The sequence below is a fragment of the Kitasatospora sp. CB02891 genome, from assembly GCF_002803145.1.
Classification (GTDB): domain Bacteria; phylum Actinomycetota; class Actinomycetes; order Streptomycetales; family Streptomycetaceae; genus Kitasatospora; species Kitasatospora griseola.
In genome coordinates this window covers 341314-398037 of the sequence record NZ_NNBO01000006.1, presented here as the reverse complement: position 1 = coordinate 398037, position 56724 = coordinate 341314, and the positions used below count along the sequence as shown (strand labels likewise).

General features: G+C 72.6%; 54 protein-coding genes (2 of these 54 cut by a window edge). 36 read left to right on the top strand and 18 right to left on the bottom strand.

Going from position 1 to position 56724, the window contains the following annotated elements; genetic code table 11:
* The 6 genes from ftsZ to CG736_RS16860 form a co-directional block, all read left to right on the top strand.
* Positions 1 to 603, top strand: the 3' end of a protein-coding gene (ftsZ, locus tag CG736_RS16885; RefSeq protein ID WP_100587034.1) for a cell division protein FtsZ. Its footprint begins 615 nt before the window's first position; the window shows 603 of its 1218 coding nt (coding positions 616-1218); its start codon lies off the left edge, out of view; its stop codon occupies positions 601 to 603.
* Complete coding sequence (pgeF, locus tag CG736_RS16880; RefSeq protein ID WP_043913477.1) at positions 600 to 1334, top strand: peptidoglycan editing factor PgeF; 735 nt, start codon at positions 600 to 602, stop codon at positions 1332 to 1334. Before ftsZ ends, pgeF begins: the two co-directional genes overlap by 4 nt.
* Complete coding sequence (locus tag CG736_RS16875) at positions 1331 to 2119, top strand: YggS family pyridoxal phosphate-dependent enzyme (protein ID WP_232734035.1); 789 nt, start codon at positions 1331 to 1333, stop codon at positions 2117 to 2119. Before pgeF ends, CG736_RS16875 begins: the two co-directional genes overlap by 4 nt.
* A gap of 192 nt (positions 2120 to 2311) precedes the next feature.
* A complete protein-coding gene (locus tag CG736_RS16870; protein ID WP_043913476.1) occupies positions 2312 to 2929 on the top strand; it encodes a cell division protein SepF in 618 nt (205 codons plus the stop codon).
* Positions 2930 to 3006: 77 nt separating this feature from the next.
* Positions 3007 to 3297 carry a YggT family protein gene (locus tag CG736_RS16865; RefSeq protein ID WP_033216891.1) on the top strand — a complete coding sequence of 97 codons (291 nt, stop codon included), beginning with the start codon at positions 3007 to 3009 and terminating at the stop codon, positions 3295 to 3297.
* Between the two features lie 46 nt (positions 3298 to 3343).
* Complete coding sequence (locus CG736_RS16860; protein ID WP_100587033.1) at positions 3344 to 4648, top strand: DivIVA domain-containing protein; 1305 nt, start codon at positions 3344 to 3346, stop codon at positions 4646 to 4648.
* A 177-nt stretch (positions 4649 to 4825) separates the two neighbouring features.
* Here CG736_RS16860 and ileS read toward each other — a convergent pair whose 3' ends face one another.
* Positions 4826 to 7957, bottom strand: a complete 3132-nt coding sequence (gene ileS, locus CG736_RS16855; protein WP_100587032.1) for an isoleucine--tRNA ligase — start codon at positions 7955 to 7957, stop codon at positions 4826 to 4828.
* Between the two features lie 585 nt (positions 7958 to 8542).
* Here ileS and CG736_RS16850 point away from each other — a divergent pair.
* The 4 genes from CG736_RS16850 (at position 8543) to CG736_RS16835 (ending at position 11325) form a co-directional block, all read left to right on the top strand.
* Positions 8543 to 9046: a TraR/DksA family transcriptional regulator gene (locus CG736_RS16850; RefSeq protein ID WP_369880207.1), complete on the top strand. Its 504-nt coding sequence runs from the start codon at positions 8543 to 8545 to the stop codon at positions 9044 to 9046.
* A 124-nt stretch (positions 9047 to 9170) separates the two neighbouring features.
* Entirely contained in the window at positions 9171 to 9872 is a 702-nt protein-coding gene (lspA, locus tag CG736_RS16845) for a signal peptidase II (RefSeq protein ID WP_100587030.1), read from the top strand.
* A gap of 51 nt (positions 9873 to 9923) precedes the next feature.
* Positions 9924 to 10862 carry an RluA family pseudouridine synthase gene (locus tag CG736_RS16840; RefSeq protein WP_100587029.1) on the top strand — a complete coding sequence of 313 codons (939 nt, stop codon included), beginning with the start codon at positions 9924 to 9926 and terminating at the stop codon, positions 10860 to 10862.
* A 1-nt stretch (position 10863) separates the two neighbouring features.
* Positions 10864 to 11325: a GNAT family N-acetyltransferase gene (locus tag CG736_RS16835; protein ID WP_100587028.1), complete on the top strand. Its 462-nt coding sequence runs from the start codon at positions 10864 to 10866 to the stop codon at positions 11323 to 11325.
* Between the two features lie 74 nt (positions 11326 to 11399).
* On the opposite strand, the gene CG736_RS16830 is transcribed toward CG736_RS16835, so the two are convergent.
* From CG736_RS16830 to CG736_RS16820, 3 genes are read right to left on the bottom strand one after another with little or no spacing between them, the layout of a single operon-like run.
* Complete coding sequence (locus CG736_RS16830) at positions 11400 to 12221, bottom strand: hypothetical protein (RefSeq protein ID WP_100587027.1); 822 nt, start codon at positions 12219 to 12221, stop codon at positions 11400 to 11402.
* Positions 12222 to 12228: 7 nt separating this feature from the next.
* Positions 12229 to 13638 carry a hypothetical protein gene (locus tag CG736_RS16825; RefSeq protein ID WP_100587026.1) on the bottom strand — a complete coding sequence of 470 codons (1410 nt, stop codon included), beginning with the start codon at positions 13636 to 13638 and terminating at the stop codon, positions 12229 to 12231.
* The gene (locus CG736_RS16820) at positions 13620 to 13940 is read right to left on the bottom strand and encodes a hypothetical protein (protein ID WP_043913470.1); all 321 of its coding nucleotides are present in this window, start codon (positions 13938 to 13940) and stop codon (positions 13620 to 13622) included. The genes CG736_RS16825 and CG736_RS16820 overlap by 19 nt, the downstream gene beginning before the upstream one ends.
* Positions 13941 to 14083: 143 nt before the next feature.
* Here CG736_RS16820 and CG736_RS16815 point away from each other — a divergent pair, with 143 nt between their 5' ends.
* Positions 14084 to 14812 (top strand): GNAT family N-acetyltransferase, encoded by a 729-nt coding sequence (locus CG736_RS16815; RefSeq protein WP_100587025.1) that lies wholly within the window; start codon positions 14084 to 14086, stop codon positions 14810 to 14812.
* Positions 14813 to 14914: 102 nt separating this feature from the next.
* Here the strand turns inward: CG736_RS16815 and CG736_RS16810 are convergent, their stop codons facing one another.
* Positions 14915 to 15925: a mechanosensitive ion channel family protein gene (locus tag CG736_RS16810; RefSeq protein WP_100587024.1), complete on the bottom strand. Its 1011-nt coding sequence runs from the start codon at positions 15923 to 15925 to the stop codon at positions 14915 to 14917.
* A 266-nt stretch (positions 15926 to 16191) separates the two neighbouring features.
* Here CG736_RS16810 and CG736_RS16805 point away from each other — a divergent pair, with 266 nt between their 5' ends.
* Together CG736_RS16805 and CG736_RS16800 are read left to right on the top strand one after the other, a co-directional pair.
* On the top strand, positions 16192 to 18909 hold the full coding sequence (locus tag CG736_RS16805; RefSeq protein ID WP_100587023.1) for an alpha/beta fold hydrolase: 2718 nt from the start codon (positions 16192 to 16194) through the stop codon (positions 18907 to 18909).
* A complete protein-coding gene (locus CG736_RS16800; RefSeq protein WP_100587022.1) occupies positions 18906 to 19760 on the top strand; it encodes an ABC transporter permease in 855 nt (284 codons plus the stop codon). Before CG736_RS16805 ends, CG736_RS16800 begins: the two co-directional genes overlap by 4 nt.
* A 7-nt stretch (positions 19761 to 19767) precedes the next feature.
* Here CG736_RS16800 and CG736_RS16795 read toward each other — a convergent pair whose 3' ends face one another.
* The 3 genes from CG736_RS16795 to CG736_RS16785 all read right to left on the bottom strand — a co-directional run bounded on the left by CG736_RS16795 (position 19768) and on the right by CG736_RS16785 (position 22638).
* On the bottom strand, positions 19768 to 20163 hold the full coding sequence (locus tag CG736_RS16795; protein WP_100587021.1) for a hypothetical protein: 396 nt from the start codon (positions 20161 to 20163) through the stop codon (positions 19768 to 19770).
* Positions 20160 to 20714 (bottom strand): hypothetical protein, encoded by a 555-nt coding sequence (locus CG736_RS16790; protein ID WP_100587020.1) that lies wholly within the window; start codon positions 20712 to 20714, stop codon positions 20160 to 20162. Before CG736_RS16790 ends, CG736_RS16795 begins: the two co-directional genes overlap by 4 nt.
* Positions 20715 to 20781: 67 nt before the next feature.
* Positions 20782 to 22638, bottom strand: coding sequence for a serine/threonine-protein kinase (locus CG736_RS16785; RefSeq protein ID WP_100587019.1), 1857 nt, complete (start codon positions 22636 to 22638; stop codon positions 20782 to 20784).
* Between the two features lie 197 nt (positions 22639 to 22835).
* Here CG736_RS16785 and CG736_RS16780 point away from each other — a divergent pair, with 197 nt between their 5' ends.
* Complete coding sequence (locus tag CG736_RS16780; RefSeq protein ID WP_232734033.1) at positions 22836 to 23708, top strand: MBL fold metallo-hydrolase; 873 nt, start codon at positions 22836 to 22838, stop codon at positions 23706 to 23708.
* Between the two features lie 12 nt (positions 23709 to 23720).
* Here CG736_RS16780 and CG736_RS16775 read toward each other — a convergent pair whose 3' ends face one another.
* Complete coding sequence (locus tag CG736_RS16775) at positions 23721 to 24689, bottom strand: serine protein kinase RIO (RefSeq protein ID WP_100587018.1); 969 nt, start codon at positions 24687 to 24689, stop codon at positions 23721 to 23723.
* Between the two features lie 393 nt (positions 24690 to 25082).
* On the opposite strand from CG736_RS16775, the gene CG736_RS16770 reads away from it, so the two are divergent.
* The 9 genes from CG736_RS16770 to CG736_RS16730 all read left to right on the top strand — a co-directional run bounded on the left by CG736_RS16770 (position 25083) and on the right by CG736_RS16730 (position 32929).
* A complete protein-coding gene (locus CG736_RS16770; protein ID WP_100587017.1) occupies positions 25083 to 25430 on the top strand; it encodes a PadR family transcriptional regulator in 348 nt (115 codons plus the stop codon).
* Positions 25427 to 26395 (top strand): hypothetical protein, encoded by a 969-nt coding sequence (locus CG736_RS16765; RefSeq protein ID WP_100587016.1) that lies wholly within the window; start codon positions 25427 to 25429, stop codon positions 26393 to 26395. The genes CG736_RS16770 and CG736_RS16765 overlap by 4 nt, the downstream gene beginning before the upstream one ends.
* A 127-nt stretch (positions 26396 to 26522) precedes the next feature.
* Complete coding sequence (locus CG736_RS16760) at positions 26523 to 27107, top strand: hypothetical protein (RefSeq protein WP_157815611.1); 585 nt, start codon at positions 26523 to 26525, stop codon at positions 27105 to 27107.
* Between the two features lie 62 nt (positions 27108 to 27169).
* Positions 27170 to 27595 (top strand): helix-turn-helix domain-containing protein, encoded by a 426-nt coding sequence (locus tag CG736_RS38620; RefSeq protein WP_100587014.1) that lies wholly within the window; start codon positions 27170 to 27172, stop codon positions 27593 to 27595.
* Positions 27592 to 27954, top strand: a complete 363-nt coding sequence (locus CG736_RS16750) for a DUF4180 domain-containing protein (RefSeq protein ID WP_100587013.1) — start codon at positions 27592 to 27594, stop codon at positions 27952 to 27954. The genes CG736_RS38620 and CG736_RS16750 overlap by 4 nt, the downstream gene beginning before the upstream one ends.
* A gap of 127 nt (positions 27955 to 28081) precedes the next feature.
* Positions 28082 to 28393, top strand: a complete 312-nt coding sequence (locus CG736_RS16745) for a helix-turn-helix transcriptional regulator (RefSeq protein ID WP_100587012.1) — start codon at positions 28082 to 28084, stop codon at positions 28391 to 28393.
* Between the two features lie 141 nt (positions 28394 to 28534).
* Positions 28535 to 29746: an MFS transporter gene (locus CG736_RS16740; RefSeq protein WP_100587011.1), complete on the top strand. Its 1212-nt coding sequence runs from the start codon at positions 28535 to 28537 to the stop codon at positions 29744 to 29746.
* Between the two features lie 266 nt (positions 29747 to 30012).
* On the top strand, positions 30013 to 32226 hold the full coding sequence (locus CG736_RS16735; RefSeq protein ID WP_232734032.1) for a M9 family metallopeptidase: 2214 nt from the start codon (positions 30013 to 30015) through the stop codon (positions 32224 to 32226).
* Positions 32227 to 32296: 70 nt separating this feature from the next.
* Positions 32297 to 32929 carry a dienelactone hydrolase family protein gene (locus CG736_RS16730; protein WP_100587009.1) on the top strand — a complete coding sequence of 211 codons (633 nt, stop codon included), beginning with the start codon at positions 32297 to 32299 and terminating at the stop codon, positions 32927 to 32929.
* An 18-nt stretch (positions 32930 to 32947) separates the two neighbouring features.
* On the opposite strand, the gene CG736_RS16725 is transcribed toward CG736_RS16730, so the two are convergent.
* Together CG736_RS16725 and CG736_RS16720 are read right to left on the bottom strand one after the other, a co-directional pair.
* Positions 32948 to 34039: a winged helix DNA-binding domain-containing protein gene (locus CG736_RS16725; protein WP_100587008.1), complete on the bottom strand. Its 1092-nt coding sequence runs from the start codon at positions 34037 to 34039 to the stop codon at positions 32948 to 32950.
* A gap of 93 nt (positions 34040 to 34132) precedes the next feature.
* Positions 34133 to 34831, bottom strand: coding sequence for a hypothetical protein (locus tag CG736_RS16720; protein WP_100587007.1), 699 nt, complete (start codon positions 34829 to 34831; stop codon positions 34133 to 34135).
* A gap of 164 nt (positions 34832 to 34995) precedes the next feature.
* Here CG736_RS16720 and dnaE point away from each other — a divergent pair, with 164 nt between their 5' ends.
* Positions 34996 to 38529, top strand: coding sequence for a DNA polymerase III subunit alpha (gene dnaE / locus CG736_RS16715; protein WP_100587006.1), 3534 nt, complete (start codon positions 34996 to 34998; stop codon positions 38527 to 38529).
* A 66-nt stretch (positions 38530 to 38595) separates the two neighbouring features.
* On the opposite strand, the gene CG736_RS16710 is transcribed toward dnaE, so the two are convergent.
* The 3 genes from CG736_RS16710 to CG736_RS16700 form a co-directional block, all read right to left on the bottom strand.
* A complete protein-coding gene (locus CG736_RS16710; protein ID WP_100587005.1) occupies positions 38596 to 39285 on the bottom strand; it encodes an RDD family protein in 690 nt (229 codons plus the stop codon).
* Positions 39286 to 39374: 89 nt separating this feature from the next.
* The gene (locus tag CG736_RS16705) at positions 39375 to 39824 is read right to left on the bottom strand and encodes a type II toxin-antitoxin system PemK/MazF family toxin (protein ID WP_100587004.1); all 450 of its coding nucleotides are present in this window, start codon (positions 39822 to 39824) and stop codon (positions 39375 to 39377) included.
* Positions 39825 to 39919: 95 nt separating this feature from the next.
* Positions 39920 to 40804 carry a LysR family transcriptional regulator gene (locus CG736_RS16700; RefSeq protein WP_100587003.1) on the bottom strand — a complete coding sequence of 295 codons (885 nt, stop codon included), beginning with the start codon at positions 40802 to 40804 and terminating at the stop codon, positions 39920 to 39922.
* Between the two features lie 29 nt (positions 40805 to 40833).
* Between CG736_RS16700 and CG736_RS16695 the strand changes: the two genes are divergently transcribed.
* From CG736_RS16695 to fxsT, 4 genes are all read left to right on the top strand, one after another.
* On the top strand, positions 40834 to 41703 hold the full coding sequence (locus CG736_RS16695) for a dihydrodipicolinate synthase family protein (RefSeq protein ID WP_232734031.1): 870 nt from the start codon (positions 40834 to 40836) through the stop codon (positions 41701 to 41703).
* 148 nt (positions 41704 to 41851) lie between these two features.
* The gene (locus CG736_RS16690; RefSeq protein ID WP_100587002.1) at positions 41852 to 42880 is read left to right on the top strand and encodes an aspartate-semialdehyde dehydrogenase; all 1029 of its coding nucleotides are present in this window, start codon (positions 41852 to 41854) and stop codon (positions 42878 to 42880) included.
* A 128-nt stretch (positions 42881 to 43008) separates the two neighbouring features.
* A complete protein-coding gene (locus CG736_RS16685) occupies positions 43009 to 43422 on the top strand; it encodes a hypothetical protein (protein WP_100587076.1) in 414 nt (137 codons plus the stop codon).
* Positions 43419 to 45824: an FxSxx-COOH system tetratricopeptide repeat protein gene (gene fxsT, locus CG736_RS16680; RefSeq protein ID WP_100587001.1), complete on the top strand. Its 2406-nt coding sequence runs from the start codon at positions 43419 to 43421 to the stop codon at positions 45822 to 45824. Before CG736_RS16685 ends, fxsT begins: the two co-directional genes overlap by 4 nt.
* Before the next feature lie 3 nt (positions 45825 to 45827).
* Here the strand turns inward: fxsT and CG736_RS16675 are convergent, their stop codons facing one another.
* Complete coding sequence (locus tag CG736_RS16675; protein WP_157815610.1) at positions 45828 to 46619, bottom strand: hypothetical protein; 792 nt, start codon at positions 46617 to 46619, stop codon at positions 45828 to 45830.
* A 144-nt stretch (positions 46620 to 46763) separates the two neighbouring features.
* Between CG736_RS16675 and CG736_RS16670 the strand changes: the two genes are divergently transcribed.
* The 4 genes from CG736_RS16670 (at position 46764) to CG736_RS16655 (ending at position 50461) form a co-directional block, all read left to right on the top strand.
* Positions 46764 to 47936 (top strand): NYN domain-containing protein, encoded by a 1173-nt coding sequence (locus CG736_RS16670; protein WP_100586999.1) that lies wholly within the window; start codon positions 46764 to 46766, stop codon positions 47934 to 47936.
* A 63-nt stretch (positions 47937 to 47999) separates the two neighbouring features.
* Positions 48000 to 48965 (top strand): ABC transporter ATP-binding protein, encoded by a 966-nt coding sequence (locus tag CG736_RS16665; RefSeq protein WP_100586998.1) that lies wholly within the window; start codon positions 48000 to 48002, stop codon positions 48963 to 48965.
* Complete coding sequence (locus CG736_RS16660; protein WP_100586997.1) at positions 48962 to 49762, top strand: ABC transporter permease; 801 nt, start codon at positions 48962 to 48964, stop codon at positions 49760 to 49762. Before CG736_RS16665 ends, CG736_RS16660 begins: the two co-directional genes overlap by 4 nt.
* A 72-nt stretch (positions 49763 to 49834) precedes the next feature.
* Positions 49835 to 50461, top strand: a complete 627-nt coding sequence (locus tag CG736_RS16655) for a DUF2567 domain-containing protein (protein ID WP_232734030.1) — start codon at positions 49835 to 49837, stop codon at positions 50459 to 50461.
* Positions 50462 to 50565: 104 nt separating this feature from the next.
* Here CG736_RS16655 and ybaK read toward each other — a convergent pair whose 3' ends face one another.
* The 3 genes from ybaK to CG736_RS16640 form a co-directional block, all read right to left on the bottom strand.
* On the bottom strand, positions 50566 to 51093 hold the full coding sequence (ybaK, locus tag CG736_RS16650) for a Cys-tRNA(Pro) deacylase (RefSeq protein WP_100586996.1): 528 nt from the start codon (positions 51091 to 51093) through the stop codon (positions 50566 to 50568).
* 13 nt (positions 51094 to 51106) lie between these two features.
* On the bottom strand, positions 51107 to 51835 hold the full coding sequence (locus CG736_RS16645; RefSeq protein ID WP_100586995.1) for an LON peptidase substrate-binding domain-containing protein: 729 nt from the start codon (positions 51833 to 51835) through the stop codon (positions 51107 to 51109).
* A gap of 61 nt (positions 51836 to 51896) precedes the next feature.
* Entirely contained in the window at positions 51897 to 53552 is a 1656-nt protein-coding gene (locus tag CG736_RS16640; RefSeq protein ID WP_198520521.1) for an oxidoreductase, read from the bottom strand.
* Positions 53553 to 53646: 94 nt separating this feature from the next.
* On the opposite strand from CG736_RS16640, the gene hisD reads away from it, so the two are divergent.
* The 4 genes in view from hisD to CG736_RS37110 are tightly spaced (at most 6 nt apart) and all read left to right on the top strand, a layout consistent with a single transcriptional unit that may run on beyond the window.
* Positions 53647 to 54954 carry a histidinol dehydrogenase gene (gene hisD / locus CG736_RS16635; protein WP_100586994.1) on the top strand — a complete coding sequence of 436 codons (1308 nt, stop codon included), beginning with the start codon at positions 53647 to 53649 and terminating at the stop codon, positions 54952 to 54954.
* Positions 54951 to 56051, top strand: a complete 1101-nt coding sequence (locus tag CG736_RS16630; RefSeq protein ID WP_100586993.1) for a histidinol-phosphate transaminase — start codon at positions 54951 to 54953, stop codon at positions 56049 to 56051. Before hisD ends, CG736_RS16630 begins: the two co-directional genes overlap by 4 nt.
* Positions 56052 to 56057: 6 nt before the next feature.
* A complete protein-coding gene (gene hisB, locus CG736_RS16625) occupies positions 56058 to 56651 on the top strand; it encodes an imidazoleglycerol-phosphate dehydratase HisB (protein WP_100586992.1) in 594 nt (197 codons plus the stop codon).
* Positions 56651 to 56724: the 5' portion of a hypothetical protein gene (locus CG736_RS37110; protein ID WP_043913442.1), read on the top strand. The gene runs 70 nt beyond the window's last position; 74 of the gene's 144 nt are visible here — the first part of the coding sequence; it begins with the start codon at positions 56651 to 56653; its stop codon lies beyond the right edge, outside the window. The genes hisB and CG736_RS37110 overlap by 1 nt, the downstream gene beginning before the upstream one ends.

Genomic DNA, 56724 nt, shown 5'->3' with positions numbered 1-56724 from the left:
CTGGACTTCGCCGACGTCAAGTCGGTCATGTCAGACGCCGGTTCGGCGCTGATGGGGATCGGCTCGGCGCGCGGCGAGGACCGGGCCAAGGCCGCCGCCGTGATGGCGATCTCCTCGCCGCTGCTGGAGGCCTCGATCGACGGCGCCCGCGGTGTGCTGCTGTCCATCTCGGGCGGCTCCGACCTCGGCCTGTTCGAGATCAACGAGGCGGCCCAGCTGGTCAGCGAGGCGGCCCACCCCGAGGCGAACATCATCTTCGGCGCGGTCATCGACGACGCGCTCGGCGACGAGGTCCGGGTCACCGTGATCGCGGCCGGCTTCGACGGCGGCCAGCCGCCGGCGATCGTCCGCGAGCCGGTGGTGAAGTCGGCGTCCAGCTCGACGTCGAGCAGCAGCGGCCCGTCCGCCCCGGAGCGGCCGGCCACCCGTCCGTCCTACGGCTCGATCGGTTCGGTCACCCGCTCCGAGGAGCCGGCCCGTCCGTCCGAGGCCCCGGCGCCGGTGACCACCGCCCCGCCGGTGCCGCCGCAGGTGCAGCCGGTGCGCCAGCCCTACGTCGAGAGCCCCGCCGAGGAGCTCGACGTGCCGGACTTCCTGAAGTGATTCGTACGGCCTTTCGCAACGGTGCTCACTTCGCCTCCACCACCCGGTGGGGCGGGGTGAGCACCTCGCCGTACGGGGAGCTCAACCTCGGCGGCGCGGTGGGCGATTCGCCCGAAGCTGTGAAGCAGAACCGTTTCCTCGCGGCCCGCGAACTGGGACTGGACCCGGCCGATGTGGTCTGGATGAACCAGGTGCACGGCGCGGACGTCGAGGTGGTGACGGACCGCCAACCGGACGGGTACGCGCCGACGGTGGACGCGGTGGTCACCGACCGCCCGCTGGCCCTCGCGGTGCTCACCGCGGACTGCGTGCCGGTGCTGCTGGCCGACCCGGAGGCCGGAGTGGTCGGCGCGGCGCACGCCGGGCGCCCGGGCCTGGCGGCCGGGGTGGTCCCCGCGGCGGTCGCCGCGATGCGTGAACTCGGGGCCCGCCCCGAGCGGATCCTCGCCGCCACCGGCCCCGCCGTGTGCGGCCGTTGCTACGAAGTGCCGGAGGCGATGCGCGCCGAGGTGGCCGCACTCGTCCCGGCCGCCCGGTCGGAGACCTCCTGGGGCACTCCCGCCCTGGACGTGCCGGCCGGTGTCGCCGCCCAACTCGCCGAGGCGGGCGTGCACGACCTGGTGCGATCATCTGTCTGCACCCTGGAATCTCCGGACCACTACTCCTACCGTCGGGAGCAGCGGACCGGCCGACTCGCGAGCTACGTCTGGCTGGGACCTCCACTCTCATGACGAACGACATCTTCGGTCCGTTCCCCGGCGGCGCCGACTTCGCCGCCGCCCTGACGGACGCCCAGCGCGCCCGCTTCGACCAACTCGGCGCCAACCTCGACGTGGTCGAGCGCCGGATCGCCGACGCCTGCGCCGCCGCCGGACGCCCGCGCGAGGAGGTCACCCTGATCGTGGTGACCAAGACCTACCCCGCCGAGGACACCGCACTCCTCGCCGGACTGGGCGTCACCGACGTCGCGGAGAACCGCGACCAGGACGCCGCCCCGAAGGCCGAACGGTGCGTCAACCTCCCGTTGACCTGGCACTTCGTCGGCCAGCTGCAGACCAACAAGGCGCGCTCGGTGGTCCGTTACGCGGACCTGGTGCACTCGGTGGACCGCGAGCGCCTGGTCGACTCGCTGGCCGCGGCCGTGCACAACGCCGAACGCCCGCCGCTGGGCTGCCTGGTGCAGGTCGCCCTGGAGAAGGAGGCGGGCGAGGGCGAGCACCGCGCGGGCGTCGCGCCCGCCGACGTGCTCGCGCTGGCCGGGAAGATCGCCGACACGCCCGGGCTGCGACTGGACGGTGTGATGACGGTCGCACCGCTCGCGGGTCCCCTGGCGGGCGACCCCGCGCGCTCCTTCGCGCGCCTTGCGGAAATCGCAAGCGCCGTACGCGCCGAGCATCCGACTGCCACGATGGTTTCGGCAGGGATGAGCGGAGATTTGGAGCAGGCGATCGCCGCCGGAGCGACACATGTACGCGTCGGTACGGCGGTACTCGGAGTGCGGTCACCGCTCGGGTAACGTCACCGAGTAAGTAGATCAGACTGCAGGACAAAATAGGACAGAACCTAGCAGATGATCAGTCTGCTGGTAAACCGTGGATCGCATCCGAGCGCACACCTCCGCGGTCTGACGGACCGTCGGCCTGACAGGCCGTGACCATCACGGCGTCCGCAGGTGAACGGTGGGCGCATGAGCGGAGGAGACAGCAGCATGGCCGGCGCGATGCGCAAAATGGCGGTCTATCTCGGCCTGGTCGAGGACGAGACCTACGACAGCCAGGGGTACGACCCCGACGACGACTACGACACCGACCCGGAGCCGATCCGCACCGGCCGCACCGAGGACCTGCGGTCCGCGAACCCCGCCGCCGCGGCCCCCGCGCAGCCGGCGCCCGTGGCCCACATCGCCCCCCAGCCGGTGCCCGCCGCGGTCCCGATCCGACAGGAGCAGCCGCGGATGGCTCCCGTGTCGTCCATCACATCCGAGCGCCACCGCAATCTGGAGAAGAGCACCCCGGTGATCATGCCCAAGGTCGTCAACGAACGAGAGCCCTACCGCATCACCACGCTGCACCCTCGTACCTACAACGAGGCCCGTACGATCGGTGAACAGTTCCGCGGCGGCACGCCCGTGATCATGAATTTGACCGAGATGGACGACACGGACGCCAAGCGGCTCGTAGACTTCGCGGCTGGACTGGTCTTCGGTCTGCACGGCAGTATCGAGCGCGTGACACAGAAGGTGTTCCTCCTGTCGCCTGCTAACGTCGATGTCACGGCGGAGGACAAGGCTCGGATCGCCGAGGGTGGGTTCTTCAACCAGAGCTGACCCGGCCACGACTTTCTGTGTGGATCAGTTTGACAGTGCGTCACTGACGGACTGCCGGTCAGGGAGAGGGAGAAGCGATGGGGATCTTCGGTTCGGTGCTCTATTGGGTGCTGACCGTGTTCCTGCTGATCCTGCTCTTCAGGCTGGTGATGGACTGGGTCTTCCAGTTCGCTCGATCGTGGCGTCCTGGGAAGGCCATGGTCGTGGTGCTGGAGGCCACGTACACTGTCACGGATCCGCCACTCAAGCTTCTTCGGCGATTCATCCCGCCGTTGCGTCTCGGGGGCGTGGCGCTCGACCTGTCCTTCTTCGTACTGATGATCATTGTGTATGTCCTGATCTCGCTCGTGCAGCGCCTGTCGTTCTGAACGATGCGACAGGATGCCGGTCCGACGATCACGTTGAGGTGAAGAGATGCCATTGACCCCCGAGGACGTTCGGAACAAGCAGTTCACGACCGTCCGGCTGCGCGAAGGCTATGACGAGGACGAGGTCGATGCCTTCCTCGACGAGGTCGAAGCCGAGCTGACCCGCCTGCTGCGCGAGAACGAGGACCTGCGCGCCAAGCTGGCTGCCGCCACGCGTGCCGCCGCGCAGAACCAGGCGAACATGCGCAAGGAGCAGCAGGCTCCGCAGGACGGCGGACGACCCGGCGCTCCGGTGCCCGCCGCCATATCCGGTCCGCCGGTGCCCGGCCAGCAGCAGGGCCCCGGTCCGCAGCAGCTCGGCGGCCCGCAGCAGCTCGCCGGCCCCCAGCAGGGGATGGGCAACCAGCCGCTCGGCCTGCCGTCCGGCGCGCCGCAGCTGCCCGCCGGTCAGGGCGGCCCGATGGGCGGTCCGATGGGCAACCCGATGCAGCAGCAGATGGGCCAGACCATGGGCGGCCAGCAGCAGCTGGTCCAGCCGATGGGCGGTCAGATGCTGCAGCCGATGGGCAACCCGATGCAGCAGCAGATGGGTCAGGCCATGGGCGGGCAGCAGCTCCAGCCCATGGGCGGCCAGCAGCTGCAGCCGATGGGCGCCCCGATGGGCAACCCGATGCAGCAGCAGCAGGGCCCCGGTGGCGACAGCGCCGCCCGCGTCCTCGCGCTCGCCCAGCAGACCGCGGACCAGGCCATCTCCGAGGCCCGCTCCGAGGCCAACAAGATCGTCGGCGAGGCCCGCAGCCGCGCCGAGGGTCTGGAGCGCGACGCCCGCGCCAAGGCCGACGCGCTGGAGCGGGACGCGCAGGAGAAGCACCGCGTCGCGATGGGCTCCCTGGAGTCCGCCCGCGCCACGCTGGAGCGCAAGGTCGAGGACCTGCGCGCCTTCGAGCGCGAGTACCGCACCCGCCTGAAGTCCTACCTGGAGACCCAGCTGCGTCAGCTGGAGTCGCAGGCGGACGACTCGCTCGCCCCGCCGCGGATCCCCGCCACCGCGTCGCTGCCGCCGGCCGCGTCGTCGATGGCGCCCGCCGGTGCCGGCGCGATGTCCTCCTCGGCGCCGTCGTTCGGCTCCACCCCGTCCTTCGGCGGCAACCAGTCCTTCGGCGGCAGCTCCTTCGGCAGCTCGGCCGGCGCCCCGTCCTTCGGCGGCGCCTCCGCGAGCTCCAACGGGGCGATGGCGCCGGCGGGCATGACCCAGCCGATGGCGGCCGTGCGGCCGCAGCCCCCGCAGCCGATGCAGCAGGCCCCCGCTCCGATGCGAGGCTTCCTGATCGACGAGGACGGCGACAACTAGCGGTTCCGCAACGCGCACTTGAAAGGGCGCCCTTGGCCATGACGGCTGGGGGCGCCCTTCGCGTTGCACCGTCCGCCCGGGGAGGTCGGCCCCGTTGTCCGGGCGGAGCGTGCGGTTCGTGCTCGGTTGCTCGCGCGGTTCCCCGCGCCCCTGGCGGGGCACGGGGAACCGCTGGGCTCAGGCCTTGCGGAGGGTGAACTCCAGGGCGAGGCCCTCGTCGGAGAACCGGGGGGCGTCCGGGTCGGTGATGGTGAGGCCGAGGGATTCGGCCAGGACCTCGGCGGCCACCAGGGACTGGTGCTCGGTCAGGGCGGCGAGGGTGTCCTCGTCGGTGGTGGCGAGCTGGAGGTGGATGCGGTCGGCGACGTCGAGGCCGGAGTTCTTGCGAGCCTCCTGGATCTGCCGGATCGCGTCGCGGACCACGCCGAGCCGCTTGAGCTCGGGGGTGATCGCCAGGTCGAGGGCGACGGTCGCGCCGGACTCGTTGGCGACGGCCCAACCCTCGCGCGGGGTCTCGGTGATGACGACCTCGTCGGGGGAGAGGGTGACCGTCTCGCCGTTGAGTTCGACCGAGGTCTCGCCGGTGGCGCGGAGCTCAGCGGCGAGCTTCGCGGCGTCCGCGGCGGCGACGGCCTTGGCGACGTCCTGGACGCCCTTGCCGAAACGCTTGCCGAGGGCACGGAAGTTGGCCTTGGCGGAGGTGTCGACGAGGGAGCCGCCGACCTCGGCGAGGGATTCGAGGACGGAGACGTTGAGCTCTTCGGCGATCTGGGCGCGCAGGTCGGCGGGGAGCTCCTCCCAGCCCTGGGCGGCGATCAGCGCGCGGGAGAGCGGCTGACGGGTCTTCACTCCGCTCTCGGCGCGGGTGGCGCGGCCGAGTTCGACCAGGCGGCGGACCAGCGCCATGTGCTTGGAGAGCTCGGTGTCGATGAGCGTCCCGTCGGCGACCGGCCAGCTGGAGAGGTGGACGGAGAGCGGGGCGTCCGGGGTGACCGGGACGACCAGGTCCTGCCAGACCCGCTCGGTGATGAACGGGGTGAGCGGGGCCATCAGGCGGGTGACGGTCTCCAGCGCCTCGTGCAGGGTGGCGAGTGCGGCGGCGTCGCCCTGCCAGAAGCGGCGGCGGCCGCGGCGGACGTACCAGTTGGAGAGGTCGTCGACGAAGCCGGACAGCAGCTTGCCGGCCCGCTGGGTGTCGTAGGCCTCGTAGGAGGCGTCCACCTCGCGCACCAGGGTGTGCAGTTCGGACAGCACCCAGCGGTCGAGCTGCGGGCGGTCGGCGGCGGCCGGGTCGTTCGCCGAGGGGGCCCAGCCGGCGGTGCGGGCGTACAGGGCCTGGAAGGCGACGGTGTTCCAGTAGGTGAGGAGGGTCTTGCGGACCACCTCCTGGATCGTGCCGTGGCCGACCCGGCGGGCCGACCAGGGGGAGCCGCCGGCGGCCATGAACCAGCGGACCGCGTCGGCGCCGTGCTGGTCCATCAGCGGGATCGGCTGGAGGATGTTGCCCAGGTGCTTGGACATCTTCCGGCCGTCCTCGGCCAGGATGTGGCCCAGGCAGACGACGTTCTCGTAGGAGTTCTTGTCGAACACCAGGGTGCCGACGGCCATCAGGGTGTAGAACCAGCCGCGGGTCTGGTCGATCGCCTCGGAGATGAACTGCGCCGGGTAGCGCTGCTCGAACAGCTCCTTGTTGCGGTACGGGTAGCCGTACTGCGCGAACGGCATGGAGCCCGAGTCGTACCAGGCGTCGATCACCTCGGGCACCCGGACCGCGGTGGTGGAGCACTGCGGGCAGGCGAAGGTGACCTCGTCGATGAACGGGCGGTGCGGGTCCAGCTCCGACTGGTCGGTGCCGGTCAGCTCGGAGAGCCGGGCGAGCGAGCCGACGCAGGTCAGGTGGTCGTCCTCGCAGCGCCAGATCGGCAGCGGGGTGCCCCAGTAGCGGTTGCGGGACAGCGCCCAGTCGATGTTGTTGTTCAGCCAGTCGCCGAAGCGGCCGTGCTTGACCGTCTCCGGGTACCAGTTGGTGGCCTCGTTCTCGCGGATCATCGCGTCCTTGACGGCGGTGGTCCGGATGTACCAGGAGGGCTGCGCGTAGTACAGCAGCGCGGTGTGGCAGCGCCAGCAGTGCGGGTAGCTGTGCTCGTACGGGAGGTGACGGAACAGCAGGTCGCGGGCCAACAGGTCGGCGACCAGGGTCTCGTCGGCCTTCTTGAAGAACACGCCGCCGACCAGCGGCACCTCGGGGGAGAAGGTGCCGTCGGTCTCCACCGGGTTGACCACCGGGAGGCCGTAGCGGCGGCAGGTCGCGAGGTCGTCGGCGCCGAAGGCGGGCGACTGGTGGACGATGCCGGTGCCGTCCTCGGTGGTGACGTACTCGGCCGTCAGGACGTAGTGGGCGTCCGGGATCTCGACCAGCTCGAACGGGCGCCGGTAGGCCCAGCGCTCCATCTCGGCGCCGGTGAAGGATTCGCCGGTGGTCTCCCAGCCCTCGCCGAGGGCCTTGGCGACCAGCGGCTCGGCGACCACCAGGCGCTCGTTGCCGTCGGTGGCGACCACGTAGGTCACCTCGGGGTGGACGGCCGCGGCGGTGTTGGAGACCAGGGTCCACGGGGTGGTGGTCCACACCAGCAGGGCGGCGGTGTCGGCCAGCGGGCCGGAGGTGAGCGGGAAGCGCACGTAGACCGACGGGTCGACCACGGTCTCGTAGCCCTGGGCCAGCTCGTGGTCGGACAGGCCGGTGCCGCAGCGCGGGCACCACGGGGCGACGCGGTGGTCCTGGACCAGCAGGCCCTTGTCGAAGATCTGCTGGAGCGACCACCAGACCGACTCGATGTACGAGGGGTCCATGGTGCGGTAGGCCTGGTCGAGGTCGACCCAGTAGCCCATCCGCTCGGTGAGCTCGGCGAAGGCGTCGGTGTGCCGGGTGACCGACTCGCGGCACTTGGCGTTGAACTCGGCGATGCCGTACTTCTCGATGTCCGGCTTGCCGGAGAAGCCCAGCTCCTTCTCCACCGCGAGCTCCACCGGCAGGCCGTGGCAGTCCCAGCCGGCCTTGCGGGCCACGTGGTAGCCCTTCATGGTGCGGAAGCGCGGGAAGACGTCCTTGAAGACGCGGGCCTCGATGTGGTGCGCGCCCGGCATGCCGTTGGCGGTCGGCGGGCCCTCGTAGAACACCCATTCGGGGCGGCCCTGGGACTGCTCCAGGCTGCGCTGGAAGACCTTCTGGTCCTGCCAGAAGGAGAGGATCTGGTGCTCCAGCGCGGGCAGGTCGACCTGCGCGGGAACGGCGTTGTAGGTGGGCGACATGGGGTGCGTCAACCTCCGGCGGATGCGTGGACTGGCTCCGACGGAGGGACGAGACGGCGAGCCGCCCCGCGGTACCACCCTCCTTGACCGCGCGCGCTGCGGCCCTCTCTTTGGGTTTGCTGCCGGGTCTAGTAGGCCGTTGAACCGGCCGTTCTTCCGGCGGCTCGGGGGTGATCTTCCCGCCGTGCACACCCCCGGGCTCGCACCGTCCCCGGGTCGCTCATGGCTGCGTAACGTCGGTACTCGTCCCGTCTGCGCCTTGCAGGCCCAGTGTATCGGCCCTCGCAAGCCGTTTCGCGCACCCGCGAGCCGGGCCCCGGGCGGTTAGCCGGAGGCGTTCTGGGCACAACTTCGGGCAGCGTCGACACCGACGGAGGCTGCGCGGGTGGGATCGGAGAAACGCTTCGGTATGTCCCGTTGTAGGGCGATTCGATGAGGTTTATCGTTCCGGGACCGGCAAGATCGTCGGGAACCGACGCTTCTGATCATTCGTGAATGAGGTCGAAAGCCATGGCTGAGAAGGCGACAGGAACCGTGACCACGAGGTCGCGCAAGGCCGTGGCGAGCGACCCAGGGGAGGGGACCGTGAGTACTGCGCGGCGAAAGACCGGCACCACCGGACACACCGCGGCCAGCAGCCGCTCGCACGTGCCGGCCGGCTCCGGCGCGCGCGACGGCGCCGAGTCGGTCGACCCGGCGGACCTGCCGGTCCGGTCCGGCGAAGAGCCGTGGACGGCCGCCGAGGTCGCCGAACTGCACGACGAACTGGCGTCCGACCTGCTCCGGCTGCGCTCCGAGATCGAGGCCTCCGAGGCCGCCATCGCCGGCCTGATGCGGGACTCCAACGACGGCGCGGGCGACGACCAGGTCGACGCCGGCACCAAGAACATCAACCGGGAGAGCGAGCTGTCGCTCGCCAACAACGCGCGCGACTCGCTCGCCCAGACCGAACGCGCGCTGGCCCGCCTCGAAGGCACCGGATTCGGCCTGTGCGAGTCCTGCGGCAAGCCCGTCGGCAAGGCCCGCCTGCAGGCGTTCCCCCGGGCCACCCTCTGCGTCAGCTGCAAGGCGAAGCAGGAACGCCGCTGACCGCGGCCCACGCCCCGGCCGTCCTGCGCGCCGTACATTGTCGTACAGGGCGGCCAACGGGGCGACGGGTGTCGTACTCTCGTCCCCGTAACGTCGACCGGCTTTTCCCACGGCAGCGGAGCGGATCATCAGCACTCCAGGTTCCCACCAGACCCAGGACGACGCCGTCCCCAGCGCCCCCTCCACCGGGGCGGGTGACCGGGTGAGCCCCGCCGCGCCCGGGGAGCGCCGGGCCGAGGGCGGCGCCACCGCCGCCGACGGGGGCCGCGCCGCGGTCCGCCGCCGCCGGATCAGCGTGCTGCTGAGCGTCGCGCTGCTCGCCTACCTGATCGACCTCGGCTCCAAGCTGCTGGTGGTCGCCCACCTGGAGGACCGCACCGCGCCGATCCGGGTGATCGGCGACTGGATGACCCTCCAGGTGATCCGCAACGGCGGCGCCGCGTTCGGCATGGGCGAGGCGCTGACCGTGCTGTTCACCGCCATCGCCACCGGCGTCATCGTGGTGATCTGGCGGATCGCCCGCCGCCTGTACAGCCTGCCCTGGGCGATCGCGCTCGGCCTGCTGCTCGGCGGGGCGCTCGGCAACCTCACCGACCGGCTGTTCCGCTCCCCGTCCGTGTTCCGCGGCCACGTGGTCGACTTCATCTCGGTCCAGCACTTCGCGGTCTTCAACCTCGCCGACTCGGCGATCGTCTGCGGCGGCATCCTGGTCGTCCTGCTCTCCTTCCGCGGCTCCAACCCGGACGGCACCACGCACGGCGCCCCCGCCGCCAAGACCGAGGAGCGGTCGACGGACGACGGCGGGGACGGGCCGTCCAAGGCCTGACGGGCCCACTGGCGGGAAGGGGGCGGGTCCGGGTCGGGCATACTCGGGTGGGTGAGTATCGCAGCGCAGACCCGTAGCCTCCCCGTACCCGACGGCCTGGAGGGCGAGCGGCTGGACGCCGCCCTGGCCCGGATGTTCGGGTTCTCCCGCACCAAGGCCGCCGAGCTCGCCGCCGAGGGCAAGGTCACCCTGGACGGCGCGGTCGCCGGGAAGTCGGACCGGGTCACCGCCGGATCCTGGCTGGAGGTCGAGATCCCCGCCCCCGCGGCGCCGGTGCAGATCGTCGCCGAAGCCGTCGAGGGCATGCGGATCATCCACGACGACGACCACGTGGTCGTCATCGACAAGCCGGTCGGCGTCGCCGCGCACCCCAGCCCCGGCTGGACCGGCCCCACCGTGATCGGCGGCCTGGCCGCCGCCGGCTACCGGATCTCCACCTCCGGCGCCGCCGAGCGCCAGGGCGTCGTGCACCGCCTGGACGTCGGCACCTCCGGGATTATGGTGGTCGCCAAGTCCGAGCGCGCCTACACCGACCTGAAGCGGCAGTTCCACGACCGGGTCACCGAGAAGAAGTACAACGCGCTGGTCCAGGGCCACCCCGACCCGCTGTCCGGCACCGTGGACGCGCCGATCGGCCGCCACCCCAGCAGCGACTGGAAGTGGGCGGTGACCCGGGACGGCAAGCCGTCCGTCACCCACTACGACCTGATCGAGGCCTACCGCGCCGCCTCCCTGCTGGACATCAAGCTGGAGACCGGCCGCACCCACCAGATCCGGGTCCACATGTCGGCGCTGCGCCACCCCTGCGTCGGCGACCTCACCTACGGCGCGGACCCGACGCTCGCCAAGCGGCTCGGCCTGACCCGGCAGTGGCTGCACGCCGTCTCGCTCGGCTTCGAGCACCCCGAGGACGGGCGCTGGGTGGAGTTCACCTCCGCCTACCCCGAGGACCTGCAGCACGCGCTGGACGTCATCGCGGCGGAGAGCTGAGATGGCCGTCGTCATTCGGGTCGCCGACGACGAGGACGACCTGGCCGCCGTGTGGGCGGTGCGGCGCGCGGTGTTCGTCGAGGAGCAGGAGATCCCCGCCGAGCTGGAGTACGACGAGTACGACGCCACCTCGGCGCACGTGCTGGCGGTCGGCGAGGACGGCGCCCCGCTCGGCACCGCGCGGCTGATCTCCGGCGCCCAGGCGCTCACCCTCACCGGCGGCATCGCCGGCCGGGTGCTGCTCGGCCGGCTCGCCGTGGTCCCGGCCGCGCGCGGCACCGGCCTGGGCGTCCGGCTGGTCCGGGCCGTCGAGGAGCTGGGCCGCGAGCACGGCGCGACGGAGCTCGAACTGCACGCGCAGGTACAGGCGCTGGGCTTCTACGAGCGGCTCGGCTACGCGGCCCACGGGCCCGAGTACGACGACGCGGGGATTCCGCACCGCACCATGACGCGGGTGCTGTAGCGCTCTCGGGCGAGCAGCGCTTTCGGGCGGACGAGGGGCCGCGGTCGGGATTCCGGCCGCGGCCCCTCGCGCGTTCAGTCGCCGTCGTAGGAGACGACGACCCCGCCGAGGTCCCGCGCGACCCGGTCGGCGAGCCCGTAGTCGCACAGGTTGACCGACCAGTTCGCGCCCGCGGCGAGGTATCCGGGGATGCCGGGAACGGAGAGCGCCCCGCGCAGGGACCGGTCGCGCCCGGCGTCGCTGCCGAAGACCCGCAGGCTCGCGCAGTTCGGCCCGTGGCCGACCCGGCTTCCGGTCCGGCAGGCCAGCGAGCCGCCGGGTTCCGCCTTCCGGTCCTCGCAGCCGACGGAGGCGTCGAGGGCCGTGGCGAGCTGCTCGACGCTGTCGTAGCGGGGCGCCGGCGGGATCACGGGCAGCGGGCGGGCGGGAGCGCTCGGCCCGTCGCCGGGGAGCACCGCACCGCCGAGGATCTGCGCGATCCGCGGCGCGTAGGCGGGGTCGACGACGTTGATGCTCCAGTTCCCGGCCGCGACGAAGGTCTGGTGGTACGCGGTGCGCCCGGCCGCGATGGCGTTGCCGATGTCGTCGCGGGTGAACTGCTCGGGGTTGTACACGTCGACGACGTACTCGAAGGTGTCGCCGTCGACGGTCGTCGTGCAGTCGGTGCTCGATCCCCCGGGGAGGCTGCTGTGCAGGGTGACCAGGCAGGGGACGCCCGCGCGTTCGAGGGCGTCGACGAGCGCGCCGGCGTCGGGGAACTGCGGCACGGTCGGCACGTTCGAGGGCATGGGCACGCGGGGCGGCCGTCCGTCGCCGCCGCACGAGACCAGGCCGGAAGCCAGGCAGGCGGCGGACAGCGCGGCGGCGAGCGCGCGGGCGGGGCGGGGACGGCGCATCGCTCGCTCAGCCCGCCGGCGGGGTGGGGGCGGGGCCGGGGCTCGGCGCCGGGATCGGCAGGACGCCCGGGACCGGCGGGACCGGCGGGCGGAGCAGGCCGGGCTGCGCCGGTGCGGTGCCGCGGGCGCGGGTGCTCACGCCCGGCCCGGCGTACACCGGGTTCAGCTCGACGGCGGTGTCGGACGGGGTGCGGGACGCGAGGTCGTCGAGGGCCCGGCGGCGTTCGGCCTCCGGGAGGCTGTTCCAGGCGTCCGCGTCGCGCAGGGACTGCTGCAGGGCGTCCCAGCTGTCGGACCGGTCCTTGATGGCCGCGCCGCGGTGCGAACCGTCGTCGCCGTACTGGACGTTGGCGCGGCGGACCTGCTCGGTGTCGGCGGCGTAGAGCAGGAAGAGCTGCTTGTCCGAGGTGGCGCCGTCCGGCGTCCGCCGGAGCCGTTTCAGGTGGTGGGCGCTCAGCCGGACGTCCTCGGCGGGGTGTTCCTCGACGTACTCCGCCAGCCGGGTGTCGCTGAGCCCGACGAGGTTCGGGAAGGCGGCCGGGTCGGCGTCGATCACGCTCCGGGCGGTGGCGAGCTTGATGTGGGTGATGCCGAGGGACTTGTCGGGCTTCAGGCTGTCCGCCGCGGCCCGGTCGGACCTCCGCCCGAGGGCGGTCAACGGACCGTCCAGGCCGGGCTCCTCGTTCTGGTACCACTGCTGCTCCTGCCACATCACGGCGAGCAGCAGGTCGGTGCTGATGCCGGTCTCGGCGGACGCCCGGCGGGCGGCGTCGATCAGCTCGGGCGGGACGTTGATCCGGTGCGGGCCGTCGTGGGTGCTCTGCAGGCGCAGGGCGACGGCGAGGGCGCTGTTGCCGTCGTGGTCGAGAGCGGCCCGGACGGTGCCGGGACTCTCGATCCCGGACAGTTGGGCCAGGGTGCGCAGTTCGTCGGCCGCGCCGATGTCCGCGGCGGTGGCGTCGTGCAGGGCCGCCGTGATCAGGGCCTGGGCCTGGTGGATCCGCTCGCCGAGGGCGGCTTCCTTCGCCGGGTCGACGGGACCGGGGTCGCGGTGCACGCTGCCGTCCTGACCGACGTTCAGCCGGTGGTCGCGGGCGAGGTCGAGTGCGCCGTGCAGGGTGCGCTGGGCGGCCGCCATCGACGTGGCGAGCCGGTCGTAGACCTTGGCGAGGTCGCGCATCGACAGGGCGGCGGAGTCGTAGGACTCCGCGTGCCGGGCGAAACGGGCGCGGGCCGAATCGCCGGTCGGACTGGTCCAGGCGCCGGCGAGGGTCCGGTTCACCTCGTCGCGGGCGACCGAGGCGAGGTGCTCGCAGTGCCTGGCCGTGGTGAGGGCGTCGTCGCAGGCCTGCTGCCAGAGCCCGGGCTGGGCGTGGTCCAGGTCGTCGAGGGTCAGCATCAGGCCCCCCGCAGCCACTGCGCGTCATCCGAGAGGGCGACGGCCGTCGCGCCGTCCGTGTTGACGTAGGCATTCGCCGAGGCACGGAGCGCGTCGGCCGCGGCCTCGACCTCGTCCGCCTCCCGGTGCAGGCGGTCCCGCCAGGCCGCGACGCAGCGGGTGCTGGCGTCGGCCGCCTGCCAGCCGCGATGCGCGCCGCCGGCGGTCCGGGCGTCGTCCAGCAGGAACCCGCGGCGGCTGTCCGAGGCGGACTCCCGCATCAGGACGGCGGCGCGGTGGACGCCGTCCGGGTCGATGGCGATATCGGCTTGCCAAGTCATCTCCCCATGGTGACGCTTCGTGGCGGCGGCTTGACCGTGGGTGGTCCGGTCGTGGCTCCATGGAATGGGCACGGCGTGGACCTTTTCGAGGTTCCACGCGCTTCCTAGCCTGGAAGGACCGGCACCCACCAGGAGAAGAGAGCATGTCCGCACGCCTCAACGCACACGGCCAGCCCGTCGGCCACCCGCTGCCCGACTGGACGGCGCGTCCCGCGCCCGCCCGGGTCACCCTCGACGGACGCTTCTGCCGGGTGGAGCCCCTGGACGTGGACCGCCACGCCGACGACCTGTACGCGGCGTACGCGCTCGCGGCGGACGGCCGGGACTGGACGTATCTGACGGTCGGCCCGTTCGACGGCCCGGCCGCCCACCGCGCGTACCTGGCGAAGACGGCGCGGACGGACGACCCCCTGCACTACGCGGTCGTCGATCTGCGCAGCGGCCGGGCCGTCGGCACCCTCGCCCTGATGCGCCAGGACCCGGCCAACGGTGTCGTCGAGGTCGGCAGCGTGACCTTCTCACCGCTGCTGAAGCGGACCGCGGTCTCCACCGAGGCGCAGTTCCTGCTGATGTCCTACGTCTTCGACGAGCTCGGCCACCGGCGCTACGAGTGGAAGTGCGACACCCTCAACGCGCCCTCCCGCAAGGCGGCGCTGCGGCTGGGCTTCACCTTCGAAGGGGTCTTCCGGCAGGCCGTGGTCTACAAGGGCCGCAACCGGGACACCGCCTGGTACTCCGTCATCGACGCCGAGTGGCCGCAGGTCGGCAAGGCGCTGCGGGAGTGGCTCGCGCCCGACAACTTCGACGCGGACGGCCGGCAGCGGCGTTCGCTGTCCGCCGTCCGGGCGTCGGGCGGACCGGCGGGAAGCTGACGGGCCGGCAAGCACCCCTGCTCGAACGGGGACCGGCCGTGCGCGGCTGCGACACCCCGACCGCGGTGCGGCTCCCGACGGCGGGCCGGTGGCGCACCGGTGCTAGGTCGTGCGGACGCGGGGGAGGGCGTCCGGGTGGTGGTCCCTCAGGTAGGCGATCAGGTGTTCGCGGGTGGCGAGCTTGAGGGCGGCGGTGGCGTCCGGGTCGCGGGCGGTCATCATGGCGCGGACCACGATGGTGGACGGCGTGGTGTCGGTGACGGTGAGGGACCACTCCTCGCCGTCCCACAGGTCGGTGCCGGTCAGGAAGCGCTCCAGTTCCGCGCGCAGGGCGTCGATCGGGGTGCGGTGGTCCAGGTGCAGCAGCACCCAGGCGAGCAGGCCCGGGTCGCGGCGGGTCCAGTTCTCGAACGGCTTGGAGACGAAGTACGAGACCGGGACCACCAGGCGGCGGTAGTCCCACAGCCGCAGCACCAAATAGGAGAGGGTGATCTCCTCGACCGTGCCCTGCTGGCCCTCCAGCACCACCGTGTCGCCGATCCGGACGGTGTCGCTGAACGCGATCTGCAGGCCCGCGAAGAAGTTGCCGAGCGCGGACTGGGCGGCGATGCCCGCCACGATGCCGATCAGGCCTGCGGAGGCGAGCAGGCTGGCCCCCACCGTGCGCATCGCGTCGAAGGTCAGCAGGAGCGCGCCGACCGTCACCACCCAGATCACCGCCGCGCCGACCCGACGGACCAGACCGAGTTGGGTCCGTACGCGCTGGACCCGGGACGCGTCCTCGGTGATCGTCTCGTAGCGGCTGAAGACCGCCTCCAGGACGGCGGCGAGGATCCTGACGGTGAGCCAGCCGAGAGACGCGATCAGCGCGAGCAGGACGGTGTGGAGGACGACGCTGTCCTCGCTGGGGAAGATCCGGCGGATCGGGTGGGACAGGAGCAGCAGCGCGGCCAGCAGCGTCAGCTGGAGGGGGATGCGGCAGCGGCGCAGGGACTCCCAGACCGGGGCGTCCGGGTGGCGGGCGGCGAGGCGCTGGAGGGTCTGGTCGACCAGCCAGCCGACGAAGAGGGTGGCGAGGATCGCGGTGAGGAGGCTGGCGAGAGGCCATAGCACGGGGCACCTCGGGGAAGGTGGGGGATTTGCACCATAGCGTGCGAGTTGTGGGTGATTGGGTTTTTTGCGCCCAGCTGCCCGCCCGTGGCCCACCAGCGAAGGAAGGGGTGAGGGAGTGCGAACCGGGGGGCGCGTGGGGGCACCTCCCGGCCCGCCAGGGCTGGGGGAGAACTCCCCGCGCCCCTGAATGGCTGCCCGCCTGCTCGCGCTCGCCTCCCCCGGCTGTTGACGAAGTGCCTACTCGGGGCGTGGTTAGGATCGCGGGTATGGGGTTCGCTGAGGCATGGCGCGGGTGGGTGATGCGTCGGCGGGTGGTGGTGGCCGGGGGCGCGGTGGTGGCGTTGCTGGTGGGGGGCGGTGCGGTGGTCGCGGTGGCGGGGGAGCCGGCGGCGGTGCATCGGGAGGACCGGTTCCTGGAGGTGTCGGAGGGGGTCCGGATCGACACCTCGTTCTTCACGGGGAGCGGGTCGGGGCGGCGTCCGGCGATTCTGCTGGCGCACGGTTTCGGCGGGTCGAAGGAGAGCGAGCGGCAGCGGGCCGAGGAGCTGGCCCGGGCCGGGTACGCGGTGTTGACGTGGTCGGCGCGCGGGTTCGGGCAGTCGTCGGGGCAGATCGGGTTGAACCAGCCGGAGCGTGAGGTCGCGGATGTGTCGCGGCTGGTGGACTGGCTGGCGCAGCGCCCCGAGGTGCAGTTGGACGGGGCGGGCGATCCGCGGGTCGGGGTGACGGGCGCGTCGTACGGCGGGGCGGTGTCGTTGCTGGCGGCCGGGTACGACAGGCGGATCGATGCGATCGCGCCGCAGATCACCTGGTGGAACCTGGCGGATGCGCTGTTCCCGCAGGCGGCGCAGGGGAGTTCGGCCGCCGACGGGGTGTTCAAGAAGCTGTGGGCGGGGATTTTCTTCACCACCGGTTCGGCGTCGGGGCTGGGCGGTGGGTCGCCGGTGCAGGCCGAGGGCCCGGTGGGGTGCGGGCGGTTCCGGGACGAGCTGTGCGCGATGTACAACCGGGTGGCGGCGGCCGGGCGGCCGGACGCGGACGCGGTGAAGGTCCTGGAGCAGTCGAGCCCGTCCGCGGTGGCGGATCGGATCAAGGTGCCGACGCTGGTGATCCAGGGTCAGCAGGACTCGCTGTTCCCGCTCGACCAGGGCGATCGGATCGCGAAGGCGGTGGCCGCGAACGGCGCGCCGGTGGCGGTGGACTGGTTCGGCGCGGGGCACGACGGCGGGCAGGAGAGCAGTACCCGCTCGGACGCCCGGGTGACGGCCTGGTTCGATCACTACTTGAAGGGCGAGGGCACCTCGACCGGCCCCGCGTTCCGGGTGACGCGCACCGGCGGCGTCGATTCGACGGGCTTCCAGGCGGTGCTGCGCGGTGCGGACGCCGACAGCTACCCCGGGTTGGGCGGGACGGCGCAGCGCAGCGTGGAGCTGACGGGCCGTGAACAGCAGGTGGCGAACCCGCCCGGCGGTGCGCCGCCGAACATTTCGACGTTGCCGGGGATCGGGGCGCTGTCCCAGCTGTCCTCGGTGGGTGCGGGTCTGTCGATCGACTTCCCCGGCCAGTTCGCGTCCTTCGACTCCGCGCCGCTGGGCGGCGCGCTGCATCTGACGGGTGCGCCGACGGTGTCGGTCCAGGTGGCGGCGGACGTGCCGGAGGCGGTGCTGTTCGCGAAGGTGTACGACGTCGCGCCGGACGGGAAGCAGTCGCTGCCGCAGCAGTTGGTCGCCCCGCTGCGGGTGACCGGCGCGGACGCGGCGGGCGGGCGGACGGTGCAGGTGACGCTGCCGGCCGTGGACCACGAGTTCCCGGCCGGGCACCGGCTGCGGCTGGTGCTGGCGTCCACCGACCTGGCGTACGCCTCGCCCGCGCAGGCCGCCACGTACCGGCTGGCCGCGGCCGGGCCGCTGAGCGTGCCGACGGTGGACCAGTTGCACACCGCGGCCGCGCCGCTGCCGAACCGGACCTGGGTGCTGCCGCTGGTGGCGGTGGCGATCGGCGCGCTGCTGCTGTTCGCGCGCCGTCGGCGGGCGGCGACGCCGGCGCCGGATCCGGAGCTGGCCGGGGTGCCGTTGCAGATCACCGGGCTGTCGAAGAAGTACAAGGGCTCGGTGGACCGGTACGCGGTACGGGAGTTGTCGTTCCGGGTGGAGGCCGGGCAGGTGCTCGGCCTGCTCGGTCCGAACGGCGCCGGCAAGACCACCACGCTGCGGATGCTGATGGGGCTGATCCGCCCCGACGAGGGCGAGATCCGGGTGTTCGGGCAGGCGATCCGGCCGGGTGCGCCGGTGCTGTCCCGGGTCGGGGCGTTCGTCGAGGGCGCGGGTTTCCTGCCGCACCTGAGCGGGCGGGCCAACCTGGAGTCGTACTGGGCGGCCACCGGGCGGCCGGTGGAGGACGCGCACTTCGCGGAGGCGCTGGAGATCGCCGGCCTCGGCGAGGCGCTGGAGCGCGCGGTGCGCACCTACTCGCAGGGCATGCGGCAGCGGCTGGCGATCGCGCAGGCCATGCTGGGCCTGCCCGACCTGCTGATCCTGGACGAGCCGACCAACGGTCTCGACCCGCCGCAGATCCGCGAGATGCGGGAGGTGATGGTCCGTTACGCCGCCGCCGGGCGTACCGTCATCGTCTCCAGCCACCTGCTCGCCGAGGTCGAGCAGTCCTGCACCCACCTGGTGGTGATGGAGCGCGGCCGACTGGTGGTGGCCGGGCCGACCGCCGGGATCACCGGCGCGGGCGAGCAGTTGCTGGTGAGCGTCGAGGACGGCTTCGCCGAGGCGGAGGCGGTCGCGGAGAAGCTGGCCGCGCTGGACGGCGTGGAGTCGGTGCAGACGGTGGACGGCGGGCTGCTGGTCGGGCTGGACGGCCTGCCGGTGAGCCGGCTGACCGCCGAACTGGTGCGCCTGGGCGTGCCGGTGGCGGGCATCGGCCCGCAGCGACGGCTGGAGGACGCCTTCCTGTCCCTGATCCGAGGAGCGGCATGAGTACGGTGATGGACACGGCGGCCCCCGGGTACCGGCCGGGGCGGACGCTGCCGTTGCGGGTCGAGGCGATGCGGCAGCTGCGGCGCCGCCGCACGCTGGTGATCGGCGGGGTGCTGGCGCTGCTGCCGTTCGTCGTGCTGGCGGCGTTCCAGATCGGCGGCACGCCGGGGCGGGAGAACCGCACCACGTTCATCGAGCTGGCCACCGCGTCCGGCGCGAACTTCGCGACCACGCTGCTGTTCATGGGCACCGGGTTCCTGCTGGTGATCCCGGTGGCGCTGTTCTGCGGCGACACCGTGGCGTCCGAGGCGAGTTGGTCCTCGCTGCGCTACCTGCTGGCGGCGCCGGTGCCGCGGGCCCGGCTGCTGGCGCGGAAGTTCACCGTGGCGATGGTCTTCTCGGCCGCGGCGGTCGTGCTGCTGCCCGCCGTCGGCCTGGTGGTCGGCACCGCCGCGTACGGCTGGGGCGACCTGAAGCTCCCGACCGGGGCGACCCTCTCCGCGACCGAGGCGCTGCCCCGGCTGGCGCTCGCCGTGCTGTACGTCTTCCTGGCCGAAGTCGTGGTCGGCGCACTGGCGTTCTGGATCTCCACCGCGACGGACGCCCCGCTGGGCGCGGTGGGCGGCGCGGTGTTCGCGTCGATCATCACCGGCGTGCTGGACGCCGTCACCGCGCTCGGCTCGCTGCGCGAGTGGTTCCCCGCGCACTGGCAGTACGCCTGGGCGGACGCGCTGCAGCCGCAGCTGGAGTGGGGCGGGATGGTGCAGGGCGTGGTGCTGTCGCTGTCGTACGCGGTGGTGCTGCTGGCGCTGGCGTTCCGCGGCTTTTCGACCAAGGACGTGGTGTCCTGACGGGCGCTCAGAAACGGCGGAAGACTCCGTCGGGGCCGGCGGCGCGGACGAAGTCGACGAAGTCCAGGTTGGCGATCGACAGGTTGTTCTCGATGCTCCACAGTGCGGCGGCGGCCACTCGGACGGGCGGGGTCGCCGGGTCGCGCAGGTAGGCGGCCAGGAGCGGGAGTTCGGGGTCGGCGAGGGTGCGCCGGTCGGCCACGACCAGCAGCGGGTGGCTGTAGTGCGGTGGCAGCCGGGCCGTCAGGTCGGCGACGGTCAGGCCGACGAAGGCGGGGTCGTCGACCGGGACGACGACGGGCAGGAAGCCCTCCCCGGTCGGGGTGGCCATCACTTCGCACAGGCGCCGCCAGGCCGCGGGATCGGCGAACTCGGTGCGCACCACCAGGGCGCCGGTGGTCATCGGGCGCCGTCGCGGAGCAGCAGCAGGTCGAGGGAGTGCGCGTGGGCGTGCGAGGCCCAGGTGGGGAGGTGCTCGGTGAGGAACCAGGCGGCGTCCTCTAGGTCGTCGTCCTCCAGGTTGGCCGTGGGGTGCTCGGGGAGCGACTCGGGGTCGAGGGCGGCGAGGTCGGCCAGCACGGTGGGGAGCGCGGCGTGCGGGGTGAGGGTCGGGCAGGGCCAGGGCCGGTCGTCGGTGGCGCCGTCCGGCCAGGGCCAGCGGCGGGACCAGAGTTCGGCGAGCGCGGGCAGGCCCAAGGTGCGGAAGACGCCGGTGAGTTCGTCCCAGTGGCGGCCCGCGAGGACGGCCTCGCCCAGCGGGGTGCCGAGGGTGCCCGCGAGGGCGGGCAGCAGGGCGGTGTAGCGGGAGTCCGCATCGGCCCGCAGGCGGCCGGAGAGCAGCTCGGTGAGGGCGGCGGACCGCGGGACGCCGAGCAGCCCCGTCCCGCCCGAGCCGGGCAGGCGCAGCAGCAGTGCGGCGTCCACCGCGAACGCGGTGACGTACTGTTCGGCCATGCCTGGCACTCTTCCCCAGGGGTGTGACAACTCCGGTGCGGCACGCGGGAGTCGGGTCGGGATCGGGTCAGGAGAAACGGAAGAGCTGGGACTTGTCGCCGGGCGAGCAGGTGGTGATGGTGAGGGTGTTGCCGGTGCCGCTGTCGGTGAGGCAGCTCTGGACGCCGTAGCCGAACTTGAGCTGGAAGGTGCCGGAACCGGCGTCGACGACGTACCAGTTGGTCATGTCGCCGTAGGAGCCGGAGCCGGCCAGTTCGGCGATGTTGGGGCTGCCGGCGTAGCGGCCGCCGAAGACGACGCCGCTGCCGCTCTTGCAGGCGGTGAACGTGGTCTGGCCGGTGCCGTCGGTGTTCTTGATCCAGCCGTAGGAGGTGTTGCGGCCCGACACCACCGGGACGCCCGCCGTCAGCGCGTCCGAGCCGAGGCCGGCGGCCTGCCCGGTGCCGACGTTGACCAGCCGTCCCCAGCCGCTGCCGCCGCAGCCGGAGGCCGGGCCGCCGCCCGCGGGGGGCTTCGGGGTGGTGGGGGCGGGCTGGTTCGGGGTGGAGCCGCCACCGCCGCCGCTGTTCGAGCCGCCGCCGCTGTTGGAGCCGCCGCTGTTGGAGCCGCCGTTGGTGGAGCCCCCGTTGTTGGCGCCTCCCGACCCGCCGCCCGTGTTCCCGCCGGTGTTGGTGTTCGAGGAACCGCCGCCGGAACCGTTGTTGGCACCAGCACCGGCACCCGCGCCCGGGTCGGGCGTGCCGCCGGGCGGGACGGGGCTGCCGGCCGGGTCGGCGGACGGCGGGGCGGAGGACTGCGGCTGGGCGGCGCTGCCTTGGGCAGTGCCCGACGGGGATCCGTTCTGGCCGGAACCGTTCTGGCCGCCCGGGGAGTCGGCGCTGGTGCTGGACTCCGGGCGGTGCTGCCAGGGCAGCAGCTGGAGCTGGTGGGCGGTCACTCCGCCGCCGGTGACCAGTACCAGCGGAAGGACCAGGGGCACCAGCCATCGTCGGCCGGGGCGTTCGGTCTGCCGGGGCGCGGTGGGGGCGTCCGGGGCGGCGACGGCGGGCGGGGTCTCGTCCGGTCCGGCGAGGGCGACGACGGCGCCCAGCCCGGCGGGGGTGGACATCGCCTGCCGGGCGGCGACGGCCATCGCCGCGGCGTCCGGGTAGCGCTCGCCGGGCTCCTTGGCCAGCGACTTGGCGACCACCGCGCGCACCGGCGCGGGCACCGCCGCCGGTAGCTCCGGCACCGGCTCGCGGACGTGCTTGAGCACCACTTCCAGTGGGGTCCCGCCGGTGAACGGCGGCTTCCCGGCGAGGAGTTCGTACAGCACCACGCCGACCGAGTACAGGTCGGAGACGGCCGAGGCGTCCTTGCCCTCGGCGCGTTCCGGGGCCATGTACAGGGCGGTGCCGATCACCGCGTGGGCGGTGGTGATCCGGGTGTCGGCCAGCGTCCGGGCGATGCCGAAGTCGGTGACGGTGACCCGGCCGTCCTGGTCGATCATCAGGTTGGACGGCTTGATGTCGCGGTGCACGATGCCCTGCAGGTGCGCGGCGTGCAGGGCGTCCAGCACCTGCGCCGCGATGTCCAGCGCCCGGTCGGGCGGGAAGGTGCCGCGGCCCTTGGCCCGGTCCAGCGGGCGGCCGGTCAGCAGCTCCATCACGATGTACGCGATCTTCGCGGACGGGTCGGAGGCGTCCTCGCCGTAGTCGTGGATGTGCACCACGCCGCGGTGGTTCATCGCCGCCAGCACGGTCGCCTCGCGGCGGAACCGGGCCGCGAAGACCTCGTCTTCCATCAGCGCCGGAAGCACGATCTTCACCGCGACCTGACGGCCCAGCACCTGGTCGTCGGCCCGCCAGACCTCGCCCATGGCACCGCTGCCGAGCCGCTCGGCGAGGGCGTAGCGGCCCCCGAGCACCGTCCCCCGACCCCACATGTCCCGTTTCCCCCGAGCATGGTGTACGACCTGTCAACAAGAAGAGTCTGGCTGCTCGGCCACCCGATGGGAAGGCCGGGCCCCTCTTCGCGCGGCGACTCTACACGCCGTCCGGGCACGTCCGTTCGAATCGATCGTTGGTACTGACGTACGGTCAAGTGGCCGGCCGTGCAGAAGATATTCGGAGGAACCGCGCAGTGACGATCGACTTCACCACCGGACGGCCCGAGGCGCGGCCGCTGGACGTCAGCTGGCACCACGGCTCGCCGTCGGCCAAGCACAACACCGACCCCGACCTGCAGGTGTACGCGTACGACGAGCACACCGTGATCCTGCGGCAGAACATGGCCGTCAACTACGAAGCGCCGTTCCTGTACCTGCTGTTCGGCAACGAGCGGGCCGTGCTGATCGACACCGGGGCCACCGCCGAGGCCGAGTACCTGCCGCTGCGGCGGACCGTGGACGAGCTGATCGACGGCTGGCTGGCGCGCAACCCGCGGGAGGACTACCGGCTGCTGGTGGTGCACACCCACGCGCACGGCGACCACGTCGCCGGGGACGGGCAGTTCGCGGACCGGCCGGCGACGGAGCTGGTGCCGGCCGGGAAGGACAGCGCCTGGCCGTGGTTCGGCTTCGACGCCGACCCGGAGGCCGTTGCCCGGATCGACCTCGGCGGGCGGGTGCTGGAGTGCCTGGCCACCCCCGGCCACCACGCCGCCTCGGTCACCTACTACGACCCGTGGAGCGGATTCCTGCTCACCGGCGACACCGTCTACCCCGGCCGGCTCTACATCGAGGACTGGGCCGCGTTCGGCCACAGCATCGACCGGATGATCGACCTGGCCGAACGGCGGACCGTCACCCACGTGCTCGGCTGCCACATCGAGATGTCGGTCCGGCCCGGCCTCGACTACCCGATCCGCTACACCTACCAGCCGTACGAGGCCCCGCTGGAACTCACCGTGGCGCACCTGTACGAGATCCGCGGGGCGCTCGGCGCGACGGCCGCGCACGGCGGAGAACCGCGGCGCATCACGCTGCCGCGGTTCATCCTCTGGCCGAGCGACTGAGCCGGCGGCCGGTCAGCCGCGCAGCCTGGCGTCCTCGGCGAGCGACGCCACCAGGGCCTCCACCTGCTCGGGCGGCAGGCCCCGGGAGACGAACCAGGCGCCGACGTTGCGCACGTCCCGCTCCAGGAAGGAGCGGCCGCGCGGGTTCGCCACCACGTCCACGATCTGCGGGACGTCGATGATCACCAGGCGGCCGTGGTGCACCAGGATGTTGTACGCCGAGAGGTCGCCGTGCGCGTAGCCGTCGTACGCCAGCAGGGAGAGGCTGCGGCCCAGCTGCTCCCAGAGGTCGTCGATGTCGGCCTCCTCGGCGCGCAGTTGGGCCAGCCGCGGGGCGGCCGTGCCGGCCTCGTCGCCGATGAACTCCATCAGGATCTCGGTGCCGGTGATCTGCACCGGGTACGGCACGGCGACCCCCGCCGACCACAGGCGGCACAGCGCCGTGAACTCGGCGGCCGCCCACTGGCCGGCGATCGCCTCCTTGCCGAACGCGGTGCGCTTGGCCATCGCCCGGCTGACCCGGGACTCCTTGTGCTGGCGGCCCTCCAGGTAGCCCGAATCGCGGTGGAACATGCGGTGCTGGGCATCGCGGTAGCGCTTGGCCGCCATCAGGGTGCGGCGCTCGGTGCCCGGGACACTGCGCTCCAGCAGGAAGACGTCCGCCTCCTTGCCGGTCTTCACGATGCCGAACTCAGAGTCGACGGCCGCGAGTTCGGTGATCACCCAATCGGGGCGCGGCTGCGGGCCCTTCTCGGTCGGGGTGGACTGGTCCCACGTCGACCAGCGGTCGCCCACGGGCGGGCCGTCGGTGACCGGGGGGTTCTCGCCCTCCGAGTCGTCGAACTCGTCGTGGTCCTCGGCGGGGAAGTACAGGTACTCGGGCTCGGCGTCGTCGAAACGGTCGGCCTTGCGGCCACGACGGGAAGCGCCCTTGGGGCGGATACGGGAGAAGGAATCGCTGTCGGCAAAGCGCTCGCGCACTGCGGTGGCTCCTGAGGAGTGGCCCACCGGGGCGCGGTACGACGCGCTGTCAGCCGGTGGGGAGAAGACGGGGGGAGGAGGCGTATGGCGCGCAGGCGAAAGCGCGCCGCGTCACGGCGGCAACCATCCTGGCCACACCTCCTCACTCGTCTCACCACCCGCGCATGGGTGCTTGCGGGCGGACTCGGACCACCTTAGTCAGTGCACCGGTGGATGCAAACGGTTTTTTCGCGGAGCCGGAGAGGCGGGGGAACGGGGCGCGAGGGCCGGGGAAGCGTCGCGCGGGGCCGGGTCCGAGGCCGGGTCCGAGGCCGGGTCCGAGGTCGGGCTCGGGCGCGGAGGGTGCATAGCTAAACCATCGACATATCTAAACGGTTGACCTATCGTTACGGCATGACAGACCGTCAACTGACCGAGCCGACCAGGCTCGTGCTCACCGCGCTCGCCGACGAGCCCCGGCACGGGTACGCGATCCTCCAGGAAGTCCTGGCGATCACCGACGGCCGGACCAAGATGCTCACCGGCACCCTCTACACGGCACTGGACCGGCTGCTCCAGCAAGGGCTCGTCCGGGTCGAGGGCGAAGAGGTCGTGAACGGGCGGCTGCGCCGCAGCTTCGCCCTCACCGACCAGGGCCGCCACACCCTGACCGAGGAGACCCGGCGGCTGCGGGCCGGCGCGGCCGAGGCCGAACGGCGGCTCGCCCTCGGCGGGTTGCGGCCGAGCGGGGGAACGGCATGACCCACTCGCTCACCTCCGGAGCCGGGCTGCTGCACCGCCTCTACCCCGCCGGGTACCGGGCCGCGCACGGCGAGGAGATCGTCGCGGTCTTCGCCGAATCGGTCCGGCGCGCCGACCGCCGCACCGCCGTCCGCGAGTGGGCCGTCCTCGCCGCGCACGCGCTGCGGCTGCGCACCCGGCTCAGCTCCCGCGACCCCGCGGGCCGGGTCCTGGCCGCCGCCGCCCCGTTCCTGCTGGCCGGCGGGGCCGCCCTGGGCGTGCTCCACCTGCTGACCGACCTGATCCTGCCGGGCGCCCACTACGGCTTCGAGCCGCCCTGGGTGGCGGACGGCGTCCAGGGTGCGCCGTGGGTGCTCGCCCTGCTGTGCGCCGCGCTCGGTCGCTGGACTCCGGCCCGGGCACTCGTCCTGGTCGCCGTGGCGGCGGCGCAGTTCCGTCCGGAGCCGGCGTCCATGTCGTCCGTCCACCTGGTCCAGCTCTGGGCCGTGATGGGCGTGCTGGTGCTGCTCGCACCGCCCGACGCGGTCGACCTCTCCCGGCGGGGCCGCAGCCGGGCGGTGGCCGCCGCGATCGCCGTCGCCCTGCCGATGTGCGCTGTCGACGCCCTGTGGATCGGCTACTGGGGCGAGGACTCCCTCGCCGTCCAGTTCCCGCCCGCTCAGCAGCTCCCGCTCGACGCCCTCGCCGCCTGGCCGGCGGTCGTGATGGCCCTCGCCTACGCCCTGCGCCTCGCCGACCCCGCCACCGGCCGCCTGCGGGCCGCCGGCGTCGCCCTGGCCGCCCTGCCCTGGGCCGCGATGACCGCCGCGCCCCTCTATCGCAACACGCCCCTCGACGCCCAGGAGCTGCTCGGCAACGCCGCCGTCGTCCTCGCCCTGCTGGTCGTCGCCACCGCCGTCGGCCTGCTCCGCCGCAACCGCCTCGCCGGCGCGGCCCGACCGGAAGCGTCCGACCCGCTGCACTGACCGCGCCTGCACCGGCCGGCAGCCGAGAGGCCCCGTCGATCCCTGGAGGTCAGGGCGGCGGGGCCTCGTTCGCGTGGAGTCGAAAACGGGGTGAGTGGGGCGGTTGCGGCTGCCAGGCTGTTGAGCCATGAGCACTTCACGCGCTTTGCCGGTTCTGCGAACTCCCGACCTGACGGCGGCCCATGGGGCGGTCCGGCGCCTGCTGGGCCTCGTCATCCCCATGGACGGCTTCCACGTCGGCGCGTCCGTACAGGCGCTGACGGCGGCGGAGGCACAGCGCATGGTTGCCGCGTTCCCGGACGGGGTGGTCGGTTCGGCGGATCCGAGCGGCACCGTGTCCAACGACGAGGTGCGGGCCATGGCGGTGGCGGGGGATCCGCGGGTGGCGGACTTGCTTCCGGTCGAGCTCCACCTGGAGAACCGGCCGGTTGGGTCGATCGAGGAGGCGTTCTTCGAGGTGGTCGGGGCCGGGACGGGGTCGATCGACTGGGACTGGTTCCACTGGCCGGCGGTTCCGGAACTCGGGCTGGGGGCCCGGCACAAGGACGCGCACCTCCAGGTCGCCGTCAACAGCCTGGACGTGTGCGGTGACGTGCAGGCCGCGGTTCACACCGTCTTCATCCACTTCCGGTCGGGCGACGAGGACCGCGCCGAGTGGCTGGCGCAGCAGGTCGGGCTGCGGCCGGTGGGGCCCGTGGAGTTGGGCTGGTAGCGGATTGCGCCGTATTCTTCCCTTCAGGTCGCGCGATGAGGAGCGATAGGGAAGGATGCGGCGTGCAGGAGTTCTACTCCGTCGAGGATGTGGCCGAGCTGTTGGGGCTGCACGTGAAGACCGTCCGGGGCTATGTCCGGGACGGGAAGCTGAAGGCCGTGCGGATCGGGAAGCAGTACCGGATCGCGCGGGCGGAGGTGGAGGCGTTCACCGGGGGAGGTGGGGTCGCCGACTCCGTGGGTCCTTCGCGGGCGGAGGTGTCCGCGGTGGTGCAGGTGGACGGGGTGGGGCGGGCGGAGGGGGACCGGCTGGTGACGGCGGTGCTCGCGGCGGCGGGGGCCTGGTCGTCGGGGGAGTCGCGGCCGTTGTGGGTGCAGGCGGTGCGGGACGAGGCACGGAGCGGCCTGCGGTTCGTGGTGCTGGGGCCGCCGCGGCGGGTGGGGGACGTGCTCGGGTTGATCGACGATCTGACGGGAGAGGTGCAGTGACGGCGGTTCAGGAGCTGGGCGGGGTCCAGGTGCTGGTGTGCGCGGCGGCGGGCGAGCCGGTCGCGGGCGAGCAGGACGCGGTGGACCTGCTGGGGAACGCGTACTACCTGGGGGCGTCCTGGGTGGCGGTGCCGGTGGAGCGGTTCGGGGCGGAGTTCTTCCGGCTGCGCAGCGGGGTCGCGGGCGGGGTGGTGCAGAAGTTCGCGCAGTACCGGATGGGTCTCGCGGTGGTGGGCGACGTCGCGCCGCACGTGGAACGGTCGGACGCGCTGCGGGACTTCGTGCGGGAGAGCAACCGCGGGCTGCAGCTGTGGTTCGTCGCCGACCTGGAGGAGCTGGCGGGGCGGTTCGCCGGGTAGGTCGACGGGTCGGCGGGGGAGGCGCGGCGGAGGCGATGTGCGACGCGCCTCCCCCGCGCATTTGACACGATTCCAAAAATCGCAAAAAGTAGATACGACATCGGCGGAACGAGTCGAAGGGCGCATCGTGGACCAACTGGCCATGTACAAGGCGTTGGCCAACCCGGCGCGCCTGCAGATCCTCCAGTGGCTGAAGAACCCGGCCGAGCACTTCGACGAGAGTGCCTACCGCGAACAGGGCCTGGGGTTCCACATCGGCGTCTGCGTCGGTGACATCCAGGCGCGGTCCGGCCTCTCCCAGTCCGTGGTGTCCAGCTACCTGCAGGCGATGAAGGACGCCGGCCTGCTGGAGTCCGAGCGGATCGGCAAGTGGACGTACTACCGGCGCAACGAACGGATGATCCAGGCGCTCGCCGCCCATGTCCGCAACGAACTCTGACCTCCTGCCCCGAGCGCGACGAGGCGGCCCGCTCCACCGGTGAGCGGGCTGCTCGCCGTCCCGCGCCCCACTGTGGGCTGTCATATCTAGTAACCGCGATATGTGGATATCAATCGCCCGCTCTCCCCCGGAAAGACGATCATGAGAAGAAGCTCGCCGGCCGTCCTGGCGCTTGCCGTAGGTGTCTTCGGCATCATCACCACCGAGATGGGCATCGTCGGCGTGCTGCCGCAGGTCGCCTCCAGGCTGAACGTCAGTGCCTCCACTGCGGGGCTGCTCGTGGGATCCTTCGCCCTCGTCGTGGCCGTGTCCGGCCCGTTCATGACGCTCGCGGCCTCCCGCCTCGACCGTCGGGCCGTACTGGCGGCCGCCATGGGCGTCTTCGCCGTCTCGAACGCGGTCTACGCACTCAGCACGCACTTCGCGGTGATGCTCGCCTTCCGCATCGTCCCGGCCCTGCTGCATCCGGTCTTCTTCTCGGTCGCGCTCGCGACGGCAGTGCGACTCGGCCGGCCGGAGGACGCGACCCGCGCCACCGCCCGGGTCTTCGCGGGCATCACGGCGGGCTTCGCCTTCGGCGTGCCGTTCACGTCCTACCTGGCGGACCACTTCTCGCTCCAGGCCGCCTTCTGGTTCGGCGCGGCCGTCAACCTGCTCGGCCTCGCCGGCGTCCTGCGGTTCCTGCCCGCGATGCCGGCCGGCGAGCGGCTGTCCTACGGCAGCCAGTTGCGGGTGCTGCGCAGTGGACGGATCTGGCTGAGCGTCATGTCGGTCGTCCTGGTGTTCGCGGCGCTCTTCTCCGTGTACGGCTACTTCGCGGAGTACCTCGGCGCCGTCACCGGAATGAGCGGCTCGCGGATCAGCGTGATGCTGATGGCGTTCGGTGTCGTCATGGTCTTCGGCAACTTCGCCTTCGCCGCCCTGCTGCGGGTCGGTGCGATCCGGACCGTGCTGCTCCTCCCGGTCCTGTTCGCCCTCGTCCAGGTCCTGGTGTTCGCCCTCGGGGCACGGACCGCGCCCATGCTCGGTCTCGTTCCGCTGTGGGCGGCCGTGCACTCCGGCGGGCTCATCGTGTGTCAGAACTGGCTGGGCCGCGACACGCAGGACGCGCCCGAGTTCGGCAACAGCCTGTTCGTCTCGTTCTCCAACCTGGGCATCACCGTCGGCACCGCTGTCGGAGGGTGGGTGCTCGCCGCGCTGGGCAGTCGGTCGCTTCCGTGGGTCGGCGTCGGGTTCGCCCTCGCCGCTCTGGCGGTCGTGGCGCTGCGCCTGACCTGGGACCGGAAGGTCGGCGCGACGGCGGATCGGGGCGCGCCGGCCGTGGACCGCGGTGCCCCGGCGACGGTCCGCTGAGGGTGGGCCCGTCCTTCCGGTGCGGGTACGGCGATGGGGCTCGGGCGTCAACTCCGGGGTTATGCGGGGCAGTTGATCCGGCCGCGAGGGGTTCCGGCGTGAGATGACATGTGCAATTGTACATGTCACCGGTCGTCGAGCGATTCTCCGGCGGCCGTCCCCCACCCTCTGCCGCGCCCCCCAAACGCGGCAGCACATCGGCCCGGAGGCCCCACGTGCGAACCTTCCGGATACCGTTCGCGTCCCCCGCGCGAACGTGGAGTCTGTTGCTCTCCTTCTGCCTGGCCCTCGGATTCCTGGCTGCTTTCGTGCCGGGCGCCCGGGCGGCCGCCCCCGCCGCTCCCACCGGCGACCGGCCCGCGAAGGCGTCGAAGTCGGCGCCGCGCAGCACCGAGGCGGCCGAGCGCCGCAAGGACTCCGACCGCGACCTGCGGTCGGACGCCAGCAAGCGCCCGCCGGTCGCCGTCAAGGGCGAGCCGGAGCAGGCCAAGTCCCTTGCGGCGGCCGCCGCGTGCAACGTGTCCGACTTCACCGGGAAGACCGGCGCCGCGCTGGTCGCCCAGATCAAGTCCGCCACGGTGGACTGCGTCAACTCGCTGTTCCTGCTCAAGGGCAACGACGCGAAGCTGGCGTTCAACGAGGCGCAGATGGTGAGCGTGGCCAATGCGCTGCGCGACGTCTCCGCCGGCTACCCGGGTGACGACTCGACCTCGGCCACCCAGATCGTGCTGTACCTGCGGGCCGGGTACTACGTGCAGTGGTACAACGCGGACGTGGTCGGCCCGTACGGCAGCAGCCTGAAGTCCGCGATCGAGGGCGGCCTGGACGCGTTCTTCGCCGCCCCGCACTCGCAGGACGTGACGGACGCCAACGGCGCCACGCTGGGCGAGGCCGTCACCCTGATCGACAGCGCGGCCGAGAACGCCCGCTACCTGTCGGTCGTGAAGCGGCTGCTGAACGGCTACAACAGCGGCTACGACGCGTCCTGGTACATGGTCAACGCCGTCAACAACACCTACACGGTGCTCTGGCGCGGCCACCAGAACAGCGACTTCCTGCCCGCCGTCCAGGCGGACCCGAGCGTGCTCGACACCCTCCAGTCCTTCGCCACCCGCAACAACGGGGTGCTCGGCGGGACCAACGACTTCCTGGTCTCCAACGCGGGCCGCGAACTCGGCCGGTTCCTCCAGTACCCCGCCCTGCAGGCGAAGGTCCGGCCGCTGGTGAAGAGCCTGCTGGACCAGAGCAGCATCACCGGACGGACCGCCTCGCTGTGGGTCGGCCTCGCCGAGATGACCGACAGCTACGACAAGGCGAACTGCGCCTACTACGGCACCTGCGACCTGGCGAACCGGCTGAAGGCGGCGGTGCTGACCGTCAACTACACCTGCAGCCCCAGCATCCGGATCCTCGCGCAGGCGCTGACGGCCGACCAGCTGAACACCGCCTGCACCAGCCTGAAGGGCCAGGACGCGTACTTCCACGGCGTGGTCCGGGACAACGGCGCGGTCGCGGGTGACAACAACACCACCATCGAGGTGGTGGTGTTCCACTCCAGCAGCGACTACCAGACCTACGCCGGAACCATCTTCGGGATCTCCACCGACAACGGCGGCATGTACCTGGAGGGCGACCCGGCCGCGGCCGGCAACCAGCCGCGGTTCGTCGCCTACGAGGCCGAGTGGGTCCGCCCGGCCTTCCAGATCTGGAACCTCAACCACGAGTACACCCACTACCTCGACGGCCGGTTCGACATGTACGGCGACTTCGACGCCGGCATGACCACCCCGACCGTCTGGTGGGTCGAGGGCTTCGCCGAGTACATCTCCTACTCCTACCGGGGCGTCGAGTACACCGACGCGATCACCCAAGCCGGGCTGCACACCTACGCGCTCTCCACCCTGTTCGACACCACCTACGACAACGCGGACCAGACCCGGGTCTACAACTGGGGCTACCTGGCGGTCCGTTACATGCTCCAGTCGCACCGCAGCGACATGGACGCGGTGCTCGCCAAGTACCGCGCCGGTGACTGGAACGGCGCCCGGACGATCCTGAAGACCACCATCGGCACCCGGTACGACGCCGACTTCAACAGCTGGCTGACCGCCTGCAACGCCGGCAACTGCGGCGCCACCGTGCCGACCACCCCCGAATGCACCGGCGCCGACACCCGGCAGCTCGACCAGAACTGCCGCCGCTCCAACGTCGCCGCCACCGTGAACAACTACGCGTACTTCTACCTGTGGGTGCCGGCCGGCACCACCAGCCTGACCGTCACCGTCTCCGGCGGCACCGGCAACGCCGACCTGTACTACAACGGCGCCAACTGGGCCACCACCGGCTCGTACACCGCCAAGTCCACCAACAGCGGCAACACCGAGACGATCACCGTCGCCAACCCGCCCGCCGGCTACAACTACGTCAGCCTGTACGCCCAGCAGGGCTTCAGCGGGGCGTCCGTCAGCACCTCGTACTGACCCGCGCACCCGAACGGCCCGGCCCACCCACCGGTGGGCCGGGCCCCGGTGCGTTCCGGGATGGGAGATCATGGACGGTCGAGCACCGAGCACCAGCACCGAGGAGCCATCCGTGGCCGAGATCGTCCTGTTCCACTCCGCGTACGGCCTGCGCCCCGCCGTGCACCGGGCCGCCGACCGGCTGCGCGAGGCCGGGCACACCGTGCACACCCCCGACCTGTACGAGGGCCGGACCTTCGACGAGGCGGAGGAGGGCATGGCGTACCGCGACGAGGTCGGCAACGACGAACTGCTGCGCCGGGCCGTCACCGCCGTCGCTCCACTGCTGCCCGCCAAGAACGGGCTGGTGTACGCCGGGTTCTCGCTCGGCGGGTCGCTGGCGCAGAACCTGGCGCTGGCCGACGAGCAGGCCCGCGGGCTGCTGCTCCTGCACGGCACCTCCGACCTGCGGGAGGACGCCGCCACCGGCATCGCGGTGCAGCTGCACGTGGCCGAGCCGGACGCGTACGAGTCCGAGGACTGGCTGAACACCTGGTACCTGCAGATGACCCGGGCCGGCGCCGACGTCGAGGTGCACCGCTACCGGGGCGCCGGGCACCTGTACACCGACGCCGAACTGCCGGACTACGACGCCGAGGCGGAGGCCCGGACCTGGGCGGCCGCGCTGGACTTCCTCGCCGAGCTCGACGAGCAGCAGGACTGACCGGACGGGCTCCGGACGTCAGGGCGCGAACGCCACCGCCAGGCCGGTCGCCCTCGGCTCCAGGAACGCCAGCAGGCGCTCGCCCTCCGCGACCAGCTCGGGCCGGGCTCCGTGCTCGACCAGCGGGGTCAGGGTGAGCTGCGCCGCGCCCCGGGTGCAGGTGTGGCTCCACAGCCCGGCGACCAGGCCGTCCACCAGGTAGGAGGCCAGCAGGGTGCCGTTCACCGCGCGGTAGACCTGCGGCTGGAGCGCGGCGGGCAGCATCCGGGTGCGGTCCGCGTGCGACAGCAGCGCCGCGTCCCACTTGGGCAGGAACCGCACCGGCAGGACGCGGTCCGCCGCGCCGATCGGCGGCGCGTCGGGCAGGTCCAGCAGCTCCCGGCCGTCCTCGGCCCGGTACGTCGTCAGCTCGCCCAGCTCGGCCAGCGCCGGGTCGACCTGGCGCAGCGTCAGACCCGCGAAGTGCGCCAGGTCGGCGCGCGAGGCCGGCCCGAACGCCGCCAGGTAGCGGCGCGCCAGCCGGGCGGTGGCGGCCGGCTCCGGCGGCAGCTCGCCCGGCCACAGCACCAGCTGCGGCTTGCCGTGCGCCCGCCAGTGCCCGGACGGGGCGACGTGCACCAGCGGCAGCAGCGCCCGCGCGTAGTGCAGCAGGTCGTCGGTGCGCACTCGGCCGCCGGAGATCTCCGCCACCTGCTCGCGCAGCTCCTGCGCGCTGCGCGGCACCGCGGCGAACTCCCGCAGCCGGGCTTCCAGTTCGGCCTCGTCCAGGCCCGCCGTGCGGTGCCGGCCGCGCAGCGGGACCAGCCACTGGCGGCGCCAGGCGGCGGCCAGGTGGCCGTAGTCCTCGCCCGGCACCAGGTGCAGGGTGCCGCGCATCAGCGTCGACTTCACCACGCTGCCGTCCCGCAGCGCCGCGTCCAGCTGCCCGGTGGTGAAGCCCGGCAGCCGGGACCAGAGCGCGAGGTGCGGCGACGGCGAGTACTGCGCCTGCAGCGCGGCCAGCCGGCGCACCCCGTCCGCCGCCGACAACGGCTCGGCGCGGTCCAGCAGCTGCCGCTCGAAGGAGCAGACCGTCAGCTCGCGGGCGGACAGCGTACGTGCGGCGGGCATCGCCGGATCTCCTCTCGTCCCCGTCGGCCCCCGGGATCCGGCGGGCCGACGGCGGGCACTCTAACAACCCGTCAGGACAGTCGGCCGGGTCGCTCAGACGGACGGCGGCACGGGCGGCGCGGGCGGCACGGGCGGCGGCGGGGGCGCCCCGAATCCGGCCCCGAATCCGGGCCCCGCGTCGGCGGAGGGGGCGGCGGAGGGCGGCTGCGGGGGCCAGTACCCGGCGGGCCCGGCGGGCCGCGAGGGCGTGCCCCAGGCGCCCGGAGCGGGGGCGGCGGGCGGGTACGGGGCCGGGTAGGGGGACGGCGCCGGAGCGGACTGCTCACGGCCGGCGGCCGCGATCAGCACCACGACCAGCGCGATCACCACGTCCAGCACGAGGGTGGCGGTGAGCAGCAGGAAGGTCGCGTCCTGGTGCAGGATGCCGTCGGCGCCGCCGTTGACGACTGTGGTGATCAGCGCGGTCGCCGAGCCGTAGCCGTTGACCGCCAGGACGGCGACCGCGCCCGGCCGGGCCCACCGGCGGCCGTTGACCGCGCCGAAGGCCAGCACCAGCGCGGTGATCACCAGCGCCGTGTCGTAGCCGGTGAAGGCGGCCGGGGCGGGCACCCAGTACTGGGCGTCGACCGGCACCCCGAGGGCGATCGGCAGGTAGTGCAGGCCGCTGCGACTCAGGTCGTAGCCGAGGACCGCGAGCTCGATCGCGACCTGCACCAGCAGCAGGAAGCCGATCGCGGGCAGTCCGCGGCCCCCCGGGCGCGGGTTCGACTGCAGTGGTTGGACGAAGGCCATGGCGGGTCCCCTCCCGTAACCGTGCGGTGGATCGGAGGTTAGCGCTTCCACGTCCGGAGGGGGACTAGACTCGGATCCGCGATCCCGGAAGCCGTGGTCCGAGCCCTGGTGGTGGCTCGGGCCTTACGTGTTTCAGCCCCCCTCAGGACCCCGGAGGCCCCGCCTTGAGCGATCAGCCGTATGCGCACCTGCACGTCCACACCGAGTACTCGATGCTGGACGGCGCCGCCCGGCTGAAGCAGCTGTTCAAGGAGGTCGAGCGGCTGGGCCAGACCCATGTCGCGATGACCGACCACGGCAACATGTACGGCGCGGCCGAGTTCCACAAGCAGGCCACGGCCGCCGGCATCACCCCGGTGATCGGCATCGAGGCGTACGTGGCGCCGGAGTCCCGCTCCAACACCAAGCGCATCCTGTGGGGCCAGCCGCACCAGAAGAAGGACGACGTCTCGGCGTCCGGCGCCTACACCCACAAGACCATCTGGGCCCGTAACAAGGAGGGCCTGCACAACCTCTTCAAGCTGACCTCCCGCTCGTACGCGGAGGGCTGGCTGGTGAAGTGGCCCCGGATGGACAAGGAGATCATCGCCGAGCACGCGGCCGGCCTGATGGCCACCACCGGCTGCCCGTCCGGCGTGGTGCAGACCCGGCTGCGGCTCGGGCACTTCGACGAGGCGCTCAAGTCCGCCGCCGAGTACCAGGACATCTTCGGCAAGGAGAACTACTTCCTGGAGCTGATGGACCACGGCCTCGACATCGAGAAGCGGGTCCGCGACGGCCTCCTGGAGATCTCCAAGAAGCTGAACATCCCGCCGGTGGTCACCAACGACTCGCACTACACCACCGAGGGCGACGCCGGCGCGCACGACCTGCTGCTCTGCGTCCAGACCGGCAAGAACCTCTCCGACCCGGACCGCTTCCGGTTCGACGGCACCGGCTACTACATCAAGTCCGCGGCCGAGATGTACGCCCTCGACTCCTCCGACATCTGGCAGGAGGGCTGCCGCAACAGCCAGCTGCTGGTGGCCTCCCGGGTCGACACCGAGGGCATGTTCAAGTTCAAGAACCTGATGCCGCGGTTCCCGATCCCGGAGGGCTTCGAGTCCGAGGCGGACTTCTTCAAGTCCAAGGTCTGGGAGGGCATGGACTGGCGCTTCCCGGGCGGCTACGACGAGGAGCACAAGAAGCTCGCCGAGTACGAGATGGACACCATCATCCAGATGGGGTTCCCGGCGTACTTCCTCGTGGTCGCCGACTTCATCATGTGGGCCAAGAGCCAGGGCATCGCGGTCGGCCCCGGCCGTGGTTCCGCGGCCGGCTCGCTGGTCGCCTACGCGATGGGCATCACCGACCTCGACCCGATCCCGCACGGCCTGATCTTCGAGCGCTTCCTCAACCCCGAGCGCATCTCCATGCCCGACGTCGACATCGACTTCGACGAGCGCCGGCGCGGCGACGTGATCCGCTACGTGACGGAGAAGTGGGGCTCCGACAAGGTCGCCATGATCGTCACGTACGGCACCATCAAGGCGAAGGCCGCCATCAAGGACTCCTCGCGCGTCCTCGGCTACCCGTACGCGATGGGCGACCGGATCACCAAGGCGATGCCGCCGGACGTCATGGGCAAGGGCATCCCGCTCTCCGGCATCACCGACAGCTCGCACCCGCGCTACGGCGAGGCCGGCGAGATCCGCGGCCTGTACGAGAGCGACCCGGACGTCAAGAAGGTCATCGACACCGCGCGCGGCATCGAGGGCCTGATCCGCCAGCCCGGCGTGCACGCCGCCGGCGTCATCATGTCCGCCGAACCGCTGACCGACCACATCCCGGTCTGGACCCGGCACACCGACGGCGTCACCATCACGCAGTTCGACTACCCCACCTGCGAGGGCCTCGGCCTTCTCAAGATGGACTTCCTCGGCCTGCGCAACCTGACGATCATGGACGACGCCGTCAAGGCGATCGAGAAGAACAAGGGCGAGAAGATCGAGCTGCTCAAGCTGCCGCTCGACGACAAGCCCACCTACGAACTCCTCGCCCGCGGCGACACCCTCGGCGTCTTCCAGCTCGACGGCGGCCCGATGCGCTCGCTGCTGCGCCTGATGAAGCCCGACAACTTCGAAGACATCTCCGCCGTCCTCGCGCTGTACCGACCCGGCCCGATGGGCGTCAACTCGCACACCAACTACGCGCTGCGCAAGAACGGCCAGCAGGACATCACGCCGATCCACCCGGAGCTGGAGGAGCCCCTGGAGGAGATCCTCAAGCCGACCTACGGCCTGATCGTCTACCAGGAGCAGGTGCAGAAGGCCGCGCAGATCCTGGCCGGCTACTCGCTCGGCCAGGCCGACCTGCTGCGCCGCGCGATGGGCAAGAAGAAGAAGGAGATCCTGGAGGCCGAGTTCGTGCCCTTCCAGCGGGGCTGCCGCGAACACGGCTACTCGGACGCCGCGATCCAGGCCGTGTGGGACGTCCTCGTCCCGTTCTCCGGCTACGCCTTCAACAAAGCCCACACCGCCGGCTACGGACTGGTCTCCTACTGGACGGCCTACCTCAAGGCCAACTACCCGGCCGAGTACATGTCCGGCCTGCTCACCTCGGTCAAGGACGACAAGGACAAGTCCGCGGTCTACCTCAACGAGTGCCGCAAGATGGGCATCCAGGTGCTCCCGCCGGACGTCAACGAGTCCGACGCCGACTTCACCCCGCACGGCAGCGACACCGTCCGGTTCGGCCTGACCGCCATCCGCAACGTCGGCGGGCCGGTGGTGGAGTCGATGATCCGCACCCGGAAGGCGAAGGGGAAGTACGCCTCCTTCCCGGACTTCCTGGACAAGGTCGAGGCGGTGGTCTGCAACAAGCGCACCGTCGAATCGCTGATCAAGGCCGGCTCCTTCGACTCGCTCGGGCACACCCGCAAGGGCCTGACCGCCCAGTTCGAGCCGATGATCGACAACGTGGTCTCGATCAAGCGCAAGGAGGCCGAGGGCCAGTTCGACCTGTTCGGCGGCGACAGCGTCTCCGACGAGCCGAGCTTCGGCCTGGACGTGGTGTTCTCCGAGGACGAGTGGGAGAAGTCGTTCCTGCTCACCCAGGAGCGCGAGATGCTCGGCCTGTACGTCTCCTCGCACCCGCTGCACGGCATCGAGCACGTGCTCGCCGACAAGGCCGACTGCGCGGTCGCCGACCTCGCCGAACGCCCCGACGGCACCATCGTCACCATCGGCGGCATCATCTCCGGCCTCCAGCGGAAGATGACCAAGCAGGGCAACGCCTGGGCGATCGCCACCGTCGAGGACCTGGCCGGCTCCATCGACTGCATGTTCTTCCCCGCCAGCTACCAGCTGGTCTCCTCCCAACTGGTCGAGGACGCCGTGGTGTTCGTCCGCGGCAAGCTCGACAAGCGGGAGGACGTGCCGCGGCTGATGGGCATGGAGCTCACCGTGCCCGACCTGTCCAACGTCGGCGCGCAACTCCCGATCGTCATCACCGTGCCGGAGAACAAGCTCACCCCGCCGATCGTCGGCCGGCTCGGCGAGGTGCTCAGCAGCCACCGCGGCAGCACCGAGGTGCACGTCCACCTGCGCGGGCGGACCAGGACCGTGGTGCTGCGCCTCGACCGGCACCGGGTGAAGTCCGACCCCGCCCTGTTCGGCGACCTCAAGCAGCTGCTCGGGCCGAGCTGCCTGGCCGGCTGACCGGACCCCGACCACGCGAAGAGCCCCTGCGGAACTCCGCAGGGGCTCTTCGCTGTTGACGCGGACTCAGTTCTCCTTGACCACCACGGTCTTGGCGAGCTTGTCGTGGAAGGTCTGCTGCAGCGGCTTGTCCCACAGCTGCGACAGGCCGTTGACCAGCACCACCAGCGAACCGATGAACGGGACGATGTACGGGCCGCCCCAGACCGCGGCCCGGGTCCACAGCTCGTTGTCGGTCGGCCGCGCGCCGGTGGCCACGCTGACCACCCGGAGCTTCATGACCTTCTTGCCGACGGTCTGGCAGTGCTGGGTGCTCATCATGACGCCGTCGTAGACGACGTAGGCGATCGCCAGCAGCGCGAAGTAGCCGAAGCTGAACAGGCCGAAGGCCAGGTTGGCCACGACCCCGATGACGACACCGAGGATCAGACCGTCGATCAGCCGGGCCACGAAGCGGTCCACCGGCGTGGCCAGCACCCGGGTGCCCGGCACCGGCGGCATGCCGGGGCCCTGGGGCGCGCCCAGCCAGCCCGGCCACTGGCCCTGCGGGGCGCCGTAGCCCGGCTGCTGCCCGTAACCCGGCTGCTGGCCGTAGCCCGGCTGCTGCCCGTGCCCGGGCTGCTCGCCGTAGCCCGGCGCGGGCGGCGGCGGGGGCGGGGCGCCGTAGCCGCCGTTCGCCGGCGGCTGCTGCTGACCGTACGGGTTCTGGCCGTACGGGTCCTGCGGCCCGTAGCCAGGAGGAGTGTTGCTGCTCATGCGTCCGACTCCAGGTCAACTGTTGGGGATCCTGGTGCCGTTGTACCCGGTCCGGGGCGAGCCATGGAAGACGATCCGACAATCGTTACTCAGTGCCAGCCGTAACGGTGCCGCAACGAGTCCACCACCAGCTGGAAACGGTCCCGGTCCAGGGCGCACGCCTCGCGCCGCATCCCGCCGTCGTGCACCCGGAACACCCGGTCCAGGGCCACCCAGGAGTCCCGCCCGCTGCGGTCCCACGGGCCGGCGCCGAGCGGCACCCAGTCCGGGTCCTGGTCGTGGCCCTTGCTGGACAGCATCACCGTCAGCAGCGAGCCGGACCGCTCCCGGGCCACCACCAGCACCGGGCGGTCCTTGCCGCGGCCGTCGTTCTCCTCGAACGGCACCCAGGTCCACACGATCTCCCCCGGGTCCGGGTCGCCGTCGTGGTCCGGCGCGTACGCGGTGTGCACCGACCCGACCCGCTCGGCCGCGATCTCCACCGTGGCCTCGGCGCCGAACCGGCCGGGCTGCTCCGTCTGCTCGTTCAACTCATGCATGGCGGAAGGCTACCGACCGCATCAAGCCCCCACGCCGGGCCGCCGGCCGGTGGGCGCCGCGGAGGGGGCGCAGCGGTTCGCGGGCCGAACGGCCGTCAGGCGGCGCGCAGCTCGGCCGGAACCGCCGCGTGCAGGGCCGCCGCGAACGCCGCCACCGCCGGGTGGGCGGCCGCGCCCGCGCGGAAGGCGGTGCGGGTGCGGCGGTGGATCGGCAGGCGGGTCAGGGCGACGTTCGGGGGACAGTGGCCGGTGCCCAGGTGGGGGACCAGGGCCACGCCCTGGCCGGCGGCCACCAGGGCGAGCTGGGCCGCGAAGTCGTCCACCCGGTGCCGGACCCGGGGGCTGAACCCGGCGGCCTGGCAGGCGCGTCGGGTGAGTTCGTGGCAGAGCGTGCCGGGCGGGGCGGAGATCCACGGGCTGTGCCGGTGGTCGGCGAGGGCGCCGGCGGTGCGGGCCGCCAGGTACATCGGCTCGGCGAACACCGGGCCGGTCAGCGTGATGCCCTCCTCCGGCTCGCCCGGCACCAGGTCGTACTCGTGCACCAGCGCCAGGTCCAGTTCGCCCGCGCGCAGCGCCGCCGCCACCCCGGCCGGGTCCACCTCGCTCACCATGGCCTCCAACTCGGGGTGCCGGGAGGCCAGTTCGGCCAGCGCGGCCGGGACGAGGGCGCGCACCGCGGACGGGTAGGCGCCGATCCGCAACGGGCCGGCCAGGCCGCTGCGGGCGTGCGCCAGCTCGGCGTCCGCCCGCTCCAGCAGCTCCAGCACCGCCTCGGTGTGCCGCACCAGGTTCCGCCCGGCCGGGGTCAGCGCCACCCGCCGCCCGGTCCGCTCCAGCAGCGGCACCCCCGCCTCCCGCTCCAGCACCGACAGCTGCTGGGACACCGCCGAAGGACTGAACGCCAGGGCGTCCGCCACCGCCGCGATCGTCCCCAGGTGGGCCAGTTCGCGCAGCAGCCGCAGTCGTCGCACATCGAGCATCGGCTCAGCTTACGAGAACCATCGGAAATGTGAACTGGACCCGCACGGTCGGCGCCCGGCAGGCTTCCCCCATGGAACTGCACGGCATTCACGTCCCGCTGGTCACCCCCTTCACCGCCGACGGCGACCTCGCCCTCGACGCCCTGGAGCAGCTGGCCCGCGACAGCCTGGACGCCGGCGCCACCGGACTGGTCGCCCTCGGCACCACCGGCGAACCCGGTTCCCTCACCGACGCCGAGCAGCACACGGTGATCGAACTCTGCCGCCGCGTCACCGCCGAGTACGGCGCCGTGCTGACGGTCGGCGCCGGCCACGGCGGCACCGCGCGGACCGCCGAGGCGCTCGGCCGGCTGGCCGGCCGGGCCGACGCCGCCCTGGTCGCAGTCCCCGCGTTCGTCCGGCCCGGCGAGGCCGGGGTGCTCGCCCACTTCCGGGCGCTGGCCGCCACCAGCCCCGTGCCGCTGGTGATCTACCACATCCCGTACCGCACCGGGCAGCCGCTGAGCGCCGACACCCTGCGGGAACTGCTCGCCCTGCCGCAGGTCGCGGGCCTGAAGTACGCCCCCGGCGGCATCGACGAACAGGCCGTCGCCCTGCTGGCCGCCGGCCCGCGCGGCGTCCTGGCCGGCGACGACCTGTTCCTGTCCCCGCTGCTCGCACTCGGCGCCGACGGCGGCATCCTGGCCTCCGCGCACCTGGAGACCGCCCGCTTCGTCGCCCTGCACCGGGCCTGGGCCGACGGCGACGTGCCGCTGGCCCGGCGGCTCGGCGCGGAACTGGTGGAGGTGTCCCGGGCCGCGTTCGCCGGACCCAACCCGACCGCGCTCAAGGCCCTGTTGCACCGTGCCGGCCGCATCCCCACCCCCGCGGTGCGGCTGCCGCTGCTCGCGCACGAGTGACGGATCCGCGCAGGATTTCCGGTCCGCGGACGCCCTGACGAAAGGGATTGCCGCGCTGGACGGCAGGCGTTCACGCCTTGGGACGCCTCCGCGCACACCCGCTCTGACAAGGCATGATGGCTTTGCACAACGTAGGAGGAGGAGACGGATGAGGATCGGCATCGTAGGAGCCACCGGTCAGGTCGGCGGCGTGGTCCGCGAGATCCTGGCGGAGCGCAGCTTCCCGGTCGAGCAGCTGCGGCTGTTCGCCTCGGCCCGCTCGGCAGGGCGCACGCTGCCCTGGAAGGACACCGAGGTCACCGTCGAGGACGCCGCCACGGCCGACTACCGCGGCCTCGACATCGTGATCTTCTCCGCCGGCGGGGCGACCTCCAAGGCCCTCGCCCCGAAGGTCGCCGAAGCCGGAGCCGTCGTCATCGACAACTCCTCCGCCTGGCGCCGCGACCCCGAGGTCCCGCTGGTCGTCGCCGAGGTCAACCCCGAGGCGATCGCCGAGCGCCCCAAGGGCATCATCGCCAACCCGAACTGCACCACCATGGCCGCGATGCCCGTCCTGCGGCCGCTGCACGGCGAGTCCGAGCTGCTCTCCCTGGTGGTCTCCACCTACCAGGCGGTCTCCGGCTCCGGCCTGGCCGGCGTCTCCGAGCTGCACGAGCAGGCCCGCAAGGTGGTCGAGGACGCGACCGCGCTGGTCCACGACGGCGCGGCCGTCGAGTTCCCCGAGCCCGGCGTCTACAAGCGGCCCATCGCGTTCAACGTGCTGCCGTTCGCGGGCGCGCTGGTCGACGACGGCAGCAACGAGACCGACGAGGAGCAGAAGCTCCGCCACGAGAGCCGCAAGATCCTCGGCATCCCCGAGCTCAAGGTCTCCGGCACCTGCGTGCGCGTCCCGGTCTTCACCGGTCACTCCCTCCAGGTGAACGCCCGCTTCGCCCGCCCGCTCACCCCCGAGCGCGCCACCGAGCTCCTGGCCTCCGCCCCCGGCGTCGTCCTCACCGACATCCCCACCCCGCTCCAGGCCGCCGGCCAGGACCCGAGCTACGTCGGCCGGATCCGGGTGGACGAGACCGTCGACAACGGCCTGTCGCTGTTCCTCTCCAACGACAACCTGCGCAAGGGCGCCGCACTCAACGCGGTGCAGATCGCGGAGCTCGTCGCGGCGGAGCTGCGCGGCTGACGGCCCGTTCGATCCCCGGGGCGCGGGAGGCGGAGAGCCTCCCGCGCCCTTTCGCCCGCCCGGGGTCCTCGGAGGCGTCTACGCTTCGTCATGGGGAGTGCAGGACAGTCGAATCGGGGCGGGTGCAGATGAGCGCGGAGATCGTCCAGCTGGTCGAACAGGCGGGCCCGTACGTGGCCTCGGCCGTCGGCGCGTACGGCACGGCCGTGCTGACGCGCGCCGAGGACGCGGCGGTGGACGCCACCGCGAACCTCGGGCGCCGCATCCTGCAGGCCGTGCTGCGGCGCCGACCCGGGCAGGCCGCCGAGTTGGAAGGGGCCGTCGACGACGCGGCCGCCGACCCGGACGACGCCGACGCGGCCGCGGCGCTGCGCCAGCAGCTGAAGCGCGCACTGCGGGAGGACGCCGAACTGCGGGCGGAACTCACCGGGTTGCTGCCGAGCGGGGGGATCACCATCACCGCGTCCGGCGAGCGGTCGATCGCGGCGTACAGCATCGGGACGGTCGTCAACATCGACAACGGACGCCCCGGCACGCGGTGAGTCCGGAAGCCTCCGGCGAGCGGTCGGTCGCTGCCGGGTGGATCGGCACCGCCGTCACCGGCGACGTGATCGGCCTGCCCGCCGAGATCCTCAACGCCGCCCGCGACGTGCAGGCCCCGCCAGGTCTGACCAATCTTCCGCCCCCACCGCTGTGCCTCGGCCGGGAGGCCGAGCTCGCCCGGCTGCACGAGGTCGGCGACACCGCGATCATGCAGGCGTCCACCGTGCACGGGCTCGGGGGCATAGGAAAGACCACCCTGGCGCTGGCGTATGCGCACCGGTACCGGCACGCGTACGGCGTGGTGTGGTGGATCAACGCGGACTCGCCGACCCGGATCGAACAGTCGCTGGCGGAACTGACGCGGCGGCTGCTCCTGGGGCTGACGGCCGATCGCGACCGCGTCGCGTGGGCGATGGCGTGGCTCCAGTGGCACCCGGGCTGGCTGCTGGTCTTCGACAACGTCGAGGCGGTCGCGGACCTTTCGCCGTACCTGGGCGCGCTCGGCGGCGGGCGGCACCTGGTCACCAGCCGGCGCGCGGTCGGCTGGCCGAGGAGCATGCGGACACTGGCGCTCGGCATCCTCGACGCCGAGCAGGCCGTCGAGTTGATCCGTGCCACCGCGTACGGGGATGCCGAGTTGACGGTCCGTGAACTCCAGGACCTCCGGGCTCTCGCCGCCGAACTCGGTTACCTGCCACTCGCGTTGGATCAGGCCGGCGCCTACCTGCGGCAGAACCCGACCGTCACCGTCGCGGCCTACCACCGGCGGTTGCCGACCAAGCTGGACAAGGCCGCCGACGGCCTGGACGCAGAGCGCACCATCGCCCGGATCTGGACGCAGACCCTCGACGCGCTCACCGTCCGCGACCCGCGTGCGGTGGAGCTGCTGCGGACGTTGGCGTGGCTCGCGCCGGACGAGGTGCCCGTCGGGTTGCTGGAGGCGGACGGCGTGGACCCGGACGAGCTGGCCGAGGCGCTGGGGCACCTGGCCGCCTACAGCATGGCGACCGTCACCCGGGACACGGTCGGCGTCCACCGATTGGTGCAGCAGGTGCTGCGGGTGAATGCCCCGGCGGGGCGGCGCGAGGCCGAGCAGGCGGTGGTTCGGGCGCTGGACGGGTTGGATCCGGAGGCCGGGGAGTGGGACTCGCTGATCCCGCAGTTGATCGCGCTGGCCGAGAGCAGGCCGGTCGGGCACGACGACGGGGCCGTCACCGATCTCTACCGCCGCGCAGGATGGCGTCTCGACACGCAAGGACGCCTTGCCCGCGCCACTGCCCTGCTCGAAGCGGTCCTCGCACAGCGTGAGCAGAGCCTGGGCGAGCTTCATCCCGACACCCTGGCCACTCGCAACAATCTGGCCTGCGCCTACCGGGCGGCCGGCGATCTGGGGCGGGCGGTGCCGCTGTCGGAGGCCGTGCTGGCACAGTGCGAGCGGGTTTTCGGGGAACTTCATCCCCATACGCTGACCAGCCGGAACAATCTCGCCGACGCCTACCAGTTGGCCGGTGATCTGGGGCGCGCGGTGCCGTTGTGGGAGACGGTGCTGGGACAGTGCGAGCAGGTCCTGGGCGAACTTCATCCCGATACGCTGCTCATCCGCAGCAATCTGGCCTGCGTCTATCAAACGGCTGCTGATCCGGGCCGTGCGGTGCCGCTGTTGGAGACGGTGCTGGCGCAGCGTGAGCGGGTCCTGGGGGAGCTTCATCGCGACACGCTGACCAGCTGGCAGTACCTTGCCGATGCCTACCGGGCGGCTGGTGATCCGGGCCGTGCGGTGTCGTTGTTGGAGACGGTGCTGGCGTGGCGCGAGCGGGTCCTGGGGGAGCTCCATCCCGATACGCTGGGCACCCGGGACAGCCTTGCCGGCGCCCTCCGGGCGGCTGGTGATCCGGGCCGTGCGGTGCCGCTGTCGGAGACCGTGCTGGCGCAGCGCGAGCAGGTTCTGGGGGAGCTTCATCCCCAGACGCTGACCAGCCGGAACAATCTGGCTTGTGCCTATCTGTCCTCCGGTGACGCCGGCCGTGCGGTGCTGCTCTTCGAGCTTGTGCTGGCGCAGCGCGAGCAGGTTCTGAGCGCCCTTCATCCCCACACGCTTCTCAGCCGCGGCAACCTTGCCCAGAGCTATGCGGAGGCCGGCGACCCGGCGCGTGCGGTGCCACTGTTGGAGGCGGTGCTGGCGCAGCGCGAGCAGGTGCTCGGTGAGCAGCACCCGGACACGTTGATCAGTCGTCAAGGGCTGGCGTCGGCCTGCGCGATGACCGGCCGGCCGGATCGGGCGGTCCCGCTCCTCGAGGCCGTGGCCGCCCAGTACGAGCGGACGCTCGGCGGGACCCACCCCACCACCGTGGCCGTGCGCAACCACCTCGCTCGGGCCCGCCGCGAAGCCGGCACCGGGTAGCCGCTACTGCCCCGGGTGCGCCGCCGTTCCGTCGACCGTGATCGGCAGCTCCTCCGACGTCGCGCCGCCCGTCCACTTGTCGCCCGGCGAGTACCACTGGTACGTCCCCGAGACGTGGGCGGGCAGTTGCATCGACACCCGGCCCTCGCCGTCCGTGTCGACCACGGCGATGGTGGTCCAGACGTGGGAGTCGGCGGGGCGGAACTGGAGGTAGACGGCGGTGGCCTGCTGGGGGATGTAGCCGTGCTGGTCCCACATGGCGCGTTGCAGGCGGGCCTTGAGCTGGACGGGCTGGTCGGGGGCGGCGGTGGTGGGGGCGGCGGCCCGGTCGAACAGGGCGGTGCGTTTGAGGGAGAAGCCGCCGGCCGACTTCGACACGTAGCGGTCGCCGTCGTTGGCGCGGATCCGCAGGTCGACGAACCAGGTGCCGGCCTGGTCGTCGAACAGGACGCGGGAGGTGGCCGCGGCGGTGGCCTCGCCGGTGCAGCGGCTCACGGTGCCGGTGGCGTCCAGGGGGACGCAGGTCATCGGGCCGACCTTGAGGGTGGAGTAGTTCGGGCCCCACAGGCCGATCGGGTCGACGGCGCGGATGCCGGAGCGGTCGGTGGCCGTCACCTCCACCGGGAAGGTCCGGGTCTCGGTCGGACCGAGTTCGAGGGTGTGGCCGCCGTTGACGACGACGGACACCAGCGCGGTGTCGCCGCGGGAGGTCTCCGGGACGGTCGCGGGCACCAGGACGAGGGCGACCGCTCCGACCGCCGCCACTCCGCACAACGCCACCGCACTTTTCCGCACGGTGTCCCAGTATCCAGGGTCGCGGGGGAAACCTCCGGCGCGGTTCGGGGAGCGAACGAGGGGTAAAGGTGTGCGCAACGGTGGCCGGGCTGCCTGGCGGCGTCCCCACCGCCGCGGCACCGGGCCGAGGAGGAGGTGCCGGAGATGGACCGCTGTGTCGTCCTGGTCGACGCGGGCTACCTGCTGGGCGCCGCCGCCAGCCTGCTCGCCGGGGAGCCCGGCCGGTCACGGATCGCCGTCGACCACCCGGTGCTGATCGGCGCGCTGCGGGAACGGGCCGAGGAGGAGACCGGGCTGCCGCTGCTGCGGATCTACTGGTTCGACGCGGCCATCGACCGCAGACCGGTGCCCGAACACCGGCGGCTGAGAGTGCTGCCCCGGGTGACCGTCCGGCTCGGCGCGCTCACCCGGGCCGAGGGCCGCTGGGTGCAGAAGGGGGTGGACGCCGCGATGCACGCCGAACTCAGCGAGCTCGCCCGCAACCACGCCTGCGCCGACGTGGTGCTGGTCACCGGCGACGGCGACCTGCTGCCCGGGGTGGCGTCCGCCAAGGAGCACGGCGTGGCCGTCCACCTGTGGGCGCTGGAGGCCGCCGACGGCGACTTCAACCAGTCCGAGGAACTGGTCGGCGAGGCCGACGAACGCCGGGTGCTCGACCGCGCCTGGATCGAACGCTGGGCCCGCCCCCGGGAGACCGGCCACGAACCCGTCGCCGCCGTCGCGCCGGTCGCCGTGCTGCCCGCCCCGCCGCGCCCCCGGGCCGTCGTCGTCCCCGCCGCCGTCGCCGCGCCCGGCGGGCGGCCCGCCCCGTTACGGGTCATCCCCACCCCCAAGGACCTGGCCGGACGCGCCCCGGTGCCGGTTCCCGCGCCGCCGGCCGCCGTTCTCGGCGGGCCGGTGCTGCGCTGGTCGTCCGACCGCGGCTGGCCGGAGCGAGCCGACGCCCCCACCGCCGCCGACGCGCTGCCCACCCTGGACCGCCTCACCACCGCCGCCCAGCGCTGGGCCGACCGCGAGGAGGACATCACCAGCGTCGGCGGCGACCCGCAGGAGGTCGGCCAGGTCTTCGCCCGCCGCTGGCTCGACCGGCTCGCCCCCGCCGACCGCCCCGCCCTGCTGTGGACCGACCACCCGCGCATCCCGCACCGCCTCGACGGCGAACTGCTGCGCTACGCCGCCCGGTTCGGCCTGCTCGCGCACAAGGAGGACCAGATCGACGAGCAGGACCGGTACGCCATCCGGGAGGGCTTCTGGAAGGAGATGGCCGCCCGGATCCCCGACACCCGCCAGCCCCAGGGGGTGCTGGAGGACAGCTGACCGCCGCCGACCGCGCGACCCGCGTGCCCGGAAGGTCCGGTGCGACGCGTAGAGTCTTCCGTCGTGAGCAAGGCACCTCAGGGCTGCTGCACCGTCAGCGGCCTGGTCAAGACCTACCGGGCGGGCGGCACCGAGGTCCGGGCCAACGACGGCATCGATCTCGCCGTCCGGCGCGGCGAGGTCTTCGGGCTGCTCGGACCCAACGGGGCCGGCAAGTCCACCCTGGTCCGCCAGCTCACCGGCCTGCTCCGCCCCGACGCCGGCACCATCGAGCTGCTCGGCCACGACATCGTCCGCCACCCCGAACGGGCCGCCCGGCTGCTCGGCTACCTCGGCCAGGAATCCACCGCCCTCGACGAGCTCACCGTCGCCCTCGCCGCCGAGACCACCGGCCGCCTGCGGGGCCTGTCCCGCGCCGCCGCCCGCGCCGAGACCGCCGACGTGATCACCGAGCTCGGCCTCGAACCGCTCGCCCACCGCCCGCTCGCCAAGCTCTCCGGCGGCCAGCGCCGCCTCGCCTGCTTCGCCGCCACGCTGGTCGGCGACCGCCCGCTGCTGGTCCTGGACGAACCCACCACCGGCATGGACCCGGTCGCCCGCCGCGCCGTGTGGAGCGCCGTCGACCGCCGCCGCGCCGACCGCGGCACCACCGTGCTGCTGGTCACCCACAACGTCATCGAGGCCGAGACCGTGCTCGACCGGGTCGCCGTGATCGACGGCGGCAAGGTCATCGCCTGCGACACCCCCGGCGGCCTCAAGGCCCTGGTCGACGGCCACGTCCGGCTCGACCTGGTCTGGCGGACCGACGCCCCGACCGGCGTCCCCGCCGTCGCCGCGCTCGCCGACCGCGCCGAACGCACCGGCCGCCGCTGGACCGTGCGCACCACCCCCGACGAAGCCCGCGAACTGGTCGCCGCCGTCACCACCGGCCCCGCCTTCGCCGCCCTCGACGACTTCACCCTCGCCACCCCCACCCTGGAGGACGCCTACCTCCGACTCGGCGGCCGGCACGGAGGACTCGCCCGATGACCCTGCTCGACGCCCCCGCCGCCACCGCCACCGGGCAGGCCGCGCCGCTGGCCCCCGCCGCCCGGCTGCTGCCCGCGCTCGCCGCGGTCTACCGCGCCCAGCTGGCCCGCGCCAAGGTCTCCCGGATCCCGCTGCTGTTCGTCGCGACCTTCCAGTCCATCGGCATCCTGGTGATGATGCGCGGCGTCGTCGACGCCGGCGACAACCCCTCCGCGCACGCGGTGGTGGCCGGCTCCGCCGTCCTGGTCGTCGCCTTCGTGGCGCTCAACCTGCTCGCCCAGTACTTCGGGAAGCTCCGCCACACCGGCGGCCTCGACCACTACGCGACGCTGCCCGTCCCGCCCGCCTCCGTGGTCCTCGGCACCGCCGCCGCGTACGCCTCGTTCACCGTGCCCGGCGTGTTCGTCACCGCCGCCGCCGGCAGCTGGATGTTCGACCTGCCGATGGGCCGGCTGTGGATCCTGCTCGCCGTCGTCCCGCTCGCCGGAGCCGCGCTGGCCGGCCTCGGCGCGGCGCTCGGGCTGCTCGCCCCGCGCCAGGAACTCGCCACCCTCGCCGGACAGTTGGGCATGTCCGCGGCCCTGCTGCTGGGCGTCCTGCCGGCCTCCCGGCTGCCCGTGCCGGTGCAGTGGCTGCGCGACCTGCTGCCCTCCACCTACGGCGTCGACGCGTTCGCCCTCACCTTCGCCCCGCACCCCGACTGGGCCCGCGTCCTGCTCGACCTCGGCGTCTGCGGCGCCGTCGGCCTCGTCTCGCTGACGCTCGCCACCTGGGCGTACCGGCGCGCCGCACGCTGACCCGTTCCCGTCGGGGGCATCCGCCGCCGGGAGATCGACAGCGGCGGGGGCGGCCATGAAACGATGGGGGGCGTGACCGTACCGAACACACCTGCGGGTGACACGCCGCCCGGGGCGGACCCGTTCGCCCCGCCCCACCCGACGCAGTCGCCCGCCCCCGCGGAGCGGCCGCCGGTCGGTCCCGAACTGCGGATCGGAGCGATCATCGCTGTCGCCGGGACGGTCCTCGGCGTCGTCCTCGGCCTGCTCTGGCTCTGGCTCTCCCCCCGGATCGGCTTCGAGGTCCAGGACAACCGGATCCTCTACCGGGACCCCGAAGGCGAAGCCCAGGTCGCCGCCGTCGGCGTCTTCTCCCTGCTCGGCCTCGTCCTCGGCGTGGTCACCGCCCTCGGCGCCTTCCTGTGGACCCGTGCCCGCGGCGGCGGCATCGCCGTCGCCGTCGGCCTCACCACCGGCGGCCTGCTCGGCTCCGTCATCGGCTGGCAACTCGGCACCCGCCTCGGCCCCACCGCCGACCTCCGCGCGCACGCCCTCTCCGTCGGCAACGGCGGCGCCTTCGACGGCCCCCTGGAGCTCACCGCCCACGGCGCGCTCCTGGTGTGGCCGATGACGGCGACCATCGTGCTGCTCGCCCTCTCGGCGACGTTCGGCAAGCGCGAGCCGGACCGGCCGCCGTACTGGGCGATGCCTCCGCAGTAGCGGGCGCGAAACCAGGGGCCGGGGGGAACTGCGCGACAAGCGCAGGGCCCGTCCGCAAGGTCGCGATCACGTGCAGGTCATCGTCCGGCGTCGCGATCCTGCGGTCAGCTGCGTTCCCCTTCGCGCAGTTCCCCGCGCCCCTGGCTTCTCGCGATCGCCCACGTGACCGCGTTCGTGAGCCGGACCAGGTCCGCGGGCGCGAGTTCGACCTCCATGCCGCGCTTGCCGGCGGAGACGTAGACCGTGGGGTGGGCCAGGGCCGTGGTGTCGATGACGGTGCGGAGCTTCTTGCGCTGGCCGAGCGGGGAGATGCCGCCGAGGACGTAGCCGGTGGTGCGTTCGGCGGTGGCGGGGGCGGCCATGGTGGCGCGCTTCGCGCCGAGCGCGGTGGCGAGGGCCTTGAGGTCGAGCTGGCCGGAGACCGGGACGACGGCGACGGCGAGGGCGCCGTCGGTCTCGGCGAGGAGGGTCTTGAAGACGCGGCCCGGCGGGACGCCCATCGCCTCGGCGGCCTCGGCCCCGTAGGAGCTCGCGGCGGGGTCGTGGGCGTACTCGTGGACGGTGAACGGGACCGCGGCGGCGTCGAGGGCGACGGTGGCGGGGGTGCCGCCGGCGGTCTTCTTCTTCGGCATGGGCGGGGAGTCCTCAGTTCGGGCTGAACGCCTGGCGGGTGAGGTCGGCGGCGGGCAGGGACGGGAGCTTGGCGATCACCGCGCTCTCCCGGCGGAGCAGTTCGAGCTCGCGGGTGAGGCGCTGCGCGGTGTCGGGGCAGGCGAGGAGCTCCTGCTTGACGGCCACCGGCAGGGTGGTCGCGGCGGCGACCAGGTAGGAGAGCACCTGCGGGTCGTCCGGGAGGTCGGGTTCGCCGTTGAGGGTGGCCTCGCGGGCGCCGGCCAGCCGCTTCTGGTAGGTGCGGAAGGCGCGTTCGACGCCGGCGGCGAGCGCGCCGGAGCCCTCGCCGGGCTGCTCGGGCACGACGGAGACGTCGCCGACCAGGTAGGGGCCGGTGGCGTCGATCGCGCGCAGCCGGAACCGGGTGGTGCCGGTGACGAGGAGTTCGTAGCGGCCCTCGGGCTGGTCGCGGACGGAGGCGATGTCGGCGACGCAGCCGACCGGGTGGAGGGCGTCCATCGGGTCCTCGCCGGGGGCGCCGATGCCGTCCAACGGGCCTGCGGGGCCGTCGACTTCGCGGACCGGCGCGGTCTCCCGGCCGTCCCGGACGGCGACCACGCCGAAGCGGCGCGGTTCGTCCTCGGGCAGCTTCTGCAGGTCGGCGACCAGGTGGCGGTAGCGCTCCTCGAAGACGTGCAGGGGCAGCACCAGACCTGGGTACAGGACCGTGTTGAGCGGGAAGAGCGGGAGCCGTTCAGTCACGGCGGACAGCGTAGTTCCCGTCGGCCCGCCGCCGCGCAGGGGATTTCCGCCGGGCGGTTCGTCAGCCGCGCTGGAGGAGCCGGGTGACGCCGGCCACGGCGGTGGTGGCGAGGACCCAGCCGGTCAGGACCAGGGCGGTGGCGACCCACTGGCCGGGGCGGTCGGGGTTCCAGCCGGCCTGGCCGAGGTCGATCAGCGGGAGGACCTTGCCGGCTGCGTACAGGGCCGAGTTCCACACCACCTGTTCGTCGGGTTTGATCGGCGCGGGCGGGTGCTCCTGGAAGTAGGCGGTGCCGAGCGCCCAGGCGAGGACCAGCCAGGTGGCGGCCCGGCCGGGGCGGTAGCCGTAGCCGACAGCGGCGTCCTGCAGGTGGCCCCAGAGCCGGCCGGGCAGCGGCAGGGTGGCCCGGCGGCGGCGCTGCTTGGCGAGCAGGACGGTGCGGGCGTCCTCGTCGGCGCCGTCGCGGCGCAGCGCCGCGGCCAGCTGCTCGTAGGCCTCGGGGCGGAACTCGGCGCCGGACTCGACCCAGGCGATGCGGCGGTCCAGCGGGAACGGTTCGGCGGGGCGGAGCGATTCGTAGCTGAAGCCGGTGAGCGAGATGTGCCGGTCGGTGGGCCAGGCGCCGGGGGAGTCGACCAGGTTGCCGATCCGGGCGCGGTTGAGGCTGACGGTGCCGGTGGGCGGGGTTTCGCAGGTGAAGCGGAGTTCGGGGGTCTGGATCCGGTTGAGCGAGAGCTCCTGGCCGGGGCCGAGGTGGAATTCGGCGGCGGTGATCAGGCAGGCGTTGTCGAAGCGGGCGTCGGAGAGCCGGACCCGGCCCCAGGCGCGGAACGGGGTGTGGCGGGTGGCGCGGTACTCGAGGTGGTCGCCGGACTCGCCGTAGCCGGAGCCGTAGACGGTGCGCGAACCGGTCCAGGTGCTGTCGTCGGAGCCGGACAGGTACAGGGTGTGGCCGATGGTGATCCGCGGGGCGTTGAACGCGTTCGGGTTGTCGGGGGCGGAGCGCAGGGCGGCGCCGCGCAGCGAGAGCCGGCCGCCGATCCGGGCCGAGCGCAGGCTGAGCTCGCCGAGCAGTTCGAGGCGCTCGGCCTCGCAGTCCTGGTTGATCGCGATGCCGTCGGCGGACACCGCGCGGCCGTGCGCGTCGGGGCCGATGGCGGCCTGGTTGAGCAGCAGGTCGGTGCCGATCCGGGCGTCGGTGAGGCGGATGCCGCCGGGTATGCCGCAGCGGGCGAGGTGGACGTCGCCCTCGGTGGCGAGCCGGGAGGCCTCCAGCCGGGGGAGGGCGCAGGAGACCAGCCGCAGGGTGCCGGCGGCGGCCTCGGAGATCAGCAGTTTGCGGTCGAAGCGGCACAGCTGGAACTCGACGTAGCAGTCGATCCGGCCGCCGGCCAGGGTGAGGTCGCCGGTGATCCGGGCGCCGGTGAGTTTGAGCGAGGCGACCCGGCCCGGGACGGGTTCGGGGCCGTGCAGCAGCAGCCGGGCGACCACTTCGGCGCGGACGGTGCGTCCGGGCCCCCACTCCTCGGCGGTGAACGGGTCGTCCGGGCCGTGGCTCTCCCGGTCGGGGCGGACGGCCGCGCCGGCGGGGGCGGGCAGGACGAGGTCGGCGGGGCCGTCGACACGCCCGGCGCGCAGGTCGTACACCTCGCCGCGGCGGAAGGCCTCCCACAGGCCGCGTTCGGTGTCGGTCCAGTCGTCCGGTGCCTGGTCCACCGCGCCCCCCGATGATCTTGTAGCCGTCTCACCCTTCGTATCACGGACTGAAATGCCGGGCTGCCGGTTTTCGCCACTCCTTACACTTGGGCCTGTGATCTCTCGAATCGACCTCCGCGGCTCCGACCAGGACCCCCGCGACGTGCTGCCCCGTGCCGAGTTCGACGTGGCGGCCGCCCTTGAGAAGGTGCGGCCGATCGCGGAGGACGTACGCCATCGTGGCGTGGCCGCGTTGATCGAGATCACCGAGCGTTTCGACGGGGTGCGGCTGACGTCCACCCGCGTCCCGGCCGAGCAGATCGCCGAGGCCCTGGAGCAGCTCGATCCGAAGGTGCGCGCCGCGCTGGAGGAGTCGATCCGCCGGGCCCGCGCCGTCCACGCCGACCAGCGGCGCACCGGCCGCACCACCCAGGTGGTGCCGGGCGGCACCGTGACCCAGCGCTGGGTGCCGGTGGACCGGGTCGGCCTGTACGTGCCGGGCGGCCTGGCGGTCTACCCGTCCTCCGTCGTGATGAACGTGGTGCCCGCCCAGGAGGCCGGGGTGCGCGGCATCGCCGTCACCTCGCCGCCGCAGAAGGCGTTCGGCGGCCGGGTGCACCCGGCCATCCTGGCCGCGTGCGCGCTGCTCGGGGTGGACGAGGTGTACGCGGTGGGCGGCGCCCAGGCGGTGGCGATGTTCGCGCTCGGCACCGAGGAGTGCGCGCCCGTCAACCTGGTCACCGGCCCCGGCAACATCTACGTCGCGGCCGCCAAGCGGCTGTTCGCCGGCCGGATCGGCATCGACTCGGAGGCCGGCCCGACCGAGATCATGGTGCTCGCGGACGACACCGCGGTCGCCGCCGAGGTCGCCGCCGACCTGATCAGCCAGGCCGAGCACGGCCCGACCTCCGGCTCGGTGCTGGTCACCGCCTCGGCGGAGCTGGCCGACGCGGTGGAGGCCGAGCTGAAGACCCAGGTCGCCCGCACCCGGCACTCCGAGCGGGTGGCCGAGGCGCTGGGCGGCCCGCAGTCCGGGATCATCCTGGTCGACGACCTCGACCAGGGCCTGGCCGTGGTCAACGCGTACGCCGCCGAGCACCTGGAGATCCAGACCGCCGACCCGCACGCCGTCTCCGAGCGGGTGCGCAACGCGGGTGCGATCTTCCTCGGCCGCTTCACCCCGGTCTCGCTGGGCGACTACGCGGCCGGCTCCAACCACGTGCTGCCGACCGGCGGCTGCGCCTGCCACTCCTCGGGCCTGTCCGTGCAGACCTTCCTGCGCGGCGTCCAGGTGGTCGAGTACGACCGCGCGGCGCTGGCCGACATCGCCGCGCACGTGGTCAACCTGTCCGAGGCCGAGGACCTGCCCGGTCACGGGGATGCCGTGAAGGCCCGATTCGAGTGGAGTGTCCCCAACTCGTGACGAAGATCGACGACCTGCCCGTCCGGGACGAGCTGCGCGGCCAGTCCCCTTACGGCGCACCGCAGTTGGACGTGCCCGTCCAGCTGAACACCAACGAGAACCCGTACCCGTTGCCCGAGCCGCTGGTGGCCCGGATCGCCGAGCGGGTCGCCGACGCCGCCCGGCAGCTCAACCGCTACCCGGACCGGGACGCGGTGGAGCTGCGGGCCGGCCTGGCGGCGTACCTGACCGACACCACCGGCCACCCGGTGACGAAGGACCAGGTGTGGGCCGCCAACGGCTCCAACGAGGTGCTGCAGCAGCTGCTCCAGACCTTCGGCGGGCCCGGCCGCACCGCGATCGGCTTCGAGCCCTCGTACTCGATGCACGCGCTGATCGCCCGCGGCACCGGCACCGCGTGGGTCTCCGGCCCGCGCAACGAGGACTTCACCATCGACGTGGACGCGGCCCGGGCGACGATCGCCGAGCTGCGCCCCGACGTGGTGTTCATCTGCTCGCCGAACAATCCGACCGGTACCGCCGTCGGGGCCGACACGGTGCTCGCGCTGTACGAGGCCGCGCAGGCCGCCAAGCCGAGCATGGTGGTGGTGGACGAGGCGTACGTCGAGTTCTCGCACCGCGCCTCGCTGCTGCCGCTGCTGGCGGGCCGCCCGAACCTGGTGGTCTCGCGCACCATGTCGAAGGCGTTCGGCGCGGCCGGGCTGCGGCTCGGCTACCTGGCGGCCGACCCGGCCGTGGTGGACGCGGTGCAGCTGGTCCGGCTGCCGTACCACCTGTCGGCGGTCACCCAGGCCACCGCGCTGGCCTGCCTGGAGCACACCGGCACGCTGCTCGGCTACGTCGAGCAGCTGAAGTCCGAGCGCGACCGCCTGGTGGTCGCGCTGCGCGAGCTGGGCGTCGAAGTGACCGACTCCGACGCCAACTTCATCCAGTTCGGCCGCTTCGCCGACACCCACGCGGTGTGGCAGGCGATCCTCGACCAGGGCGTGCTGGTCCGCGACAACGGCGTGCCCGGCCGGCTGCGCGTCACCGCCGGCACCCCCGCCGAGAACGACGCCTTCCTGAGCGCCCTCGCCAATGTGATCAAGGAGCTGTAACCCCGCATGCCCCGTATCGGCCGCGTCGAACGCACCACCAAGGAGACCTCCGTCCTGGTCGAGATCGACCTCGACGGAACCGGCAGGACGGACGTCTCCACGGGCGTCGGTTTCTTCGACCACATGCTCGACCAGCTCGGCCGCCACGGCCTCTTCGACCTCACGGTGAAGACCGAGGGCGACCTCCACATCGACACCCACCACACCATCGAGGACACCGCCCTCGCCCTCGGCGCCGCCTTCAAGCAGGCGCTCGGCGACAAGGTCGGCATCTACCGGTTCGGCAACTGCACCGTCCCGCTGGACGAGTCGCTGGCGCAGGTCACGGTCGACCTGTCGGGCCGCCCGTACCTGGTGCACACCGAGCCCGAGGGCATGGCCCCGATGATCGGCGCGTACGACACCACGATGACCCGGCACATCCTGGAGTCCTTCGTCGCACAGGCGCAGGTCGCCCTGCACGTGCACGTCCCGTACGGCCGCAACGCGCACCACATCGTGGAGTGCCAGTTCAAGGCGCTGGCCCGGGCGCTGCGCTACGCCTCCGAGCGCGACCCGCGCGCCGAGGGCATCCTCCCGTCCACGAAGGGCGCCCTCTGATGGCGACGGTCATGATCTTCCTCGGGATCTTCTTCGCCACCGGCGTCTACTCGTTCTGGAAGCAGGACAAGCC

Bases quoted from the DNA above. Each gene is read 5' to 3' on its own strand.
- CG736_RS16690 (WP_100587002.1), top strand. From the start codon at position 41,852: ATGAGGATCGGCATCGTAGGAGCCACCGGTCAGGTCGGCGGCGTGGTC.
- ileS (WP_100587032.1), bottom strand. From the start codon at position 7,957: ATGTCGCCCACCTACAACGCCGTTCCCGCGCAGGTCGACCTGCCCGCG.
- CG736_RS16800 (WP_100587022.1), top strand. From the start codon at position 18,906: ATGAGTACGGTGATGGACACGGCGGCCCCCGGGTACCGGCCGGGGCGG.
- CG736_RS16795 (WP_100587021.1), bottom strand. From the start codon at position 20,163: ATGACCACCGGCGCCCTGGTGGTGCGCACCGAGTTCGCCGATCCCGCG.
- CG736_RS16785 (WP_100587019.1), bottom strand. From the start codon at position 22,638: ATGTGGGGTCGGGGGACGGTGCTCGGGGGCCGCTACGCCCTCGCCGAG.
- CG736_RS16705 (WP_100587004.1), bottom strand. From the start codon at position 39,824: ATGCATGAGTTGAACGAGCAGACGGAGCAGCCCGGCCGGTTCGGCGCC.
- CG736_RS16740 (WP_100587011.1), top strand. From the start codon at position 28,535: ATGAGAAGAAGCTCGCCGGCCGTCCTGGCGCTTGCCGTAGGTGTCTTC.
- CG736_RS16790 (WP_100587020.1), bottom strand. From the start codon at position 20,714: ATGGCCGAACAGTACGTCACCGCGTTCGCGGTGGACGCCGCACTGCTG.
- ybaK (WP_100586996.1), bottom strand. From the start codon at position 51,093: ATGCCGAAGAAGAAGACCGCCGGCGGCACCCCCGCCACCGTCGCCCTC.
- CG736_RS16660 (WP_100586997.1), top strand. From the start codon at position 48,962: ATGACCCTGCTCGACGCCCCCGCCGCCACCGCCACCGGGCAGGCCGCG.
- CG736_RS16830 (WP_100587027.1), bottom strand. From the start codon at position 12,221: ATGCGCCGTCCCCGCCCCGCCCGCGCGCTCGCCGCCGCGCTGTCCGCC.
- CG736_RS16700 (WP_100587003.1), bottom strand. From the start codon at position 40,804: ATGCTCGATGTGCGACGACTGCGGCTGCTGCGCGAACTGGCCCACCTG.
- CG736_RS16860 (WP_100587033.1), top strand. From the start codon at position 3,344: ATGCCATTGACCCCCGAGGACGTTCGGAACAAGCAGTTCACGACCGTC.
- CG736_RS16710 (WP_100587005.1), bottom strand. From the start codon at position 39,285: ATGAGCAGCAACACTCCTCCTGGCTACGGGCCGCAGGACCCGTACGGC.
- CG736_RS16815 (WP_100587025.1), top strand. From the start codon at position 14,084: ATGTCCGCACGCCTCAACGCACACGGCCAGCCCGTCGGCCACCCGCTG.
- CG736_RS16720 (WP_100587007.1), bottom strand. From the start codon at position 34,831: ATGGCCTTCGTCCAACCACTGCAGTCGAACCCGCGCCCGGGGGGCCGC.
- CG736_RS16760 (WP_157815611.1), top strand. From the start codon at position 26,523: ATGAGCACTTCACGCGCTTTGCCGGTTCTGCGAACTCCCGACCTGACG.
- CG736_RS16835 (WP_100587028.1), top strand. From the start codon at position 10,864: ATGGCCGTCGTCATTCGGGTCGCCGACGACGAGGACGACCTGGCCGCC.
- CG736_RS16820 (WP_043913470.1), bottom strand. From the start codon at position 13,940: ATGACTTGGCAAGCCGATATCGCCATCGACCCGGACGGCGTCCACCGC.
- CG736_RS16725 (WP_100587008.1), bottom strand. From the start codon at position 34,039: ATGCCCGCCGCACGTACGCTGTCCGCCCGCGAGCTGACGGTCTGCTCC.
- CG736_RS16875 (WP_232734035.1), top strand. From the start codon at position 1,331: ATGACGAACGACATCTTCGGTCCGTTCCCCGGCGGCGCCGACTTCGCC.
- CG736_RS16730 (WP_100587009.1), top strand. From the start codon at position 32,297: ATGGACGGTCGAGCACCGAGCACCAGCACCGAGGAGCCATCCGTGGCC.
- CG736_RS16685 (WP_100587076.1), top strand. From the start codon at position 43,009: ATGAGCGCGGAGATCGTCCAGCTGGTCGAACAGGCGGGCCCGTACGTG.
- hisB (WP_100586992.1), top strand. From the start codon at position 56,058: ATGCCCCGTATCGGCCGCGTCGAACGCACCACCAAGGAGACCTCCGTC.
- CG736_RS16770 (WP_100587017.1), top strand. From the start codon at position 25,083: ATGACAGACCGTCAACTGACCGAGCCGACCAGGCTCGTGCTCACCGCG.
- CG736_RS16870 (WP_043913476.1), top strand. From the start codon at position 2,312: ATGGCCGGCGCGATGCGCAAAATGGCGGTCTATCTCGGCCTGGTCGAG.
- CG736_RS16865 (WP_033216891.1), top strand. From the start codon at position 3,007: ATGGGGATCTTCGGTTCGGTGCTCTATTGGGTGCTGACCGTGTTCCTG.
- CG736_RS16805 (WP_100587023.1), top strand. From the start codon at position 16,192: ATGGGGTTCGCTGAGGCATGGCGCGGGTGGGTGATGCGTCGGCGGGTG.
- CG736_RS16670 (WP_100586999.1), top strand. From the start codon at position 46,764: ATGGACCGCTGTGTCGTCCTGGTCGACGCGGGCTACCTGCTGGGCGCC.
- CG736_RS16765 (WP_100587016.1), top strand. From the start codon at position 25,427: ATGACCCACTCGCTCACCTCCGGAGCCGGGCTGCTGCACCGCCTCTAC.